This is a genomic window from Vreelandella stevensii S18214, assembly GCF_000275725.1.
In the GTDB taxonomy this organism is placed as follows: Bacteria; Pseudomonadota; Gammaproteobacteria; order Pseudomonadales; family Halomonadaceae; genus Vreelandella; species Vreelandella stevensii.
Window position 1 is genome coordinate 55794 of sequence record NZ_AJTS01000020.1, and the last position, 57118, is coordinate 112911.

Below are 57118 nucleotides of genomic sequence, written 5' to 3' on the forward strand. Positions count from 1 at the left end.
GACGCTTGATGGAACCCACCGACGCCGCTGCTGATGAGCCGCAACCCTCCGAAAAAGACCGCAACTTCGTCACCGCGCTGGCGCGTGGGCTGGAACTGCTCCGCGCCTTTGGAACGGGCGAGGAGTACTTGGGCAATGCGGAGCTCTCCAATCGCACCCGCATTCCCCGCCCCACGGTGTCACGGCTGACCTACACGCTGACCCAGCTTGGCTACTTGCAGCATAACCGCCATCTGGAAAAGTACCGCCTGGGGCCAGGGGTGCTGGCACTGGGCTACCGCTTTCTGGCCAACATGGGGATACGCGAAGTCGCCCGCCCCCACTTGCAGCAGTTTGCCGATGCCACCGACTGTAACGTCAGCCTGGGCAGCGCCGACCGCAGCGACATGGTGTATCTGGAAACCTGCCATGGCCACGGCCCGCTGATCATTCGCCTGGACGTGGGCTCCCGGCTGCCCATCGCCACGTCGGCCATTGGGCGCGCGTGGCTATGCGGCCTGCCTGGCGAGCGTCGCCATCAGGTGATGCAAGAGCTGGCCGCGTTTCATGGCAGCGACTGGCCCCGCCTGCAGGCGGGCATCGAACAGAGCCTGCGCGACTATGCCGAATACGGCTTCTGCCTCTCCGAACAGGATTGGCAGCGGGATATCAGCGCGGTGGCGATGCCACTGATTCTGGAAGATGGTGCGGAAGTCATGGCCATCAACTGTGGCGGCTCCAGCCTGCGGCTGGATCATGATCGCCTGGTCAACAATCTTGGCCCACGACTCAAGGAGGTCGCTGCCCGCATCAAGCAGGAACTCGCCCCCAAATATGGGGCTTCACGTTAATCCCGTTGCCGGCGACCTTTCATTAACGCTCGTTTGAATGCATCATGGAGCATTAATCGCCTTGTCGGCACATGGGGAGCAGGGATGCCAAACGAGTGGGTCACGCAACACGATGATCACATAGCGCTGCACGGGGAATGGACGCTTCGCCACTATTCGGCCTTGAGAGACACGCTGAATCGACAGCAGGAGGTCTCTGAAGCGTCTATCCAGCTGCCCGGCTTCGACAAACTGGACACGGCGGGCGCCGCGCTGGTCATCGAGCTGGTAGGCGTTGACAACGCCAAGCAGGTAAATGAGTGGGCCAGCGAGCTACCGGACGCGCAGCAAGCTCTGCTGATGCGTCTGGCCGAGGCCATGGCATCCCCGCTGGAAAATGACCAACCGCGCGCCTCTCGCGTCAGCGAAGCGCTGGCTTCCATCGGTCAGCAGATGAGCGGTTTGTGGTCTCAGCAGCGTCAACTGCTGGGGTTCATCGGTCTGGTGCTGGCGGCCTTCGCCCCGCTCGTGTTTCGGCCCAGCCGCTGGCGCATCACCGCTACGGTGGCCCATGTGCAGCAAAGTGGCCTGAATGCCGTGCCCATCGTGGCCCTATTGACCTTCATGGTGGGGGCCGTGGTGGCCTTTCTCGGGGCCACGGTGCTGGAAGACTTTGGGGCCACGGTGTACACCATCGACCTGGTGGCGTTTTCCTTCCTGCGTGAATTCGGCGTGCTGCTGGCGGCCATTCTGCTGGCGGGGCGTACTGCCAGCGCCTTCACGGCGCAGTTGGGGGCCATGAAATCCAACGAGGAGATCGACGCCCTCAAAACCCAAGGGCTGGACCCCATCGAGCTGCTGGTGCTGCCCCGGGTCATGGCCATGCTGATCAGCCTGCCCCTGCTGGCCTTCGTCGGCATGCTCAGTGGCCTGGTCGGTGGCGCCATGGTCGCCACCCTCTCGCTGGATATCTCCCTGACCCAATTCATGGACACGCTCCAGAACGACGTCTCGGTGACGCATTTTCTGGTGGGCATGAGCAAGGCCCCGGTGTTTGCTTTCGTGATTGCCGTGATTGGCTGCCTGGAAGGCTTCAAGGTCAGCGGCAGTGCCCAGTCCGTGGGCACCCATACGACCTCCAGCGTCGTACAATCCATTTTCATGGTGATTCTACTGGACGCCCTGGCGGCACTCTTTTTCATGGAGATGGGATGGTAAAGGAACACCACAAGACACCCGATGACCGAGACGACCACGCGGCCATCACCGTCGAGGGGCTGGTCAACCGCTTTGGAAGCCACGTGGTCCACGAAGACCTCGACCTGACGCTGCAGCGCGGTGAAATTCTCGGCGTGGTCGGCGGGTCGGGCACCGGCAAATCCGTACTGCTACGCAGTATCGTCGGTCTCAAGAAGCCCGATGGAGGTCACATCGACGTGCTAGGCAACCGGCTCGACGAGCTGAGCGATGCCGAGCGCAGCCAGGTCGAACGGCGGTTTGGCGTGCTTTTCCAGCGTGGCGCCCTGTTCAGCTCGCTGACGCTACAGGAAAACGTCGCGCTCCCCCTCATCGAGCACGCTAAACTGTCCCGAGAAGAAGCCGAGTACCTGGCGCGCATCAAGCTGGCGCTGGTCGGCCTGCCCCCGCAGGCGGCGCGACAGTTCCCCGAGTCGCTGTCGGGGGGCATGGTCAAGCGCGCCGCGCTGGCTCGCGCCCTGGCCCTGGACCCTGACATTCTGTTTCTCGACGAACCCACCGCCGGGCTGGACCCGATTGGGGCCGCCGCCTTCGATCAGCTGCTGGTCACCTTGAGAGACGCCCTGGGGTTCAGCGTCTTTCTGGTCACCCACGACCTGGACACGCTCTACGCCGCCTGCGACCGCGTCGCGGTGTTATCCCAGAAGCGCGTGCTGGTGGCCGACACCCTGGAGAAAGTCGCCCAGACCGACGACGAGTGGATACAGGACTATTTCAATGGCCCCCGTGGACGCGCCGCGCAGCGCTCTGCTGAACCGACTTCCCGCGAGGAGTGAGACACATGGAAACCCGCGCGCACCATATCATGATCGGCTTGTTCACCGTGCTCACGGCAGCCGCTGCCCTGCTCTTTGCCCTATGGATGAGCCACGCGGCGGGCGAGCGCGACTACCAGCCCTACCGCATCCTGTTCGAGCGCAGCGTCAGCGGCCTGGCGGTGGGCAGCAAGGTGCAGTACAACGGCATCGAGGTAGGTGATGTCACCGAATTGAGCCTCAATCCGGATGACCCCCGCCAGGTGCTGGCCAGTATCCGTGTGTACGAAGACACCCCGGTCAAGGCCGATACCCGGGCACGTCTGGCCTTTGCCAGCATTACTGGCAGCATGTCCGTTCAGCTGCATGGCGGCACGCCGGAAACCCCGCGCCTGCTGGACCAGAGCGATGACGACATGCCGTTCATTCGCGCCGACCCGTCGCCGATTGCCACGCTCTTCGAAGAGGGCGAAGAGATGATCGACAACATCAACGCCATTCTGAAAAACGTCAACGAGCTGTTCAGCGACGACAATCGCCAGGAAGCAGGCAACATTCTCACCAACGTTGCCCAGATCACCGACATGATTGCCTCCCAGCAGTCTGCTCTGGACGAGAACATGGCCCTGTTCGGGGAGGTCTCGCGTCAGGCCACCGCCACCCTGGAAAGCATCGAGGTCCTAAGCCAGGAAGCGCATTCGCTGCTCAGCCGCGAAGGCCGAGAGGTCATGCAGAGCGCCGAGAATGCCAGCCGCGACGTGGCCAACGCCGCCCAGCGCATCGAACAGCTGGTGGAGGACAATGCCGGTGCCGTGGAAAGCACGCTGCAAAGCACCCGCGATATTGCCCCGGCCCTGGCGGCGCTGCGCGCCACCCTGACCACCCTGGATCGCATTACCCGCCAGCTCGAAGAGAACCCCACCAACTTTTTGCTGGGCCGTGACCAGATAGAGGAGTTCCGCCCATGATGTTCAAGACCCTGCGAGCTAAAGCCCTGCAAATCAGGCCCCTTCGAACCGGGGCCCTGCGAATCAGCCCCCTGCGTACAGGCGCCCTGCTGATCATTCTGGCCACCCTGACGGCCTGTTCGATCCTGCCCGACAACGAACCGGCCACGCTTTATCGGCTGCCGGCCGTAGACACCTCAGGGCAGCCGAATGCAGCGGCCACCCACGCCATGACGCTGGGCATCGCCACGCCAGAAACGGGGCACTTGCTGGGCAGCAACCGCATGGTGGTATTTCCGGAAGGCAACGTGGTGAACGTCTACGAAGGCGCACGCTGGCACGAGGACGCTCCGGACATGCTCAAGGCCCGGCTCATCGAAGGCCTGCAGGCCCAGCAGCGGTTTGCGAGCGTCGGCAGTGATCGCCTGCCCCACGACCTGACCCTGCTCAGCGAGCTGCGCCACTTCCAGAGCGAATACGACGATACGCCGCCCAGCGTCAACGTGCAGCTGGATGTACAGCTGGTTGACAGCAACCGCGCGCCCTTGGCGACCAGCAGCTTCGCCATACGCAAGCGTGCCAGCAGCGTCGCCATTGCCGACGTGGTCGATGCCTTCGGCGCAGCGTCCGATGACTTGAATCAGCAGTTGGGCGAGTGGCTGACCCGCGAGGTAACCCGCTAACGCGGATCGATTGCCCCACCGCTCAGCTTGCGCAGATAGTCGCGCGGGTCTCTGGGGTAGTAGTGGGCAGGCTGGCACGCCAGGTGGGTAAAGAACCGGGTGTCCTTGTAGGGCATTTTCATGAAGCCCGACACCCCCAGCCCTTCGATCTGATTGACGCTGTCCAGCATGTGCGCCAGCAGCGCAGAGAACGCCTGCTCTCGGCGCGGGTCCAGCAGACGGTAGTAGCTATGAATCTTCAGGTGTCTGGGCAGCGCCTCGAAGATGATCATGCCGGTATGGTGGATGTCATTGAGCTGCTCCAGCAGGGCCATGATGCTTTCGGGCAATACCAGCAGCTCTTCGGGATCCGGACCATCTTCGAAGTAGCTGTGCTGGCGGGTGCGATCCTCCATCTCCGGCACGGCGCTCACCTCGTACCCGATGGTCATGCCCGGCTGCGCAGCGAACGATGCGTCGGCGCTTTCCCGCTCCAGGTGCAGCGTCTGCCGCGCATTGAACAGGCAACTCTTGAAAATACCCTGGCGATGGATGGCCCGCGCCAGATGCACCATGTTATTTACCGCTTCGGTAAAGGCGGGCTTCAGGTCGGGGTCGTGCAGATTGAGCGACGAGTCGATATAGACGCCCTCCCGCTCCCAGCGCACGGCCAGCCCGCCCACCACGGGGTATTTGCCCAACCGGCTCACCGACGCCAGAAAGGCTTTCTCGGTGTCGCCCATGCCCTGCATGAACTGCTTGTAGTAGCGGTCCAGCTGCACGTCATTGACGTCATTGAGGGTTTCTTCGACGCTGGCCTCGCGCAGAAAGGCCTTGCGAGAGCTGTACACCACGGTGTCGATCTCCCGGCGCTGGCGATGCCCCCAGATCGGCACCAGGGGCGGCGGCGGCACGGCAGGCAAGTCGATCATCACGGTTCTGGCCATACGCGGCATTTCACGAATGAAGTGATCCCCCGCGCGGCGGCGAATGGCCGGGTCGGCATCCAGCAGCCCATCCAGCGTGCGGGCAAACTCGATGGGCAGGCCCAACGCACTGGCCGGAATCGCTCGGCAGCCAAAACGGCAGGACTGCGCCGATGCCAAGGCATACAGGGTTCCCGCCACCCCCTGTTCGTCGAAACGCGGCGATGACAGCGCGCCGTTGAGCTGCTCTTCGCCGATGAAGTAGACGTCGCCCAACCGCGCGTTGGTCTGCTGCAGGTTATCCGACATCAGCTCCATCACGTTGGCACCGACGAACTGCAGCGCCGCATCCAACTGGGCAAAGACCGACGACCCCCAATCGATCAGGGCGATGCTTTCCCTGCTGGCGTCGAACACCAGGTTGGAAGGCTTGATGTCGCCATGCACCACCGGGCGGGCATGGGGGCCGGTTTCCCGGCGCAGGGTGACCAGAATCTCTGCCAGCTGCGCGGCAATATGCACCACCAGGCGCGGCGAGAGCCGCCCCTGGCGCAGCGATACTTGCTCGAGATTCCAGCCGGGCGCGCGCTCCATGACCAGAATGGACTGGCCGCGCACGCGCTGATAGGCGATCAGCCCGGGAATCAGAGGGTGGCTGACCTGATCGAGCATGAACGCCTCTTCTTCGAGGCGCTCTTGCAAGTGGGTAGGCAGCGTGATGCGCGAGAACTTGAACACATAGTGGGTGGGCTGCCCCTGCTGCTGAGCGCTGCCCGCAAACACGAAACCATAGGCCCCCTTGCCAATCAGCTCGATGTCCCGGTACCCCAGCTGCACCAGCTGAGCCTGGCACAGCGCTACCCAGTCTTTCAGCTTGCGCGCATCGTGATGGCTCAGCAGATAGACCGACTGCTCCTCTGGAATATAGAACTGCTGTAGCGCTGCCTGGCTCATGGGGGCAATGGCCTTGGATCAGGCCAAATGCAGCAGCATGGTCTCTGGCGCTTCCAGAGACGCTTTCCAGTGATTGCAGAAGCGCGCAATGGTGCCGCCGTCGATGAAACGATGGTCTCCCGCCCAGGTCACGGTCATGATGGCGCGTCGCTGCACGGCGCCCTCGGCATCGAAACGCGGCAGCCACTGGGTCTTGCCGATGGCCACGATGGCCGCTTCCGGGGCGTTGATGATGGGAGCGGCGTAGGTGCCGCCCAGAGCGCCAATATTGGAAATGCTGATGGTGCCACCCTTGAGGTCCGCCTGATCCACACGACCTTCCCGCGCCGCCTGAGTCAATCGGCTCACCTCCCTGGCAATGTCCAGCAGGCTCAGCTGCTCCACCGCCTTCACGTTAGGCACCAGCAAGCCCGCCTTGCTGTCCACCGCCATGCCGATATTGCACTGGGCAAAATAGTGCAGCTCGTCCCCCTCGGCATTGAGCTGCGCATTGAGGATGGGGTGCTCGGCCACGGCCAGCGCCAGCGCCTTCATGAAGAAGGGCATCAGCGTCAGCCGCTCCCCCAGCGCTTCTACCCGGGGCTTGAGGCGCTCGCGCAGCGCCAGCAGTTCGGTGACATCCACCTCTTCCCCATAATGAAAGTGCGGTATGGTCGTCGCGGCTTCTACCATGCGCCGAGCCATGACGGCGCGCACGCCGCGCAGGGGCTCGACCCCGGGCGGGCCCTGACTGGCCCGCCGCCGGTTTCCCTTGGGTGTGAGGGGCCGTGTCGCTGGGCGCAGTGTGGCTGGACTTCACATGCGCCAGCACGTCTTCCTTCAATACGCGGCCATCCTTGCCGCTACCGGCAATGTCCGCCAGCACCACCCGATGCTCGCGCACCAGCCGTCTGACGGCCGGGCTAGCCGGGGTTTTCACCGGGCAGGCTGGCCCTTCCGTTGGGCACTGTGGCGCCGATTGTTCGACGCTGGGCGATGGCGCGGAAGGTGGCGTTTTGCTGATATCAGCAGCGTCGCTGGCAGGGGAACGGGGGTTCTCTGAACTCTCTTCTGCAACCTCTTCTGCACCCTGATAGGCGTAAAGCGGCGCATGCACCTTGGCGATTTTCCCTTGGGGCACATACAGTTTGGTCACCGTGCCCGCTTCGGGCGCAGTGATCTCCACCAGCGCCTTGTCGGTCATGACCTCGACGATGGGCTGGTCTTCTTCGATGGTGTCGCCTTCGGCCACTCGCCACTCCACCACTTCACACTCGACGATGCCTTCACCGATATCCGGTAGTAAAAAATCACTCATGTCCGTTCTCCCTTGCGTCAAAAATTCACGCTTTCGCGAATCGCTTCAAAAATTTTCAGATGGTCCGGCAGGTACTCTTTCTCCAGGATCAGCGGGAAAGGTGTATCCAGTCCGGTCACCCGAGTAATCGGCGACTCCAGATAGAGAAAACAGCGCTCCTGTATCGTGGCGGCGATCTCACCGGCAAAACCTCCGGTCAGCGGCGCTTCGTGGCTGACGATCATACGACCGGTCTTGAAGACCGACTCGGCAACGGTATCCACATCCCAGGGCAGCAGTGAACGCAGATCGATGACCTCACAGGCAATGCCCTGCTCTTCGGCCAGCTCGGCGGCCTTGCCGATCACCTCCATTTGCGCCCCCCAACCCACCAGGGTGATATCGCTGCCCTCCCTGACGACCTCGGCCTCACCAATGGGCAGCTGATAGTCGTCTTCGGGCACCTCGCCCACGGCGGCCCGGTAGAGGCGCTTGGGCTCCAGAAACAGGACCGGGTCGGGGTCACGGATCGCCCCCAACAGCAACCCCTTGGCCTGATAGGGGTTGCGCGGCACCACTACCTTGAGGCCCGGCGTGTGGGTAAAGTAGGCTTCCGGCGACTGAGAGTGATACAAGCCACCCGAGATGCCGCCGCCATACGGCGTGCGGATGGTCAGGCCGCCCACGTTGAACAGATCGCCAGAGCGGTAGCGGAACTTGGCAGTTTCGTTGACGATCTGGTCGAAGGCGGGAAAGATGTAGTCGGCGAACTGGATCTCCGCCACGGGCACCGAGCCCTGGGCAGCCAGACCGTTGGCAAAGCCGATGATGCCCTGCTCCACCAGCGGCGTGTTGAAACAGCGCGCCTTGCCATACTTCTCCTGCAAATGGCTGGTCGCTCGGAATACCCCGCCAAAAACCCCCACGTCTTCACCAAAGCAGATGACCTTGTCATCTTCCGCCATGGCGATGTCCAGGGCGTTATTGATGGCCTGCAGCATGTTCATGGTACTCATACTAGGCATCTCCCTGTGCGTCGTGGGCCGTCGATACGCTGGGGTCCAGCGACTGAGCGCCGCGCGGGTAGGCATCGGGATAGCGGCGAATGTGCCGTTTCAACTGATCCAACTGGCGCTGCAAGGCAGGCGTCACATCGGCATAGACATCGGTGATCAAGGAGTCCAGCGGCGGCGGCGGACGCTTTTCGGCGCGCTTCATGGTCTCCAGCACTTCTCGCCGCAGGCTCTCCTGCTGGCGGGACTCCTCATCGTCGCTCCACCACTCTTTACTCACCAGCCAGCGCTGCAGGCGCAATAGCGGGTCCTTGACTCGCCACGCCTCCTCTTCGCTCTTGGCACGGTAGCCCGATGGGTCGTCCGAGGAGGAGTGCGCCGCCAAGCGATAGGACATGGCTTCGATCAGCACCGGCTGATGCTGCTCCACGGCTATCTTGCGCGCCTGGCGGGTGGCTTCGAAGACGGCCAGGGCGTCGTTGCCATCCACGCGGATGACGTGCATGTGATAGCCGAACGCGCGCGGGGCAATGCCATCGGCGGCAAACTGTTCGGTGGCGGGAGTCGAAATGGCATAGCCATTGTTGCGACAGAAGAAAATGACCGGCACCTGATGCACCGAGGCCATGTTCAGGGCGGCGTGGAAGTCGCCTTCCGAGGCAGCCCCTTCACCGAAGAACGTCAGGGTACAGTGGCCTTCACCCGCGAGCTTCTGGCCGTAAGCATAGCCGGTCGCCTGGGGAATCTGAGTGGCCAGCGGCGAAGAGATGGTCATGTAATGCAGCTTGCGGGAACCATAGTGGATCGGCATCTGCCGCCCCTTGCCATAGTCCAGCTCGTTGCCAAACAGCTGATTCATGAACTCGTCGATGGAGAACCCGCGATACATGAGTGCGCCCTGTTCACGGTACTGCGCCATGATCATGTCGGCATCGTCCAGGGCTGCGGTGGCACCCACCACCGCGGCCTCTTCACCGGTACACTGCATGTAGAAGCTGAGCCTGCCCTGGCGTTGCGCGGCCATCATGCGCTCATCGAGAATACGCGTGGCCAGCATGGCCTGGTAGAGCCTGCGGGCGTGATCGCGGCTCAAGGTGGGTTCATCGGCACCTTCATAAAGCTCGCCCTCGGGGCTGAGCACGCTGAAAGTGTCTATGGTGAATTCGTCGCCGGTCATGAAGGCCGGCTGATGTACGAACTGAGTCATCGTTATTGTCCTTGTTTTTACCCCTTTTGAGGGCAGTGTTGTTGGTGATGACCGTTTGTGCCAGTGGATTTATCTGACACACGTCAACGCAACACTTGGACAGTAACGCAGTCTCCCGCCATTAGGGATTCAACTTAAGACGCAGATCGGCGTGCAAGGCGTTGTTGGAGGGCGTTGAAGGCACTATCGACACTGAGCGCCAGCAGGGCAATCGCTAGCGCCCCCTGGACGATGTACGCCATGTTGCCATTGACGATTCCCGCGATGATCGGGTCACCCAGATTACTGGCCCCCACGGTCGCGCCCAGCGCCGCCGTGGCAATGTTGATGGTGACCGAGGTGCGAACGCCCGCCAGAATGACCGGCATGGCCAGCGGCAGCTCGACATGACGCAGCAGCTGCCAGGGCGTCATGCCCATGGCGATGGCCGCCTGTTTGACGTTGGGGTCTACTTCGTTGATGCCCGTCAAGGTATTGCGCACGATGGGCAGCAGCCCATACAGCATGAGCGCCACGATGATCGGCAGCGTGCCAAAGCCCAGTACCGGCACGGCCAGCGCCAGCACCGCCACGGGCGGGAACGTCTGGCCCAGCGACGAAAGCTGAGCAACCAGCGGCAGGAAATCCCGCCCCCTGGCCCGGGTGACGGCAATGCCTGCCGAGACGCCCACCAGAAGCGTGACTAGCGCGGCCACGCTCACCACCAGCAGATGCCGGGCCAGCAAATCGACAAAATCGGCACGTCCGTAGATGACCTGCCGCGCATTGGGCTCTACCCAGCGAAACAGCGGTTCCAGAGTGGGCATGGCCAACACCAGCACCAGCAACAAGGCCACCCAGGCCAGTGGCCAGCCCCACGCGGCATAGCGCGAAGCGGTGGAACTCGCGGGGACAGCGCTCGAGGTGGCTGAGGTCGAAGACGCAGAGCGAGATGGATCCGGCATCACGTTAGGGTGCCCCTGTCCAACTGGGCTTCCTTGACGATTCTACGCAGCGACAGCTCGCCTATGGGCACATCGTTTTGGTCCACCACGGTCAAGCGGTCGCTGTGGTCACGCAGCATCATGGAAAGCCCCTGCCGCAACGAAAAGTCAGCGGGAATACGCGACTGGGCTGGCAGCGTGGGGCCCAGAGACGCCATGTGATCCTTGACGCGCGTCAGCCCCGCCTGCTTGAGCCCCCGCTCCAGCCCGCCCAGCAGGGAATCGACGAAGGGGTCGGCGGGATGCTGCAACAGCGCCAAAGGCGTGCCCTGCTGGACGATACGCCCCTCGCGCATGACGACCAGGTGGTCGGCCAGCTTCAGAGCTTCATCCATATCATGAGTCACCAGCACCACGGTCTTGTGCAGCCGAGCCTGCAGGCGGGCCAGCTCATCCTGCAGCTTGTCTCGGGTGATCGGATCCAGGGCTCCAAACGGCTCGTCCATCAGCAGGATATCGGGGTCTGCGGCCAGCGCGCGGGCCACCCCCACACGCTGCGCCTGCCCGCCGGAAAGCTGATGCGGGTATTTGTGTGCAAACTCGCCCACCGGCAGCCCCAGCAAACCCATCAGCTCTTCGACACGGCGGCTGACCTCGGCAGGAGCCCACTTCAACAGCCGCGGCACCAGGCCAATATTGCGCGCGACGGTCCAGTGCGGGAACAGGCCGGTGCTCTGGATGACGTAGCCAATACGGCGGCGAAGTTTGACCGGGTCGTAGTGCTCTATCGCCTGGCCATCCAGAATGATGTCGCCACGGGTGTGCTCGATCAGCCGATTGATCATGCGCAGAGTGGTGGACTTACCGCATCCGGAGGTGCCCACCAGGGCACAGAACTTGCCCTTGGCCACCCGCAGTGAAATATCATCCACCGCCGTTTCGTCGCCAAACTGCTTGGAGACATGGGAAAGCTCGATCATTGCTGTCCTCCGGGGCGTAGCGCTTCCGCCAGCGCCCCTAATGCTGCATCCACGATCAGCGCCAGCACCAGGATTGGCAGCGCACCCAGCAGCACCATGTCCATGGCCGCCTGCCCCAACCCTTGAAAAATGAAGGTGCCAAGTCCTCCGGCACCAATCAGCGCCGCCACCGCCGTAAGCCCGATGGCTTGCACGGCGGTGACTCTTACCCCTTCCAACAACACCGGCAGCGCCAGCGGTAGTCGCACCTGCCAGAACCGCTGCGGGCTTCGCATTCCCATGGCCTTGGCCGCTTCCAGGGTTTCTGCACTGACCTCCTCCAGGGCAACGTAAGTATTACGCACCATGGGCAGCAGACTGTAAGCAATCAAGGCGATCAGTGCCGGGGCATTGCCAATTCCACTGACGCCCATGGCTGCCAAGGCAGGCACGTTGGCCGCCAGCCACGCCAAGGGGGCCAACAGCAAACCGAACAGCGCCAGGCTGGGAATCGTCTGCAGAAAATTGAGCAGCCCAAAGGCGACGGTTTGCAGGCGCCGGTAGCGGCGCATCAGCATGGCCAGCAGCATGCCCAGCACGACGCTGACGCTCACGGCACTGCTGACCAGCACGATATGCTGGCTCAACGCACGATAGAACTGCCGCTCCCGGGCCTGAAACTCCTGCACCAGGGCCAGCGACTGCAATCCGAAGGCAGCGCACAGCCACCACAAGGTGCCGATGCCGAGCAGCAGCAGCGCTGTCCACCAGCGGGATAGCCCAAGCCGCAGGCGTACTTCCACCAGACACAGCAACAGCACGAACAGCACCGTCCAGTAGGCTGTCCCGATGCCTAGTCTGGCCTGAGGCGCATCCGGGGGTATCAGCCAGTGCCCGGCGACCATCAGGCCAAACGGCATCAGCAGCAGCGTCAGGGTAATCACCCCCAACAGCGCCCGATAATGGCGCGTGCTGGGCAGCCAGGCCAGGGCGGCCATGGCGATGAACAGAAGCGATACCAGTGCGCCACCGGGCCAGCCGATGGCCGCCACCATCCCAAACCCCGTTCCCGTGACGATCCGATTGGGCGCCACGGTCACCAGATGGAAAGACCAGGCGGCCACCAGCATGACGGCACTCAGGCACAGCAGTACGACATTAGGTTGCCAGCGGCGCCGAATGGCCGCTGGCGATGGCAGTGCGTCGATCAACGACATTCATCAGTCATCCAGGCTATCGAGATATTCGCGGGCCACCTGGTCGGCAGAGCGACCGTTGACGGCCACGTCCGCGTTGAGGGTTTGCAGGGTCACCAGGTCCAGCGTCGCAAACACGTCATTGAGCAGGCCTTCGATGTCGGGATACTGGGCCAGCACGTCTTCTCGTATCACTGGCGCAGGCTGGTAGACTGGCTGTACGCCTAGGGTATCCTCCAGCACCCGCAGCCCCAGCGCGGTGAGCCCGCCATCGGTACCGTAGGTCATGGCACCGTTGACGCCGCTGGTTTGCTGGGCGGCTGCGCGCATGGTGGCGGCGGTATTGCCTCCGGAGAGCACCAGCAGCTGATCATCGCTCAACTCGAAGCCGTAGGCGTCCTGAAACGCCGGCAAGGCCTGAGCCGATTCGACGAATTCGGCACTGGCCGCAAACTTGAATTCGCCCCCATCGGCTAAATAGCTGGCCAGGTCTTCCAGGGTGTCGAGCCCATGGGTCTCGGCGACATCCTGACGAATGCTCATGGCCCAGGTGTTGTTGGCACTGGCTGGCTGCAGCCAGATCAAGCCTTGTTCTGCATCCCGCTCACGAACGGTCTGATAGGCTTCATCAGCACTGTTCCACACCGGGCTATCGGTCATATCGAAAAAGAACGCCCCGTTACCGGTGTACTCTGGATAGACATCGATTTCAGCCGCCAGCAGGGCATTTCTCACCACGCTGGTTCCCCCGAGTTGCAGGCGGTCCTGGGTGGCAATCCCATGGCGCTCCAGGGTCTGGATGATCAGCTCTCCCAACACCGAGCCTTCCGTATCGATTTTGGAAGAGACCACCACCGGCTCGCTGGCCTGGGCCGCCGCGAGCACCGTCGAGGTAACGACCACCGTGGACAGACAGGCGGTCAGTAGGGGGGTTAGCAATAGGCGCATGGGGTCATCCTTTGAGTGAGCATCCTGAGGGTGTCGCTTCAGTATACGAGGCAACTGCGTTGAAGTCAGACGCCGCCTCAACGGCGTCTGATCTCCTGCATCCTCAAGGCGCTTCGATGACCCAGGTCGTGCCTTCTCGTGAGTCTTTCAGCACGATGCCCAGCGCTGCCAGCTCGTCACGAATGGCATCGGCGCGGGCGAAGTCCTTGTTGGCCTTGGCCGCCTGACGCTCGGCAATTCTGGCTTCGATCTCGTCTTCGCCCAGCGCCATCGAATGCTGCGCCCCTTTCAGGAAGGCCTGCGGCGTCTGCTGCAATAGCCCCAGCACTCCCGCCAGGCGCTGCAGCTCTGCGGCCAGGCGGGGCGCAGCTTCCGGCTGATCGCTCTTGGCACGATTGAGATCTCTTGCCAGGTCGAACAGTACGGCCAGCGCTTCCGGGGTATTGAAATCATCATCCATGGAAGCAGTGAAACGCTCGGCGTAAGCCCCCTGCTCACCCTCAGATGCCACCTCGACACCTTCAAGGGCGGTATACAGGCGCGTCAACGACTTGCGCGCCTCGACCAGCGAATCCACGGAGTAGTTGATCGGGCTGCGATAGTGGCTGGCTACCAGCAAATAGCGCACGACCTCCGGGTCATGCTCCGCCAGCACATCACGAATGGTGAAAAAGTTGCCCAGCGACTTCGACATCTTTTCCTGATTGACGCGCACGGCACCGGCATGCATCCAGGTGTTCACGTAGGTCTTACCCGTAGCCGCTTCCGACTGGGCAATCTCGTTTTCGTGATGGGGGAAGGTCAGATCCGGCCCACCGCCATGAATATCGAAGGTATCCCCCAGGCAGCAGGTGGACATGGCCGAACATTCGATATGCCAGCCTGGACGGCCGTCTCCCCAGGGGGAGTGCCAATGGGCCTCTCCCGGTTTGGCCGCTTTCCAGAGCACGAAGTCCAGCGGGTCTTCCTTGTGCACGTCCACTTCCACGCGCGCGCCAGAGCGCATGTCATCCAGCTGGCGATTGTTGAGCTTGCCGTAATCGGCAAACTTGCGCACCCGATAGTAGACGTCGCCGTTTTCTGCGGCGTAGGCAAAGCCTTTTTCCACCAGCGTTTCGATCATGCTGATGATGTCGCCAATATGTCCGGTGGCACGGGGCTCCTGGCTGGGGGGCAGCACATTCAGCCGCGCCTCGTCTTCATGCATCGCCGCGATCATGCGCTCGGTGAGCGCGCTGATGGCCTCACCGTTCTCCTCGGCACGCTTGAGGATCTTGTCGTCGATATCCGTGATGTTGCGCACGTAGGTGACGTCGTAGCCACGGTGACGCAGGTAGCGGGTAATCACGTCAAAGGCCACCATCACCCTGGCGTGGCCAAGGTGACAGTAGTCATACACCGTCATGCCGCAGACGTACATGCTTACCTTACCATCGACAAGGGGCTTAAAAGGCTCTTTGCGGCGTGTCAGCGTATTGTAAATGTGCATATGACGTTTCCTTAACCCTTCTGTTTGATTTTCGCCCAGCTATCTTTCAAACCCACGGTGCGGTTGAACACCAGGTGCTCTGCACTGGAGGCGTGGCGGTCGGCGCAGAAATAGCCCATCCGCTCGAACTGGAAACGATCTTCCGGGGCGGCGCTGGCCAGGCTTGGCTCACCAATGGCCTGGCAGGTGACCAGCGACTCGGGATTCAGATGCTCGAGGAAATCCACATCCTTGTCGCGATCCGGCTGCTCGACCATGAACAGGTTGTCGTAGAGGCGCACCTCCATCGGCACACCGTGGGCGGCGCTGACCCAGTGGATGACACCCTTGACCTTGCGGCCTTCCGGATTTTTGCCCAAGGTGTCGAAGTCCACCGAGCAGTGCAGCTCCTGGATCTCGCCGGCGTCGTTCTTGACCACTTCATCGCAGCGGATCACGTAGCTATTGCGCAGACGCACTTCCTTGCCAGGGGCCAAGCGGAAGAACTTCTTCGGCGCATCCTCCATGAAGTCGTCCTGGTCGATATACAGCTCGCGACCAAACGGCACCTTGCGCATGGGCATGTCGTCACGGGCGGGGTGGCCCGGCACTTCATAGACCTCTTCGTGGCCTTCCGGCACGTTGGTCAACACCACTTTCAACGGCTTCAGCACACACATGGCGCGGGGGGCGTTGTCTTCCAGATCCGAACGAATGGCATGGGTCAGCATGGCAATGTCCACCAGGCCGCCATCCGAACGGGTCACGCCGATCATTTCACAGAATTTGCGGATCGAAGCCGGGGTATAGCCGCGGCGGCGCATGCCCGAGATGGTCGGCATGCGTGGATCGTCCCAGCCATCCACGATCTGCTCATCCACCAGCAGCTTGAGCTTGCGCTTGGAAGTCAGCGTGTAGTCAAGGTTCAGCCGCGCAAACTCGATCTGGCGGGGTTTGGCGGGCACCGGCAGATTGTTCAGGAACCATTCGTACAGCGGACGATGGTCTTCGAACTCCAGGGTACAGATGGAGTGGGTGATCCCTTCGATGGCATCCGACTGACCGTGGGTGAAGTCGTAGGAAGGGTAGATCTTCCAGGTGTCACCGGTCTGGTGATGATGGGCGTGACGAATACGGTACAGAATGGGGTCGCGAAGATTGATGTTGGGCGACGCCATGTCGATTTTGGCGCGCAGCACTTTCTCGCCTTCGGCAAACTCGCCGTGGCGCATACGCTCCAGCAGATCGAGATTCTCTTCGACACTGCGCTCCCGGTAAGGGCTGGGTTTGCCGGGTTCGGTCAAGGTGCCGCGATACTCGCGAATCTCATCGGGAGAGAGGTCGTCGACATAGGCTTTCCCTTCGCGGATCAGGTGCTGCGCCCAGGCATAGAGCTGCTCGAAATAATCGGAGGCAAAGCGCACGGGGCCTGCCCACTCGAAGCCCAGCCAACTGACGTCTTCCTTGATGGCATCGATATACGCCTGCTCTTCCTTCGCCGGGTTGGTGTCGTCGAACCGCAGATGACACTCACCACCCAACTGCTCGGCGAGCCCGAAATTCAGGCAGATCGACTTGGCATGGCCGATATGCAGGAAGCCGTTGGGCTCCGGAGGGAAGCGCGTCACAATTTTGGTGACCTGGCCGCCCGCTATCTCGTCGCGTACTTGGTTGCGAATGAAGTTTGGCGCTGGGGTGGTCTCGTTGGTCATGGTGGTGTTGATAACCTCATCGTGGATGGCGTGCCGGGCAACCGATGCCTATGCTAAACGGGTTAGCGCTTCGCGGTGCCGAGCAAAACCGCTATTATAACGTGACGCCGATGCACAGCGCCAAGGCGAACGCCTTTATTGAACAGGAATTTATCCATGATCGTATTACAGACGAACCACGGTGACATCACTATTGCGCTCAATCACGAAAAAGCGCCTGCCACCGCAGCCAATTTCGAGCAGTACGTGCGCGATGGCTTTTACGACGGCACGCTGTTCCACCGGGTCATCGATGGTTTCATGATTCAAGGGGGTGGCTTCGACCAGGAGTTCAACCAGAAGCCGACACGCGACCCCATCGAAAACGAAGCCGACAACGGCCTGCAGAACACCATCGGCACGCTGGCCATGGCCCGCACCCAGGACCCCCACTCGGCCACCGCCCAGTTTTTCATCAATGTCGGTAACAACAGCTTCCTGAACCACAGCGGCAAAAGCCTGCAAGGCTGGGGTTACGCGGTATTTGGTGAGGTAGTGGATGGCATGGACGTGGTCAACGCCATCAAGGCCGTGAGCACCACGCGCCGTGGCATGCACGCAGACGTCCCCGCCGAGGACGTGGTCATCGAGCGCGCTTACCTGAAGGATGCGGAATAACCGTCGGGAGTCTTATGCGTACGCTGCTGATCGCTGACATGCATTTGAGTAACGACACCCCTGAGCTCAATCAGGGGTTTTATCGCTACCTGGAGCATACCGCCAAAGGGGCCGAGGATCTGTACATTCTGGGCGACCTGTTCGACGCCTGGATCGGAGACGACTTGCTGGATACGCCTCACCCCCTCAGCGGAGTGGCCCATGAGGTGATCGAGCGCCTGCGGGCACTGAGCGATGCGGGCACGTCCATTTTTTTCATCCACGGTAACCGGGACTTCCTGATCGGCGAACGCTTCATCAACGCCTGCCAGGCCACCCTGCTGCCCGACAGTGAACAAGTGGAATTGCAGGGCGTAGCCGCCGTCATTCTGCACGGTGACAGCCTGTGCTCCAAGGATGAAGCTTATATGGCGTTTCGCGCCCAGTCTCGCCACCCTGAGTGGCAGGCGCAGATCCTGGCCATGCCGCTGGAGCAGCGGCTAGAGTTGGCCAAGAGCCTGCGCATGCAGTCTGGGGATGCCAACGCCAATAAGGCCGAGGCCATCATGGATGTGACCCACGAGGAAGTCGTGGCCACGATGCAGCGCCATGGGGTGAACACCATGATCCATGGTCACACCCATCGCCCCAGGGTCCACGATCTCACCGTGGAAGACGTGCCAGCCAAGCGTTTCGTACTGGGGGATTGGGACGAGCAACATGGCTGGGACATTGTCGTGGAGCACTCGAGCGAGCGCCACCCGGAGCCCGTACTGCGCCAGTTCTCGCTAACCAACCCGCCCGGGTTCGACGGCGAATCGCACTAAGCACAGGCCCCGTCATGAAAAAGCCGATCACATGGATCGGCTTTTTCGTTTTAGCGCTCTATCCTGGCATCACTGCGCAGGTCATCGATCAATCCTTGAATGATCGCCTGAGCCCGCAGCTGTTCGGCCATTTGCGCGACGAAAGCATTCATCTGTTCGTCGGCCTGCCCTTCGCTGACACTGTCCAGAGCAACGACGGCAACGCCCTGAGGCAAGGCCACAGCACGGTAAACGCTGTCGCCCTCTTCAGGGTGTGGCATGCGGAACACTTCACGGACCAGTGTTTGCGGCAAGGTGCTGTCCGACTGACGAGTGATGTTGGATGCATTCATCCAGTCGAGCTCCAACGCTTGACCATCGCGCAGTGCCGCGATCATCTCGTTGGCCTCTTCCTGCAACGCCTGCTGACGCTGCTGAGCTGCCACAGCCTGCTCTACCTGATCACGCACGTCGTCCAGCGGCAAGAGCGTCGCGTCACGATGCTCGGCCACGCGAAGCACCAGTCGACGATCGTTGTCCAGCTCGATGACTTCGCTGTTGTAACCTTCACCCAGCACGTCAGCACTGAACGCTTCATCCAGTACGCCCGGCTCGGAAAGCGCACCCTCTCCTTCCCCACGGGCCAGCCAGTCACTTTCGTTAAGCGTCAGGCCGAGATCGTCCGCAACGGATTGCAGATCTTCTGCGGCAAAGCTTTCATCGATCAGACGCTGTACCTGGCGATTGAAGTCATCGTTGACCTCGCGCAGCGCCACTTCCTGGGCCAAACGGTCACGCTGCTCTTCGAAAGAGGGGGCGTCCAGCTCGGTGACCTGCAGAATATGGAAGGCACCGTCCATTTCGACGACCTGGGACGTTTCACCGACCCCAAGGGCAAACGCAGCGTCGTCGAAAGCATCGCCAAAGAAGCCGCGACTGATCACCCCAAGGTCACCGCCCTGCTCGGCACTGGCGGTATCGTCCGAAAAGCGCACGGCAGTGTCGGCAAAACTCTCACCACTGTTCAGGTCAGCCAGCGCCTCACTGGCCAGCTGCTGGGCCTCATCACGGCTACGCTCGGAGCCAAAGGTCACCATGATATGGGAGACACGACGGTCGGCATCGCGATTCTGCTCACTCCAGGCAGCGCGGAGTTCGCTCTCGTCCACGTCGACATCTTCGGCCATGGCCTGACGGTCGATGATCACATACTCGACGCGCACCTGCTCAGGACGCTCGAAACGTTGCTGATTGGCGTCATAGTAGTCCTGCATCTGCTCTTCGGTAACCTCTACCTCAAAAGCAGCATCATCGGCATCCAGCATCACGTAACGGAAATCACGCTGCTGGCCCTGCAGGTCTGCCAGGCGCTGCTCTTCATTGGCCAGACTGAAGTCACTGAAGGCTAGACCCTGCTGCAGTTGCTGACGCTTGATATCCACCCGCAGCTCTTCACGGAACGATAGCGGGGTGTAACCCGCGCCTGCCAGGCGGTTACGGAATACCTCTGCAGAGAAGCGTCCATCCTGATCGTGGAACTCAGGCAGCGTCACGATCATCTGGTCAAGCTGAGCATCGGAGACATAAAAGCCGCCCTCCTCAGCATACTGACGCAGCAAGGACTGGGTGATGAGCTGGTCGAGCATATCGTTGCGTAGTGCCCGCTCCTGCTCAGGAGGCACTTGCCCAGAGCGCAGCGCACGCTGCACCTCGAGCTCTACCTGCTGCCGCACGATGGGCTCGCCGTTGACGCTCGCCACTTCATTGGGGTCGCTACCAAAGACACTGAACAGCGACTCCACACCAAAAAGCGCCATGGCCGCGACCATGACACCAATGATTATCTTGGCACCCCAGCTTCTGGAGCCATCTCGAATACTTTGCAGCATGCTAGCCTCAGATCATCAAAGCCATTTATCGCCCAAACCAATGGGCCAGAAAAGAACATGGGCGCATCGCGGATGCGATGCGCCCATTAGCTTACAGCAAACGCGAGCCAATTAGTTGACGGCGTCTTTCAGCGCTTTACCGGCTTTGAAGCTGGGCACCTTGGCAGCGCTGATTTCGATCGGCTGACCCGTCTGAGGGTTGCGACCCGTACGTGCGGCACGCTCTTTGATAGCGAAAGTACCAAAACCTACTAAAGAAACGCTTTCGCCTTTTTTGAGGCTATCGGTGACAGACTCCACCATGGCATCCAATGCGCGGGTTGCCGCTGCTTTCGGAATATCAGCAGATGCGGCAATAGCTTCAATCAGCTCGGACTTATTCACACTTCACCCCTTGACTGTTTCAAAAAAATGGCTCTGAACGGCACGGTCACCGAGTGCAACAACCTCAAAGCATAGCTGCGTTTTATAGCAATGCCTTGAAACACCTGTCAAGCAACCGCACCGTGAAATGCCCATCGCTCAAGGCATTGGGCAAACTTATTAAGTTAATTAAAGCAGCAGCTGCTTTAACGCTTAATGGGTGCTTGCAACAGCATTGGTACTAAACGACTTATCTGCTGCTTTCAACGCAGCCTTGTCTTCCACCGCTTCGGCTAACGCGACGGCCAGCACGTCATCTATCCATCGTACGGGACGAATATCAAGCGCTCCCTTGATATTGTCCGGCACCTCCTTGAGATCTCGACGATTTTCCTCAGGGATCAGGACGGTCTTTATACCACCGCGGCGGGCTGCCAGCAATTTCTCCTTCAGACCACCGATGGGTAACACTTCACCCCGCAGATTGACCTCGCCGGTCATGGCTACGTCGCAACGAACCGGACGCAAGGAATAGGCCGACACGATGGCCGTCACCATGGCAATACCTGCGCTAGGTCCATCCTTGGGCGTCGCACCTTCTGGCACATGGATATGCAGGTCTTCATTTTCAAAGCGCTGTGGGTCGATGCCATAGGCAACGGCCCGTGATTTGACCACGGTCTGTGCTGCGCTGACCGACTCTTTCATGACATCGCCCAGCGAGCCGGTCTTGTGCAGACGCCCTTTACCAGGGGTCACCACGGACTCGATATTGAGCAGCTCACCACCGACCGAGGTCCAGGCAAGTCCAGTGACGCGACCTACCTGATCCTCTTGCTCTGCCAGGCCGTAGCTGTAGCGGCGCACGCCAGCGTAAGTCTCGATATCGTCAGCCAGAAGCACCTGCTTCGCCTGCAGCTGGCTGCCCGCTTTGGCGCCCGAGGTACGCTCTGCTTCCAACCTTTCACGCAGCACTTTACGGCACACCTTGGCGATTTGGCGCTCCAGCTCGCGCACTCCCGCCTCGCGGGTGTAGTAGCGCACCAGCTCTAGCAAGGCATCATCTTCCAACGCCAGCTCTTCGTCCTTCAGGCCATTGGCCTCCAGCTGCTTGGGCAGCAGGTAGCGTTTGGCAATGGCCAGCTTCTCGTCTTCCGTGTAGCCCGGCAGGCGAATGATCTCCATACGATCCAGCAGCGGGCCAGGAATGTTCATCGAGTTGGCCGTACAGATGAACAGCGTCTCGGAAAGATCGTAGTCCAGCTCCAGATAGTGATCACTGAAGCTGTTGTTCTGCTCCGGGTCCAGCACCTCCAGCAGCGCGGAAGCCGGGTCACCGCGATGGTCCATGCCCAGCTTGTCTACTTCGTCCAGCAGGAACAGCGGGTTTTTGACCCCTGCCCGGCTCATGCGCTGAATCAGTTTTCCGGGCAAGGAGCCAATGTACGTCCGGCGATGGCCGCGAATTTCAGACTCGTCTCTCACGCCGCCCAGCGCCAGACGCACGTACTTGCGATTGGTCGCCTTGGCGATGGACTGACCCAGCGAGGTCTTGCCCACCCCGGGTGGGCCGACCAGACACAGCACCGGGCCACGCATCTTGCGCACCCGCTTTTGCACCGCCAGGTATTCGAGGATGCGCGCCTTGACCTCTTCAAGACCGTGGTGATCCTGATCCAGCACTTCCTGGGCTTTCACCAGATCATGCTTGACGCGAGTACGCTTTTTCCAGGGAACGGCAATCAGCCAATCCAGGTAGGAGCGCACCACAGTGGCTTCGGCAGAATTCGACGACATCATCTTGAGCTTGTTCAGCTCTTGGGTTGCCTTATCGGAGGCTTCCTTGGGCATGCCCGACTCTTTGATGGCACGCTCGTACTTATCGGCCTCGTTGGGCACGTTATCCAGCTCACCCATTTCTTTCTGGATGGCCTTCATCTGCTCGTTCAGGTAGTACTCGCGCTGGGTCTTTTCCATTTGCTCCTTGACCCGGGAGCGGATGCGCTTCTCGACCTGCAGAAGGTCGATTTCAGACTCGATCAGCGCCATCAGGTGCTCGATGCGATCACGCACGCGGTCCATTTCGAGCAGATCCTGCTTGTCGCCAATCTTCAGCGACAAGTGCGCACAAATGGTGTCCACCAAACGGCTAGGATCTTCAATGCCTGATAATGAATTGAGTACCTCGTTGGGTACTTTCTTGGACAGCTTGACGTACTGCTCGAACTGATTGAGCAGCACGCGCACCAGCGCCTCTTGTTCACGACTGGTTAGTGGCTCACTGTCCCGGGGCAAAAGATGCGCCTGGGTATAACCGGCGTCACTCTCCTCGATACTGACCACATCGGCACGAAAGCTGCCTTCGATCAACACTTTTACCGTACCGTCTGGCAGTTTGAGAAGCTGCATGATGTCTGCCACGGTTCCCATGGCATACAGATCCGCATTGTCCGGCTCATCTTGAGAGGCTTCACGCTGAGCCACCAACAGTACGCGTTTGTCGGCTTCCATCGCCGCTTCAAGCGCCTGGATGGATTTCTCACGACCAACGAAAAGCGGAATGACCATCTGCGGGTACACGACCACATCCCGCAACGGCAACAGGGGTAGACATTGTGTCTGATCGGCGTTCTGCTGCATCGCAGACGTTCCTCAATTTCGGATGAGTACTCGAGCGGCTTTCAACAAGCCAGATACCTTGCCCAGCAGCTCATGATACAAGACGTGTGAACAACAAGGGGCCGCCTAGGCGACCCCTTGGATTGGCACGCGGTGGTCATCAGACCGCGCGGAACCTCGGGCGGTTAGCCATCGGTGCCGTCAACCCGGGCAGCCTCTTGCTGGGAATAGACCAGCAGCGGCTCACTCTCGCCGGCAATGACAGACGCTTCGATGACCACTTTGCTGACGCCTTCCAGAGAAGGGATTTCATACATGGTATCCAGCAGCACCGACTCCAGGATCGAGCGTAAGCCCCGCGCCCCGGTCTTGCGCTCCATGGCCTTGGCAGCCACGGCACGCAGTGCCTCATCCCTGAACTCCAGTTCCACGTCTTCCATCTCGAACAGCTTAGCGTACTGCTTGACCAGCGAATTCCTGGGCTCCGTGAGGATCTGTACCAGGGCATCTTCGGTCAGCTCGGTCAGGGTAGCAATGACAGGCAGACGACCCACGAACTCGGGAATCAGGCCGAACTTGACCAGATCTTCGGGCTCGACGTCGGCCAACAGCTCGCCAACGCCACGGCTGGACTCTTTGCTTTTCACGCTGGCATTGAAGCCGATACCGCCTTTCTCAGCACGATCACGGATGACCTTGTCCAGACCGGCAAAAGCGCCACCGACGATGAACAGGATATTGGCCGTATTGACCTGTACGAACTCCTGTTGGGGGTGCTTGCGCCCACCCTGAGGAGGCACGGAGGCCGTGGTCCCTTCGATGAGCTTGAGCAGCGCCTGCTGAACACCCTCACCCGATACGTCACGGGTAATCGAAGGGTTGTCCGACTTACGAGAAATCTTGTCGATTTCATCGATATAGACGATGCCACGCTCGGCCTTTTCTACGTCGTAATCGCACTTTTGAAGCAGTTTCTGGATGATGTTCTCGACATCCTCACCCACATAACCCGCTTCGGTCAGCGTGGTGGCATCCGCAATGGTGAAGGGTACATTCAGTAGCCGAGCCATGGTTTCAGCCAGCAGCGTTTTGCCGCTACCGGTAGGACCAATCAAGAGAATGTTGGATTTACCCAGCTCCACATCGCCTTCACGCACCTCTGATTTGAGACGCTTGTAGTGGTTGTACACCGCTACGGACAGCACCATTTTGGCGCGGTCTTGTCCGATGACGTAGTCGTCCAACGTATGACGTATTTCGCGGGGCGTGGGTAACCGCTCCTCATCGCTCTCGGCATCGGCTTCGAGAACTTCCTCGCGAATGATGTCATTACATAAGTCGACACACTCATCGCAGATATAAACGGACGGGCCGGCAATCAGCTTGCGTACTTCGTTCTGGTTTTTACCGCAAAACGAGCAGTACAGCAGCTTGCCACCTTCGTCCTTGCCTTTGCCGTCGGCCATTCGCGTACCTCTGTCACTAAGGCGGCCAGAGCCGCCTGAAAAGCTCTTAGAAAAGCAGAATCCTACTACGCTATCAGGATGTAGGACGCTTATCCAGCACTGCGTCAATCAAGCCATACTCTTTTGCTTTATTGGCGCTCATGAAATTATCACGGTCGGTATCACGGGCCACCGTTTCGATATCCTGGCCCGTATGATGGGCCAGAATCTGGTTCAGCTTCTCACGAATACCGAGAATTTCACGGGTATGGATTTCGATATCCGAGGCCTGCCCCTGATAGCCGCCCAACGGCTGGTGAATCATGACACGTGAATTAGGTAGGCAGTAACGCTTGCCTGCGGCGCCCGCCGTCAGCAGTAACGCTCCCATGCTGGCCGCCTGGCCAATACACACCGTGGATACGTCGGGCTTGATGAACTGCATGGTGTCATAAATCGACATGCCTGCCGTCACCGAGCCACCCGGGGAATTGATGTAAAGATGAATATCCTTGTCGGGGTTCTCAGACTCCAGAAACAGCAGCTGAGCGACCACCAGGTTGGCCATGTAGTCTTCCACAGGACCCACCAGAAAAATGACGCGCTCTTTCAACAGGCGCGAGTAGATGTCGTAGGCTCTTTCCCCTTTGGCGCTTTGCTCCACCACCATGGGCACTAAACCGCCGGCGTTTTGAATATCAAACTCACTCATTCGGGTGATTCCTTGCGTCCGTTAAGGGAAAAGCGCACCTGTAAAACAGGTGCGCGACTCGATGAGATCAGGCGCCCGCCTGCTCGCCTTCTTCAGCGGTCTCATCTTGCTCAGCCTGCTGCTGGGCAGCTGCCAGTGCCTGCTGATAAGACATTTCCACGTCTTTGACGTTCGTTTGTTCCAGCAGTTTCTCGACCGCTTTCTCTTCGAGGATGGCCGATTTCACCTGGGCCTTGAGCTGCTCGTTACCCATGTAGTACTCGACGACTTCAGAGGGGTCCTGATACTGCTCGGCCAGCTCTTCCACCTTCGCCTTGATGGCATCATCGTCGGCATCCAGCTCGTTGGCCTTGATGACTTCCGCCAGCAACAAACCAACCTGCACGCGGCTCTTGGCCTGATCGGCAAACAGTTCGTTGGGCAGCTGGCTGACGTCGAAATCTTCACCCAGACCAAACTGCTGTGCTGCCTGACGCTTCATGGCGTCGGTTTCCTGCTGCACCAGCGCGCTCGGCACGGGGATGTCGTTGGCTTTCTTCAGCGCATCCAGCACCTGCTGCTTGACCCGGTTATCCACGGCCTGTGCCGCTTCACGGGTCATGTTCTTCTTGATTTCAGCGCGGAACTGGCTCTCGTCACCGCCTTCAACGCCAAAACGCTCGATGAACGCAGCATCCACTTCCGGCAACTTCTGGCTGCTGACCTTATGGACGGTGACCTTGAAAGTCGCTTCCTGGCCAGCCAGATGCTCGGCCTGGTAATCCGCAGGGAAAGTCACGGAAATCGTCTTCTCGTCACCCGCCTTGGCACCGATCAGCTGATCTTCGAAACCAGGAATGAAGCTGTTCGATCCGATGACCAACGCGTGGCCTTCTGCACTGCCGCCTTCGAAAGGCTCATCGCCCAGGAAACCCTGGAAGTCGATGGTGACCTGATCGCCAGAGGCAGCAGCGGCGTCGACTTCTTCCCAGGCAGCGTTTTGCTTGCGCAGGGTGTCGATCATTTCGTCGACATCGGCGTCATTGACGGCAACTACCGGACGCTCTACCTCGGCGCCTTCGATGGAGGTCAGCTCGACCTGCGGGTAGATTTCCATGATGGCAACGAACTCTAGATCCTTGCCTGCCTGGTTTACCTTCGGCTCGATCTGCGGGAAACCGGCAGGGTTGAGTCCTTCTTCGGTAATGGCGCGCACGTAACGCTCGCGCATGACTTCGCCAACCACTTCGTTGCGCACGCTGTCGCCGTAACGCTGGTTAACAACGGCCATCGGCACCCGGCCTTGGCGGAAACCGTTCAAGCGAACGTTTTTCGCCGTCTCTTTCAAGCGAGCGCTGACGGCCCCATCGATTTCTGCTGCCGGCACTTGAATAGTGATGCGGCGTTCGATCTGGGAGGTCGTCTCGACGGAAACTTGCATGAATTGTCCTCTAGCGGCTGGGCGTTGGGTTGATTATGTAACATTGATTCAAGAGGGCGATTTTAAGAACCCTGACGCAAGGTGGCAAGCGCCATGCTCGCAAGATGGGGGCTAGCCCTGCAATTTCAAGGGTTCGAGCGCCAAAAACCGACGATTATCCGGTCCTTTCACGGCTCTCAATCCCGCGCGCGCCACCAAAGCGTGACAGCGTGCAGCAATAAGCCACAGGTGGTCGCATGGGAAATGAACTCTTGCCAGCTTATCCACGCAGTGAACAGGGCGTGCCAGCTTCCCATGAGGATGGCACCCAACACCATCATGACGCTCAGACGTTTGAGCAGCCCAGGCAGCCGCTGGCGTGCCTCTACAGGCAGCATCTTCCACTGCACCGCCGCTGCCCCGGCCACCAGCACCAAAGCCATGACGATGAGCGTTTGACGAGTCTCATGACCGCCCGCCAGATAGCGCGGCAGTGCAGACAGCATGACCACGCATAGACCCAAGGCAATACTGACTCGTTCAGGAGAGTGAACCGCTGGCTGCATGGCTATGCCACCTTCAACTGCTGAGCCACAATCCACTCTTCTACCCACGGCACTGCAGCATCATCGGCCATGAAGGTCTCCATGGCATCGATTTCCAGGCGCTCCCCAAGGCGCTGCGCCCCCATCGAGGCCAGCAACTCATCCAGCTCGCGGCCCGCCCCACAAAATGTATCCCCATAGGAGCTATCCCCCAGGGCGATGAGTCCATAGCGCAAGCCGGTAAGCGAGGGTGACTGATCTTTCAGGCTGCGCACGAACGGTACGATGTTGCCAGGAAAGTCGCCACTACCGGTGGTCGACAGGCAAAACAGCGTCAGATCATCATTGCCACTCACGTCGGACAGCGAGGGCTGTTCAGACACGGCCACGGCATATCCCGCCTGCTCGAACAGTGGCTTTACCTGTTCGGCCACATCAAGGGCACCGCCGTACATGGTGCCCACCACAATCGTCATCTTGGGCATTGCTTACTCCCGATTCACAATGTTCAGTCGACAAATACCTGATGAATTTGGTCAAATATTAACACGACTGGCAAAAGTCGCGCACGTTGCGCACGCCCTTCTTTCTTTTACTCTTTCATCTACATATCTGCAGGAGCGCTTATGCAGCAAGCCTTTGAGACGTGGATCACCCCTATCATGATCGGCGGCTTGATCGTGTTCATGTGCTTCATCATTTGGGATTTGGCCAAAAAATCGAATGCAGGTAAGTTTGGTACGATCATGCTGTTCGTCGTTCTCGGCGCAGGCATGATGGGTTACATCATCAAGGTCGTCATCACCTGGCTGATCGAAGGGCGAGGCATGTAGCCTCCATGATCGTTCAGCCATAAAAAAAGGAGTGCTTCCCGGCACTCCTTTTTGACATGGGTCGCGAAGGCTAATCCTGCTTACCAAAACCACCTTCGCTCGCATAGCGCTCGACCTGCTGCTTGAGCTTTTGGCCAGGCCTGAAAGTCACCACCCGACGCGCCGAAATCGGAATTTCTTCGCCGGTCTTGGGGTTACGGCCCGGCCGCTCACGCTTGTCGCGCAGGTCGAAATTACCAAATCCTGACAGCTTCACTTGCTCGTTTTCACGTAAACAAGCGCGAATCTCTTCGAAAAAAGCTTCGACCATCGCTTTTGCTTCTCGTTTTGACAGCGCCAGCTCGCTATGTAAATGCTCTGCTAGCTCTGCTTTGGTCAACGCACCCATAAGGCTCCTCCATGTAGCAAACGGTGTAGCAAACGCACTGCCAGGATCGTGGTAAGCGTCATGTCATGGCATGGCGTCATCAACCGCGCAGATCAGCGTTCAGCTCGGTACGCACGGTAGTCACAATGGCATCAACCAACTGGTTGATTTCTTCATCATTTAGCGTGCGCGATGCGTGCTGCCAGGTCAAGCCCAACGCAATGCTCTTGTGACCTTCGGCAACGCCCTTACCAGCATAGACATCAAACAGCTTGATGTCTTTCAAGCTTTCCCCCGCCTGTGACTTTGCACAGTCAAGCAGCGCCTGAACGGGCGTCTCCTCCTTGACCGTGAACGCCAGGTCGCGGCGAACTTCGGGGTAGCGGGAGAGCGGCTCGAAGGCGGGAATCGCACCTTGACTCAAGGCGTCCAGCCGCACTTCGAACAGCACGGCATCCACTTTCAAGCCCAGTTTGGCACGCACCTGAGGATGCAGCGTGCCGATCCAGCCAACCGGCTCTCCTTTATGCAGCACCCTGGCCGTTTGCCCCGGATGCAGGGCAGCGTGCTCGCCGGGCTCGAAACGCCAATCCTCTGCCGCCCCCCCGAGTGCCAGCACACTCTCCAGGTCCCCCTTGAGATCGTAGAAGTCGACGGCTGCCTTGCCGCCACTCCAGCCCTCGGCCTCACGCCCACCGCACACTAGCGCCCCCATCATGGGCACCTGCGAGAGCTCGTCCAGCGGACCGTTGAACACCAGCCCGGTCTCGAAAAGGCGAACGCGCGTCTGCTGGCGGTTGAGGTTGTGTTCCAAGGCTCTCACCAGCCCCGGAAACAGGCTGGCTCGCATGACGGACAGATCCGACGAAATCGGATTGGCCAGCACGGGTGACACGGCGTCCGGCAGCAGTGCCGCTTGCAGGTCTGGGGCGACGAAACTATACGTCACCGCCTCCTGATAACCACGGGCCACCAGCTGGTTACGCAGACGCGCCAGCGTCAGGGTCGACTCGTTGGCAGGACGCAGTGCCAAGCGAGCAGCTGGACGACGAACGGGCAGATTGTTGTACCCATGTACACGAGCAACCTCTTCGATGAGGTCTTCCTCGATGGCAATGTCAAAACGCCAGCTGGCTGCCTTGACCTTCCAACCCTCGGCCAAGCGCTCCACTTGCAGCCCCAGGCGCTCGAGAATATCGCTCACTTCATCGCCCGGCAGCTGCTTGGAAAGCGCCGCTTCGAGCCGCGCTTCACGCAGCATGATGGTCTTCGCTGCAGGCAACGCCTGCTGGTGAACCGCCTCCGTTACCGGACCTGCCTGGCCACCGCAAATTTCCAGCAGTAGCTGGGTCGCCCGCTCGATGGCCACGCTGGCCAGCTCAGGGTCCACCCCACGCTCATAGCGGTGCGAGGCATCCGTATGGAGGCCATAAGAGCGTGCCTTGCCAGCAATCGCCAACGGCGCGAAAAACGCCGACTCCAGGAAAATAGTGTGCGTCTGCTCGTTGACGCCAGAGTTCTCCCCACCCATGACGCCGGCCATGGCCAGAGGCCCACGCTCATCAGCAATCAACAGCGTATCCTGACGCAGCGCTACGTCCTGCCCGTCCAGTAAGGTCAGTCGCTCGGATGGCTGCGCCATGCGCACGCAAATCCCGCCATGAAGGTTGTCGCGGTCAAAGGCATGCAACGGCTGGCCCAGCTCTAGCATAACGTAGTTGGTGACATCGACGACCGGATCGATCGAGCGCACGCCACTGCGACGCAGTCGCTCTACCATCCATAGCGGCGTCTCCACCTGAACATCGACACCCTTGATAACACGCCCCAGATAGCGGGGGCACTGCTCTACGGCATCCACGCGCACCGGGAAAGTATCGTCGATCGTGGCGGGCACCGGCGTCATCTGCGGACCGCTGACAGGCAGTCGATTCAACACCCCTACCTCGCGCGCCAATCCTTTGATACTCAGGCAGTCACCGCGGTTAGGCGTCAGATCGACCTCGATGGTCATGTCGTCCAGCTGCATGTACTCGCGGAAGCTGACGCCGACCGGCGCGGCCTCGGAGAGCACCAGAATGCCTGGCGAGGTCTCTTCCTCCAACCCCAGCTCGGACGCCGAGCAGATCATGCCGTTGGATTCGACACCACGCAGCTTGGCCTTCTTGATCTTGAAGTCGCCCGGCAGCACTCCGCCCACCTGGGCAAAAGGAATTTTCTGACCGACTGCCACGTTGGCGGCACCACACACCACCTGGACAGGCGCACCGGTGCCATCATTCACGCTGCACACATTCAGCTTATCGGCATCCGGGTGCTTCTCTTTACTCAGCACTTCGGCAACGACGACACCACTGAAAGCAGCAGCAACGGCCTCGACCGCGTCGACTTCAAGCCCTGCCATGGTGATCTGATCGGCAATGGCTTGCGCATCCAACTGCGGAGAGACCCATTCACGCAGCCACTGTTCTGAAAACTTCATAATTTTTCCCGTCGTAAGCAGCAGTATCAGGTGAATTGGCGCAGGAAGCGCAAATCGTTCTCGAAGAATAGGCGTAGGTCATTGACCCCGTAGCGCAACATGGCCAGACGCTCGGCGCCCATGCCGAACGCAAATCCGGTATAGCGCTCGGTATCGATTCCCGAATGGCGAAAGACCTCAGGATGCACCATGCCGCAACCCATGACTTCCAGCCAGCCACTGTGAGAGCAGACACGACACCCTTCACCGCTGCACATCACACACTGAATATCGACTTCCGCCGAGGGCTCGGTAAAAGGGAAATAGGAAGGACGGAAGCGCACCGACAGGTCGTCACGCTCGAAAAACGCCTGTAGAAAATCTTCGATGGTGCCTTTCAAGTCGGCAAAACTGACGCCTTCATCCACCAGCAGCCCTTCTACCTGGTGGAACATGGGCGTGTGGGTCAGATCAGAATCGCTGCGATAAACGCGCCCCGGACAAACGATCCGGATGGGCGGCTCGCTACTCTTCATGGTACGCACTTGCACGGGCGAGGTGTGAGTACGCAACAAGCGAGTGGCATCGAAATAAAACGTATCCGCCATGCCCCGCGCAGGATGGTGAGCAGGAATATTAAGCGCTTCGAAATTGTGGTAGTCGTCCTCGATTTCAGGCCCTACCGCCACATCGTAGCCAATCCTGGTAAACAGCCCTTCGATACGCTCCAGGGTTCGCGTCACGGGATGCAGCCCCCCGCTGGCTTGCCCACGCCCTGGCAGAGTGACATCGATGCGCTCTGCTGCCAGGCGCGCATCAAGGGCGGCATTTTCCAGCTGCTGGCGTTTGGCGTCGATCTCCGCCGACAGGGTCTGCTTGGCCAGATTGATCTGCTCGCCTGCGGCAGGGCGCTCTTCCGCCGACAGTTTACCCAACCCTTTCAGCAAGGTGGTTACTTCGCCTTTCTTGCCCAGGTAACGAACGCGTAGCTCATCCAGCGCCGAGACACTCTGCGCAGCCTGGATAGCTTCGCGGGCCTCTGACACCAGAGTAGGAAGGTGGTCCATCCGATTTCACTCCGAATTAAGCGGCTCCATCCACGGGGATGGCTGGCATGTAGAAGGTGACAAAAAAAACAGGGGAAGAGCGGCTGCTCTTCCCCTGCATGGGTCACACTGAAATGACCACGGGCATTTCACGCCAGGCTAGCCCAGCGAGAAGTGCCTTATTGGGCAGCCTTGGCTTTTTCCACGATAGCAGCAAAAGCGGCTTTCTCGTGTACAGCCAGGTCGGCCAATACTTTACGGTCAATTTCAATACCGGCTTTCTTCAGGCCACCGACGAAGCGGCTGTAAGACATGCCGTTGATACGTGCACCAGCGTTGATACGCTGAATCCACAGAGCGCGGAATTGGCGCTTGCGGTTGCGACGGTCACGGTAGGCATACTGACCGGCCTTGATGACAGCCTGCTTGGCTACGCGGAAAACACGCGAACGGGCACCGTAGTAACCTTTGGCCTGCTTCAGAACTTTTTTATGGCGACGACGGGCAACTACGCCACGCTTAACACGGGTCATAACACACTCCTGACTTTATGACTGAGGCAATGCTCAGATAAGAAAATTCGACCTTACAGGTTCGGCAGCATGCGCTGAATCAGCGCTTTGTCGGCAGCATGTACTTGCTTCATGCCACGCAGCTGACGCTTACGCTTGGTCGACTTCTTGGTCAAGATGTGGCTACGGAAAGACTGCTTGTGCTTGAAGCCGTTAGCGGTCTTTTTGAAGCGCTTGGCAGCGCCGCTGTTGCTTTTGATTTTCGGCATGAGATAACTCCGCTCGATATTTTTTAGAAAACCCAGGGCCGACCAGCGCACACGCGCTGGCCCGTTAACAACGCCGTTGGATCACTTCTTTTTCGGGGCAAGGATCATGATCATCTGGCGGCCTTCCATTTTCGGGAAAGACTCCACCGCTCCGATCTCTTCCAGGTCTGCCGCGATTCGCTCCATCAGCTTGCGGCCGATGTCCTGATGCGCCATTTCACGACCACGGAAGCGCAATGTGACCTTGCCTTTGTCACCACCTTCCAGGAAGCGAATCAGGTTTTTAAGCTTGACCTGATAATCGCCCTCGTCGGTGCCAGGACGGAATTTGACTTCCTTGACCTGGATTTGCTTCTGCTTTTTCTTTTGAGCCGCTTTCTGCTTCTTGGTCTCAAAAACGAATTTACCGTAATCCATGATCTTACAGACGATGGGGTCGGCATTCGAAATTTGCACGAGATCCAGACCTGCCGCTTCTGCACGCTCAAGAGCCTCGGAGGTGGGCACAACACCCAACTGCTCGCCTTCGGCATCGATTAAACGTACTTCTTCTTCGGTGATCCGCTCGTTCATTGGTGGGCGTTTATCTTGTGGACGCCCGCGCTGATTGCTTCGCTTGATTGCTCTGTCTCCTTAGGCAATTGACGATGTCGCCAGGGCTGCTCTCTCTGCACTGAACTTTTCGATGAACTCATCGATGGTCATGGTGCCGAGATTTTCGCCGCTGCGAGTACGCACGGCCACTGAGTCAGCTTCTACTTCCTTATCTCCTACCACCAGAAGATAGGGAACTTTCTGTAATGTATGCTCACGGATTTTAAAGCCGATCTTCTCGTTCCTCAAGTCCGCCTTGACCCGTAAGCCATTTTTTTGCAGCCGACGCTCCACTTCCAGAGCAAAATCGCGCTGTGCATCGGTAATCGTCATCAACACCGCTTGCTGCGGGGCCAACCATAATGGCATAGCACCTGCGTAGTGCTCAATCAAAATACCCAGGAAACGTTCGAAAGAGCCCAGAATGGCACGGTGCAGCATGACCGGCGTCTTGCGCGCCCCGTCTTCATCCACGTACTGGGCGCCCAAACGGCCCGGCAGGTTGAAGTCCAGCTGCAGGGTGCCGCACTGCCATACTCGGTTCAGACAGTCGCGCAGCGCAAACTCGATTTTGGGACCATAAAAAGCCCCCTCACCCGGCTGCAACTCCCACTCAAGCCCCGTGGCATTCAAGGCAGCTTCCAGGCCCTGCTCGGCGCGATCCCACATTTCTGCTTCACCAAGGAAGTCTTCAGGGCGCGTGGACAGCTTCAACTCGACGTCATCGAACCCCAGCGTCTTGTAGACTTGCAACGTCAACGCAATGAACGCTTCGGCTTCTGCCTGAATCTGCTTTTCGGTGCAGAAGATGTGTGCATCGTCCTGGGTAAACCCGCGTACACGCATCAGACCATGCAGTGACCCAGAGGGTTCATTACGATGGCAGCTGCCAAACTCGGCCAGGCGCAAAGGCAGGTCGCGGTAGCTCTTCAGGCCCTGATTGAACACCTGCACATGGCAAGGACAGTTCATCGGCTTGACCGCGTACTCACGCTTCTCGGACTCCGTGGTGAACATCAGCTCACTGTAGTGCCCCCAGTGGCCTGATTTTTTCCACAGCGAAAGATCGACCACCTGGGGTGTCTTGATCTCCTGGTAGCCATGCGCCCGCTGCACATTACGCATGTACTCTTCAAGAGCCTGATACATGGTCCAGCCATTGGGGTGCCAGAACACCATGCCCGGGGCTTCTTCCTGGAGATGGAAGAGGTCCATTTTACGCGCCAATTTACGGTGGTCACGCTTCTCAGCTTCCTCCAGCCGCTTCAGGTAAGCCTTGAGCTGCTTTTTATCACTCCAGGCCGTACCGTAAATACGCGTAAGCATCGGGTTGGAAGCGTCCCCCCGCCAGTAGGCACCTGCCAGCTTGGTCAATTTGAAAGCTTTCAGATGCCGGGTGTTCGGGACGTGAGGCCCCCGACACATGTCCGTATACTCTTCATGGTGATACAGGCGGATAGCGGCACCGTCAGGAATGTCACGGATGATTTCCTGCTTATAGGGCTCGTCACGCTGCTCGAAAGTGGCCATGGCCTTGGCGCTATCGACGTATTCACGCACTACGTCGTACTCCTGATCGATCAACGCCTGCATACGCTTCTCGATCGCTTCCAGATCTTCGGGCGTCACGGATTGGCCAAAATCGATATCGTAGTAAAACCCATCATCGATGACCGGGCCAATCGCCATTTTGGCATTGGGGTAGAGCTGCTTCACGGCATGACCAATCAGGTGTGCACACGAGTGGCGAATGATCTCCAGCCCCTCGTCGTCACGCGCCGTGATGATGGAGACATCGGCATCCTGCTCGATGACATCCGCTGCATCCACCAGCACCCCATCAATCTTGCCCGCCACGCAGGCCTTGGCCAAACCAGGGCCAATGGACTCTGCCAACTGCATGATGGAAAGGGGGCTATCAAATGTTCTCTGGCTGCCGTCAGGCAGTGTCACTATGGGCATTCAAATATTCCTTGAGCGCAGTGGTGATCCATACCAGGGATCACATTTCGCTATCAACGGTAGAAAAACGGACTCAAAACCGGCCGACAGCCTAACAGACTTTGGCATCTCGTAAAATAAAACGGGAGGCCCATGGCCTCCCGTTCTTTTGCTCTCTTTCAGCGTCAGGCGTACAGCCTGTCAAGGAGCATTATGCTGGCAAGTGATTAGTTCCACTCATCCAGTTCTACGCGACGGTTCTGTGCACGACCTTCGTCAGTGTCGTTGGTGGCAACAGGACGCTCTTCGCCGTAACCTACAGCGCGCATGCGGTTAGCTTCTACGCCACGCTGGGCAAGGTAGGCAGCCACAGACTCGGCACGACGCTGAGACAGGTTCTGATTGTATTCAGCAGAACCGCGTGAATCGGTGTGACCTTCGATGCTAACACGCACGTCAGGATTGTTCACCAGACGCTCGGCAACGCCATTCAGCACTTGCTGTGCATTGGTAGTGAGCTGTGCGGAGTCGAACTCGAAGTTGACGTCACGCAGCACCATGCTTTCCGGGCAACCCAGGGCATTCACGGCAACGCCAGCCGGGGTGTCAGGGCACTGGTCACGGTAATCCGGCACGCCGTCACCGTCGGAGTCCAGCGGGCAGCCATTGGCATCTACCGCAACACCAGCAGGCGTTCCCGGGCACTGGTCACGGTAGTCCGGCACGCCGTCACCGTCGGAGTCCAGCGGGCAGCCTTCAGCATCTACCGCGACGCCAGCAGGCACTTCACCATAACTCGGGCACTGCGGCGCAACCGGCTCAGGAGTATGATCGGCACACAACAGACCGCCAATGGCAGCGCCTGCCGCGAAGCCAGTAGCCGCGCCAACGTCTTCATCAGAGCTGCCGCTAGTAGCATAACCAATGCTGCCACCGATCAGGCCACCGGCAATACCACATACGGCGGGGTGCTGGTACCAGCTACGGTCGCTGCTTGCACTCGCCTGACCAGAAGACTGAGAGGCAGAGCTGGCACAGCCAGAGAGGCCTACTACGAGGGCAGAACCGATTAGCAAGCCAGTTGTTGACTTTTTCATGCAAGACTCCTTCTTGATCCAATGCTGATATGGTCATTGACCAAATCTATCTAATGCTTCTTTTAGCGAGAGCATCCATTTTTCGCTGTTCTTCTTCAGGATGGGCGCCTTGGCGCATCATGAAAACGAACGAGGTGCCTATCATTAACGTTTCAGCGTTAGAAGGCAACAATGCCGTGATATCAACTTCTTGCCAATACCGACGTGTTTAGCATAGCAAAGCTGACACCAATGACACTAAAAATCAGTGTAACGCCTTGGAACCTTTGGCGCGCCACTGGATCACAGCCGCAGCAGCGGCGAGTACGGCAGGACGCATTTCCGCCTCGACTTCGAGGCGCTCCTTGTCTTCACGCATTCGTTCCCGAGGGGTCAATTGCTTGCGTGCAGAGTGGGTCTTGAGGTGCCGAGTGCGGTTATAGACTTCTGCAAATGCCTGAAACTCTGGTCTCTCCGCAAGGCTGGGATCAACGATCTCCAGCAATACCTTACACCGCCAGGAACCTTCGGTGATATCTACCTGCTCCTGCACCAGCGCGCTCACCACGTAATCCAGGTTTTCCAGACTGTTCTGCTGGGCTCGCTGCTCCTCCTCCAGGCGAAAAGCTTCACGACGTTTCACCTCTTGGCGCAGGGAGTACGCATACCCCCCCAAACCGGCAATGACCACCAGCGCGACGGCCAGTAACAATAGTGCGACGGTAGAGCTCATGAAACCTCTTTATATCAAGCCAGAATAGTTTAACGGAAATTGTACACTGCTTTCTACAACATAGACCAACTTTGTCGTTAATCCGCTCACGCTAGCCAAAAACTGGTGGTGCCAGAAAAGTATAATGGTCCAGTAGCAGTGCACCAAACAGCCCCAGCAGGTAACGAATGGAAAACCAGAAGGCCAGCAGTGGCACTGCCTGGTCATCGCCCCTCCAGACGCGCCAGCCCCAGTAGATGAATCGTGCATTGAGCGCCATGACGATCACCAGATACACCCAGCCACTCATGCCTACCACCATCGGCAAAAGCGACGCCGCCACGGTCAGCCAGCTGTACAACCAAATCTGCAGTCGCGTAAACGCCACGCCATGGGTGACCGGCAACATGGGAATACCCGCGCAGGCGTAGTCTTCACGCTTGTGAATAGCCAGCGACCAGAAATGCGGCGGCGTCCAGACGAAGATGATCAGCATCAGCAGCAAAGGCTCCGCCGCAATGCTGCCCGTTACGGCCACCCAGCCCAGCAGCGGAGGCGCCGCCCCCGCGACGCCTCCAATCACGATATTCTGTGGGGTGGCACGTTTCAGGTACGCGGTATACAGCACGGCGTAGCCCACCAGCGATGCCAGTGTCAAAAATGCCACTAGCGTGTTCACCTGCCAGGCCAGTAGCCCCACGCCCGCCACCGACAGCCCTACGGCCCATAGCATGGCCATCCAGACAGGCAGGCGGTGCGCCGCTAACGGTCGGCGTGACGTGCGCGTCATCACAGCGTCCAGATGGCGGTCGATGATATGGTTGAAAGCGGCGGCCCCACTGGAGGCCAATCCGACGCCCAGCAGACCGAACACCATGGCTTTCAACGGCGGCAACCCCGGCGTAGCCAAGGCCATACCAACGGCCGTGCATACCAGCATGACGACCACCACGTTGAGCTTGCACAGTAACACCAGCTCTTTCAACACCCCCCAACGGATGGTGGGTAACGTGGTATCCAGCGTTGCGTATCGCATAGTGATCACCTGATGGATTGTTATTGTTTTCAAGGTCAATCATTGGACTATCGGGCCTGCACGTATAACGCTTTCCCGTCGAGCGCCTGCACTGCGTGTGATCGTTCAGGCATATAACGGTAGCGCCACCAGGCCCACCCCAGCCCCAGGCACAACAGCACGGCGCCCGCGGTATGCAGCAGCGCTAGCCATAACGGCAGCCAGAGCAGCACATTGGCAACGCCCAACCCTGCCTGTAGCAGGTACAGCAACACGACCATGGACAAGGCACCCACGACCTCACTTTGGCGGCGATAGCGCCACCAGAGCGCCAGCAGCACGACACCCAGCAGCAAGGCACCCAAGCGGTGCACCACATGAATGGCGGTGCGCGCATCGGCATGCAGCTGACCATGTAAATAATTGGGGCCCACGGTCTGGGTCAGATGAAACCCTTCGCTCAGGTCCATATCCGGCCACCACTGGGTGTTACAGGTGGGAAATCCCTGGCAAGCAATACCGGCATAATTGCTGGTGACCCAGCCACCCAGCGCCAGCTGCAGTACCAGCGCCGCGCCTGCCAGAAGCCAGAGCGGGCCTGACTTTCTGGGGGGCACCAACACCCCTTTCGCCGACCGACGAATGCGCAGATGAAGCCAAAAAAACAGCATCAACACACTGAGCCCGCCCAGCAAGTGTAGCGTGACCACCTGCGGCCAGAGCTTCAACGTCACGGTAAAAGCGCCAAACGCACCTTGTATGAGAATCACGATCAGCAGCGCGACGCTGACCTTCCAGGGATAGCCTTCTCGGCGCCTCAATGGCCACCCCAGAAGCAGCGTTCCGATCACCAGCAGACCGAGAAAGCTAGCGACATAGCGGTGCCCCATCTCGACCCAGGCCTTGAAGGGGTCAAGCGGCACATCCGGATGGCGCAGTGCGGCATGTTCGCTATCCGGCACCAACAACCGCCCGTAGCAACCAGGCCAGTCGGGGCACCCTAGCCCCGCATCCACCAGCCGAGTCCAGGCCCCCACCAGAATGACCAGCATCGTCAACAGCGTACCGGCCAGGCTCAGCGCTACCAGCAGGCGCAAACGGTGCTTATCGGAATGAATCATCACGTGTCCTTACGGCTGATCAGTCGCCGGGAGAGAATTACAAAGCGTTCACTTTGAACAAGTGTCTAATATCTTTCAGCATATCCGACGCGGGGGCCGTTGCGTGGTAGGCCAGCGCAGGGCGGCCTGCGGGGTCCAGCACCCAGACACGCTGTTCGCCACGCCAGTTGGGCAAGCGGTGCCAGGCCGTGGCGGTCTCGCCAGGCAACATCTGCAGGTCGCCGCCGATCCTGAGGCGCTGCAGGCGACCCGCTTCTCGCCCAAGAGCCCGGTGCAGACGCCATAGCTCATCCTGCCTTGCGTCACAGGGCTCCACGCATTCGAACACCAGCATCCACTGCTCACCAGGCTCAAGTCTAGACGTTAGTGGCCACTCTTCCAGCGGCGGCGCGGTCACGGAAACATCCCCGTAGGCGGTGTAGTGGGTGGGTATACCAATTCGCCATGTCACCATGATCCATGCGATCACCACCGGCGCGGCAAACGCCACGAACAGTAGCACCAGGATAAAGCGAGGGAAACGCTTTGCGCTGGATGACATCGGGTTAACTCCTGATTCTCTCGACCCTTGGGTCGTTCATGAGGCGGCGACCGCCGATCAGCATCACCACCAGAGCCGCCAGCGTTAGGCCCCACCACTGAAACGCATAGGCCTGATGACGCGCCGGTGGCACCACATTGGCTTCCCACCAGGGGGTCAGGACACCCTCCCCCTCGTGAGCATGCACCCATCCGGCAAAACGGAACGCCCCAAGCGCCGAGGCCCAGGGAGCCAGATCTAACCGTTGCAGCCTCACCCCTTCCAGGTTGTTGCCGTAAAGGAGGCCATCCGAATGGGCTCTCTGCCACTCTCCGACGACCTGCACCTGGCCTGCTGGGGTCGAGGAGACCGGCGGCTCGCGACTACTGCCGGTTTCCATGAACCCCCGCTGAATCAGCCAGAGCTGACCATGCTCGTCACGCAAAGGCGTCAGCACGGCAACGCCCAGCCGTCCATTGACGATTCGGTTATCGAGATAGAGCGTATGCTCCGCCAGATACTCGCCCTGCAAGCGTAGTGTGGCACCCTCAGCCGGCTCACTGACCGGTGCTATCAGGGAGGGCGCGGCGGCACGCTGATCAAGCGATCGCTGCTTGTCAGCAGCACGCTCCCACTGCCATAGTCCTAATAGCACACCAGCAACGACCACCACGGTCCAAAAACACCCCCATACCAACAACCGCAAGGTGACACGGGAGCGTCGGCGCATGGCACTCAAATTACTGATCGCATTGGTGTTCATAGGCATGTTGGTCAGCCTAGCCGCAGGTGCTGGCTTTCTATTGCGAGACCACGGCGCTTCACGGCGCCTTCTGACCTCGCTGAAGTGGCGTGTCGGCCTGGGCTGTCTGCTCATGGCATTGCTCATTTTTGGCTTCTGGTCAGGCGAACTGGGCTGACGCCCTACAGTACATAGACAAAGATGAACAGCCCCACCCATACGACATCGACAAAATGCCAGTACCAGCAGGAGGCCTCGAAAGCAAAATGCTGCTCATTGGCGAAATGGCCCTTGATGATTCTGACCAGCATGATGGCCAGAATTAGCGTGCCAATGATCACGTGGATGCCATGAAAGCCCGTCAGAATAAAAAAGGTCGCCCCGAAAATACCGGCTTCCAGGGTAATCCCGTAATGATGGTAGGCCTCGTAATACTCGACCCCCTGGATGACGATGAAGCAAATGCCCAACCCCACCGTCGCCGCCAGCCAATTCCGGCATGTTGATCGATAGCCCATCTTGAGCGCTTCATGAGCGACGGTCAGGGTAATGCTAGAGGTGATCAGCAGCAGGGTATTGACCAGCGGCAACTGCCACGGGCTCAGCACGCTATGGGGCCCTGCCACGGCAGCATCAGGAGGATTCAATAACGGCCACTCGGGAATGAAGCCAGGCCATAGCAGCGCCGAAACCCCTTTGGCGCCCTCGCCGCCCAGCCAAGGGAGTGCAAAGGTGCGGATGTAGAAAAGCGCGCCGAAAAAGGCTGCAAAGAACATCACTTCCGAAAAGATGAACCACCCCATTCCCCAGCGAAACGAGCGATCCATCTGGGCATCGTACAAACCGCCCATCGACTCATGCACGACATCGCGGAACCAGAGACCCATGACCGCCACCACGGCCACCAATCCAACCGCCAAAACCGGCATACCGGTGCCATAGACCAGTTGAATACCGGCACCGATCATCATCACACCCAGCGCAATCGAGCCCAATACGGGCCACCGGCTGGTCGCAGGTACGTAATAGCTGCCACTGCTCATATGCTGCCTCCTGGAACGCTTTCATAGGCGTCACTTCGTGCGACGCGATGAACGGGGTAGAGGGTATATACCAGCGTGATGGTATTGATATCCGGCGGCAGGTCGCGAGCCAGTTGAAATACCAACGGGATGGTCAACCGCTCCTGCCCCTGCAACTGCTGCTCTTGAAAACAGAAACAGCTGACCTTGCGCAAGTGTGTGGTGGCATTGGAAGGCGACACGCTGGGCACTGCCCGCCCCCAATTCTGGGACTGGCTATTGTTGGTGAAGGTAAAATCGACCTCGGCGGTTTGACCGGGATGCACGCGCATTTGACGCGTGGCTACGCTCATTTGCCAGGGCAAGCCCGCACTCCCCCGGGTGATGAACTGCACCGTAATAAAGCGCGACGTATCCACCTCCTCATGAACGATGGCCTGGGCGGTCGTATCCACCTTGCCATTCAGCCCGGTGATACGGCAGAAAACGTCGTAAAGCGGCACCAGCGCAAAGGCGAAGGCGAACATCCCCACCAGCGCCGCTACGGTGCGAATGACCGTACGCTTCACCGCTACCGCCTGCTTTTCACTACTGGTCGCCATACGCGAGCCCTCCCGCCTGTCAAACCATTAGTCATGGGCCTGTTGCCGATGGAAAACAGGCGGCGTTTCGAAGGTATGCAGTGGCGCTGGGCTGGGCACGCTCCACTCTAGATCTTCGGCCCCTTCCCAGGCCTTGGCCGGTGCTTTTTTGCCGCCTCTGACACACAGCACGACGACCAGCACGAACAGCAGTTGAGAGAAACCGAAGAAGAACGCGCCGATACTAGACAGCAGATTGAAGTCGGCGAACTGCAGCGCATAGTCGGGAATCCGTCTGGGCATGCCCGCCAACCCGGCAAAATGCATGGGGAAAAAGGTCAGGTTGACCCCAATGATCGAGCACCAGAAATGGCACTGAGCCAAACGCTCGTTGGGATAGTGGCCGGTCCATTTGGGCAGCCAGTAGTACACGCCTGCCATGATGGCAAAGATGGCCCCCGGCACGAGCACATAGTGAAAATGAGCGACCACGAAATACGTGTCATGGTATTGAAAGTCGGCAGGAGCAATGGCCAGCATCAGCCCGGAAAAACCACCGATGGTGAACAGCACCACGAATGCCAAGGCAAACAGCATAGGGGGTTCGAAGCTGATGGAGCCTCGAAATAGCGTCGTGACCCAGTTAAATACCTTCACGCCGGTTGGCACGGCGATCAGCATGGTGGTGTACATGAAGAAGAGTTCGGCTACCAGCGGCAAGCCCACCACGAACATGTGGTGCGCCCAGACCAAAAACGACAGCAGTGCAATGGCCCCCGTGGCATACACCATAGAGGCGTAGCCAAACAGACGTTTGCGCGCAAAGGTAGGAATGATCGCCGACACGATACCGAAGGCCGGCAGAATCATGATGTAGACCTCGGGGTGCCCAAAGAACCAGAACAGGTGTTGGAACAGCACCGGATCACCGCCCCCCGAAGCATCGAAGAAGCTGGTCCCAAAGTTTATATCCATGAGCATCATGGTAATCACCCCCGCCAGCACGGGCATGACGGCAATCAGCAGGAAAGCGGTAATGAGCCATGTCCAGACGAACAGCGGCATGTCCATCATGCGCATCCCCGGGGCACGCATGTTGAGGATGGTGGCGATGATGTTGATCGCCCCCAGAATGGAGCTGATACCAGCAATGTGCAGCGCCAGAATGAAAAAGGTCGTGGAGGGCGGCGCATAGGTGGTGGACAAGGGCGCATAGAAGGTCCAGCCAAAATTGGGCCCGCCACCCGGCATGAAAAGTGTTGAAAGCAGCAGCGTGAAGGCGACGGGCAGCAGCCAGAAGCTGAAGTTATTGAGCCGGGGAAGCGCCATATCAGGCGCCCCGATCTGCAGCGGGATCATCCAGTTGGCCAGTCCCGTGAAGGCAGGCATGACGGCTGCAAACACCATGATCAAGCCATGCATGGTGGTCATCTGATTGAAAAACTCGGGCTGTACCAACTGGAGCCCCGGCTGGAAAAGCTCCGCTCGAACCACCAGTGCAAAGATCCCCCCAATAAAGAACATCGTCAGAGAGAAGATCAGATAGAGCGTACCGATCTCCTTGTGATTGGTGGTCAGTAGCCAGCGCATAAGCCCTTTGGGCGGGTGTGCATGCTGGTGATGGGCAGGAGTGGCACTGCCGTGGCCGCCAGCGTGGGTGGTGGAACTATGCTGTAACGGGTGCTGAGGGGGTAGTTGGGGCGCCATGAGCTTCTCCGCCTGCTTTTCATTGTTATGGGTAGCCTGGTGTTACTGGGCAATCAGCTCGGCGATCCTGGCTGGCTGCACCGTATCACCCGCGTCATTGCCCCAGGCATTGCGGGTATAGGTAACCACCGCCGCAAGCTCCACGGGATTGAGCGTGGATCGGAAAGCCGGCATCGCCGCACCAGAGACCCCATTGACGATCCTGTCGATATGCCAATCCAGGTCTTCGATCAACTGATCATTACCGGCCAATGCCGGGAAGGCCGGCATCGCCCCTTGCCCTTCGGCTTGATGGCAAGAAGAACAGATGGCGCGGTACACCGTTTCCCCTCTGGCCATCAGTTCGTCCATCTCCCATTCACGATCGACCCCCATGGCTTCCTGCTCGGCCGCTTCTCGACGCTCGACCAGCCAGGCATCGAATTCCTCTTCTTCCATGGCATGTACCACGACAGGCATGAAGCCATGATTGACGCCACACAGTTCGGCACACTGTCCGCGATAAATACCGGGAGTATTGATCTGCACCCAGTTTTCGTTGATGAAGCCGGGGATCGTATCCTGCTTGACTGCCAGCTCGGGCACCCACCAGGAGTGGATGACATCGTCTGAGGTCATCAAAAAGCGCACTTTGCGATTGATCGGCAAGACCAGCGGTTCGTCCACGTCGAGCAGATAATGCTCTCCGCGCTCCTCTTCCCCTCGGATCTGTTCCCAGGGCGTGCTCATGTTGGAGTTGAAAGCAACGTCTTCGCCCAAGTATTCGTAGCGCCAGCGCCACTGCTGCCCGGTGATCATCACATCCAGATCGGCTTCCGAGGCGTCATACATATTCTTGAGCGTGGCGGTGGCAGGAATTGCCATGCCGACCAGAATCAGCACAGGAATGGCCGTCCACAACACTTCCACCGTGGTGTGTTCGTGAAAATGGGCTGCCTTGGCTCCCTTGGCGTGTCGATAGCGAAACAGCGAGTAAAACATCACGCCGAACACGATGACGCCAATCACGACACAGATCCAGAAAATGGTCATGTGTAAGTTGTAGATGTCGCGGCTGATGTCCGTGACACCCACAGGCATGTTCCAACCGCTGGCAAACGCCGTTGGCGCAGCGGCAAGGCTCGATGAGAGAAGTAGTAGCCATCGCCACACAGGGGGCATAGAAACCTCCTTTATTATTGTTGTTCTCGCCCATGCTTTAATTAAAGCAGGATTAAGACGTCAATCTCAGTATAGAAAACAAATGCCATCCGTCACGCAAACCCTGCGTGATTTACCTCAACGGTTCATCCAGCGACCCACTGGGCCAACCAGGCAATGACCAGTACGAACAGCAGCGTCACGACGATACCCGTCACGATGAACGCACCGGGACGCTCGCTGGAGAAATCCTGGCGACGTTGGCGGTCATTCTGAACCCCGATCAACGCTGCCAGCACCGACTTCAAGACTGACCACATACCCCTCCCCCCTCTCGTCAGCCTCAGATTGCCTGATCGACTGCCAAATGCTCTTTTTGAAAAAAGCGGGCTGCCTGTTCAGCATAGACACAAGGCATGGATACTCGCCACTGCCCGCCTTTTCAGCGCTGATGTCGGGCCGAGGAAATTAGCTTGCGAGCAGTGATCGTGCGCTTCACACTACGCAGCACTCGTCATCCCCCTTTTTCATGAGCATGTGTCAACTTTAGGGAGTTTTTCATGCCCAAGCGTCGTATCACGCTGTCTGGTGTCGTTGTTGTTCTTGGTCTATCGAGCCTGGCGGGCTGCACCACTTACACGTGGCCAGATGGCTCACAGGAAACGGTCTTTGGGGTTGTTTCCGAGGATGAAAACAAACGCTACGAAGAGCCTCGTGCGGACGGGGTACGCTATCAACGCCCCGGAGAAGTACCGGAATCCGCACAAGAGTAAAGAGCACGCATTGGCACCTTCAAGCGTTGCCCAAGCGGCGCTTGGTTAGTGCCGTGGCTTGGGCTGACAAAGGATCTTCTGGCCACGGGTGCTTTGGATACCGCCCGCGCATCTCTTTTCTCACCTCCGGGTAGCCGGTCAGCCAGAAGCTACGCAAGTCTTGTGTGACCTGCAGGGGGCGTCGCGCCGGTGACAGCAAGTGAATCATCACGGCCACTTGCCCTTCGGCCACGGTCGGTGTTTCTTGCCAGCCAAAGGCCTCTTGCAGCTTCAGTGCCAACACCGGCGGCCTGCTCTCAAGGCAGGGCAGATAGTCCAGCGTAATCGTATTGCCACTAGGCGCCCTGAGCCCGGTAGGCACCAGGCGGGCAAACGCACTCTGCGCTTCCCACGTCAGCGTCTCCAGCAGGCACCGCGCGAAGGGCAGCTTTTCGACCTGTCCCAGCCGAGTCATACCGGCCACATAAGGCGCCAGCCAACCCTCCAGATCATCCACCAACGCAGCATCAGACCAGTCGGGCCACTGGCCCGGGAAAGTACGCTCCAGCAGCGCCATGCGCCCCTGCAAGCGCCTGACCTCGTCATTCAGCAAGGCTGCAGGGCGGCGCTGCAAAGCGCTCATCAGCGCTTTCTCGGCAGCGGCGGCGGACAGCGTCTGGAGCGGGCGTACCGCCAATACCAGTTCACCGTGACACTGCACCGCGTCGGCCACCAGCTTGCCCGGCGGCTCTTGCCAGGCGACCCGTTCGTGCCACGTCGCCGTCGCCGGATACAGGGCTCGCAAAACCTGCTCGGAGAGGGGCACTGCCCTCTGGATTGGTGCATCACGGCTAGCGCTGTCGAGGTGAACGGCCACCAGATACGGCTCGCTGGCCAACGGGTGCTGCGGCGATAGCGTTGCCGTCTTGCCATTGGCCAGCTTGAAACGCCCGAGGTTCATGAGCTGGGCCACTCGGTCAGGAAACGCCACCGCAAGCAGCTCTTCCAGAGGCTCCAGATTCAGGCGTGACGGCACCGTGCAACCCATCAACACCGCCAGACGCTTGGCTTCCTGGTGCCAGGTTGGGAACGCAGAAGGCGTTTTCAGTCGAGCGACCAGGGCTTCCTGCAGTGTTCCCTCGAGACGCTCCCGGCCCTCCAGCAGCGCTGCCAGCGCACAGGCCAGCGCGGTATTTTCTCCAGCCTTGGAGCGCACCAGCATCGCTGCCAGGCGAGGCTCCACCGGCAAGGTGCCGCACTGCTGCCCAAGCGGTGTCAGCCCGCCTGCCTGGTCGAGCAGCCCCAGCCGCTGGAGAAGGTCGCGTGCGCTCTGCCATGCGCCCCTGGGCGGTGGAGATAGCCAGGCCAGCGCGTCGGGTGCATTGACGCCCCATAGCGCCAGTTCCAGTGCCAGTCGCGAGAGATCGGCCTGCAGCATTTCGGGCTCACGGTGCGCGACCAGCGGCTGGTCCTGTGCCCACAGACGATAGCAGTAGCCTGATTGCTGGCGACCCGCGCGACCCCGCCGCTGGTCGGCGCTGGCACGATTGACGCGACGGGTAGTCAACCGCGTAAGCCCCGTTTGGGCACTGAATTCAGGCACCCGTTCAAGGCCTGCGTCAATGACGACGTTAACACCGTCGACCGTCAGGCTCGATTCGGTAATCGAGGTGGAGATGATCACCCGCCGCTGCGTACCAGGGCTAAGTGCCGCTTGTTGAGCATCCAGCGTCATGCCGCCATGCAGCGTGCGAATATCCAGCGTCAGCGTTGATGACGCCAGCGCCTGAGCGAGCCGGCGGATCTCCGCCACGCCGGGCAAGATGACCAATATGTCCTGGGCATCGTCCAGCGCCACGGCTTCCTCCACGACACTGCGCGCCGCCATGGCGGCGGTCTCACCGCCAACAGGTGGCCGATATAGCGTGGTGACCGGAAAAGCGCGGCCACTGCTCTCGATCACCGGGGTATGCTCGCCCAGCAAGGTACGCAGCGCCTCTATATCCAGCGTCGCGGACATCACCACCAGGCGGAGATCGTCACGAATGCTTTGCTGCACGTCCAGGGCCAGCGCCAGGCCCAAGTCGGACTCGATACTGCGTTCATGAAACTCATCGAAGAGAATGCCGGCTACCCCCTCCAGCAGCGGGTCATCCTGCAGCATGCGCGTCAGCACCCCTTGAGTGATCACTTCCAGCTGCGTGTCAGGCCCCACCCGTTGATCACCGCGCATGCGATAGCCAATACGCTTACCCACCGGCTCACCCAACTGAGCGGCCATGTAGGTTGCCGCCAACCTGGCCGCCACCCGCCGAGGTTCGAGCATCAGCAGGCGCTGGCCACGCGCCCAAGGGCGCTCGATGAGTCGCAAGGGCACGCGGGTGGTCTTGCCCGCGCCGGGCTGCGCTACCAGGATGAGGCGAGAGTGGGTGTCCAGAGCGTCTTCGATCGACGCCAGGTGTTGCTCGATGGGCAGTTCAGGCATCGTCGAACTCATGCGTTGGCGACGACTGGGCGCTCTATGCCACAGCCTTTCAAGATCACATGCTCCAGGAAGCGACAAATAGCGTCGATGTCTTCCTCGGCCAGTGTCTCCTGGCCGAGAATGCCGTTCACCTGGGCACTGTATTCGGTATAGTGCTGGGTGGATGACCAGATCAGAAAAATCAACCAGCGAGGATCCACATCATCCATCTTCCCCTGCCGCGACCACTCTCGCATGATAGCGGCACGGCTACTGACCCACTCTCTCAGCTCACCGTTCAGGTAATCCTTCAGGAAAGGTGCGCCGCCCAGAATTTCAGCCGCAAACAGCCTGGAACCCTCGGGATAGCGCTGACCAAGCACCATTTTGGTGCGAATAAAATCGCTCAATACGGCTGCTGGGTCACTCGCAGGGGTAATGTCTTCCAGCACCGCGTTCCAGCGCTTCATCATGCGATTCAGTAGTCGCACATAGAGCGCCTGCTTGCTCCCCATGTAATAGAGGATATTGGCCTTGGGCAAACCCGCGACGTCAGCAATCGACTGCAGGCTGGCTCCGCGATAACCATGCTGAGCAAACACCTGTTCGGCGGCATTCAATATCGTCTGCTCGATGCGGTCCCTGCTGGCGCTCTCATGGTTAGCGGTATCAAGCGTCATTGAGTAAGCTCCTTGATATAGGCTCGGGTTGTGCCGATCAGCTCAGGCCCAACGTCGGACAACGCTGCAAAAAGGGGCATTTTCGCTCTTCATGCATCGTTTCAGGGCATCAAAACGCGCTGACAACAAAGTCTTGCAAGCCACGCTTTTTTGTCCCAAGCTCACCATTATTGACCAATCGGTCAGAACAATCATAACGGAGTTTGGCATGGCAACGATTGAGTTTCTGCTCAATGGCATCCGTCAACAGTGTCGAGTGCCCCCTGAGACCAGTATTCTAACGCTGTTACGCGACCATTTGGGGGCCACGGGCACAAAAGAGGGCTGCGCGTCCGGCGACTGTGGCGCTTGTACGGTTGCCTTGAAAAGCAGCGACCCCGACCAGCCACCGTTCCTGACGGTCAATGCGTGCATTACCCCGGCCCATCAACTGCATGGCCAGCATCTCGTCACCGTAGAAGGCCTGTCGCAGGGCAACTCCTTGCACCCTGCGCAGCGCGCCATGATCGACTGCCACGGCAGCCAGTGCGGTTTCTGTACGCCGGGCATCGTCATGTCGCTGTTCAGTTTGCATACGCAGCAGCAGCGCCAACCTGCCCCGTTGACGCCCGAGCGTCTGGAAGCCGCGTTGGGTGGCAACCTTTGCCGCTGCACGGGCTATCGCCCGATTCGTGATGCCGCGCTGACCATGCACGCCAGCGACTGGCAGCCGCCTCAATGGTGGGATGCCACGCTGTCTGACTCGCAGGATGGCGACACAGCCACACAAGCCCCTCAGGAAGGTCCGCTATTTGCACAGCCGAGGTCGCTGAGCGAACTGACAGCGCTGCGGCGCGACCTGCCCAATGCCAGACTGGTCGCTGGCGCCACGGACCTATGGCTGGAAACGACCCAGCGCCTGGCCGCACTGGATCAACTGATCGATACCACTCGCGTGCCCGAGCTGGGCATGATCTCGCCAGCGACCTTTCAGGGGCAGGAAGGATGGTGGGTCGGCGCGGCGGTGACCTATTCGCGGCTTGCTCCGCTGCTGGCAACACACTTCCCCGCTTTCGCGCACCTGCTCCATCGGCTGGGCTCGGAACAAGTGCGTAACCGGGGAACCCTGGGCGGCAATATCGCCAATGCATCCCCCATTGGTGATACCCCACCCGTACTGCTGGCACTCGGCGCTCATCTCGAACTTGCCAGCCATGCGGGTACCCGCTGTTTGCCGCTGCAAGCGTTCTTTATCGATTACAAAAAAACGGCGCTGGCTGCCGATGAAGTCATCACACGTATCTTTATTCCCGCTCTGGAGAAGAGTGCTTCTCTCAGAGTGTGGAAGCTCTCAAAACGCCGTGAAGACGATATCTCTGCCGTTCTGGGTGCCTTTAGCTACCGCCTGGAGGACGGCAAGTTAAGCGACGTGCGCATCGCCTTCGGCGGGATGGCCGCCACGCCCCGGCGTGCCCCGGCAACGGAGGCCGCGCTGGAAGGGCAACGGGTAGGCAAACAGGCCTTTCAAACGGCCCGGCAAGCGCTGCAAGATGAGTTCGAGCCCATGAGTGACGTGCGAGGCAGCCAGCAGTATCGTCAGCTGGCGGCCGCCAATCTGCTGGAACGACTCTACTTGTCGCTCTCATCACCAGAACAGGAGGTCATGTTGCATGCGTACGCTCACTAAACTCGACAACGACAGTCGCCGGGCCCGGCATGAGCTCGACCAGCGTATACATGGCGCGGCCCCCCTGGCGCGCCATACCGTGGACAGCCGCGGACAGCGCCAGGCGGGGTCCTCCAGCTTTCATGAGAGCGCCCAAAAACATGTGACGGGGAAAGCGCTCTATATCGACGACCTCAAGACACCTGCTGATGCTTTACACGTGGCTCTGGGGCTCTCACCGGTGGCCCACGGCACCTTGACGCACCTCGACCTGGAGGCCGTTCGCATCGCCCCCGGCGTGGTCGACGTGATCACATTCCACGACGTGCCTGGCCACACGGACATCGGCCCGGTCTTCCCTGGCGACCCTATCTTCGTCGAGCGCGAGATCAGCTATTCAGGGCAGTGCCTGTTCGCTGTAGCTGCCACTTCCCTGAGTGCGGCGCGTCACGCAATTCTGCTTGCCAATGTGCAGATCGACAAGCTGCCAGCACAGCTGGATGCCGTTCAAGCCACTGCTCAAGAGGAGTTCGTTCGCCCCAGCCACACCCAACAGCGTGGTGACTGGCAGACCACACTGGAGCAAGCTGAACACGTGCTGGAAGGTGCGCTGTTCATTGGTGGACAAGAGCACTTCTATCTGGAGGGCCAGGCTTGCGTCGTCATTCCGAGCGAAGACGAAGGCGTCATGGTTCACACCTCCAACCAGCACCCCAGTGAAACCCAAAAGCTGGTTGCCGAAGTGCTGGGTATCCCATTTCATGCCGTCACGGTGGAAGTACGGCGCATGGGGGGTGGTTTTGGAGGCAAGGAAACCCAGGCATCCCCCTGGGCCTGCATTGCTGCCCTCATCGCACGACGCACCGGCAAGGCCACGCGTCTTCGCCTGCCCAGACGTGACGACATGCGCGCCACTGGCAAGCGCCACCCTTTTCACAACCGCTATCGGCTGGCCATCGATTCACAGGGAGTGATTCAAGGCAGCGACATTACCGTGATCGGCGACTGCGGCTACTCCCCCGACCTTTCCGATGCCATTGTCGACCGCGCCATGTTTCACGCAGACAATGCCTACTCACTGGGCAATGCTAGGGTCACCGGCCATCGCGCCCGCACCCACACTGCGTCGAACACCGCTTTTCGCGGGTTTGGCGGCCCCCAGGGCATGATGATCATCGAAGCGGCCATGGACGATATTGCCCGCCATGTCGGTGAAGACCCGCTGACCATCCGCAAGCGCAACTTTTATCGTCCCGAACGCGACATGACCCATTACGGGCAGCAGGTCGACCAGAAGCAGTTGCTTCACACGCTCGTCGAGCGCCTCGAGCAACGCAGCGAGTACTGGACGCGTCGACAGCAGATACGGGACTTCAACGCCTCCAGCTCCGTCATCAAGAAAGGGCTGGCACTGACACCCGTCAAGTTCGGCATCTCCTTCACCGCCCAGCACCTCAACCAGGCCGGCGCGCTGCTACACGTCTATACCGATGGCAGCATCCTGATCAACCACGGCGGCACTGAAATGGGGCAAGGCCTGCACACCAAGATCTGCCAGGTGGTGGCTCTGGAACTGGGGCTGGACCTGGAGAGCGTGCGCATCAGCGCCACACGAACGGACAAGGTGCCGAACACTTCCCCCACGGCAGCCTCCAGCGGTGCGGATTTGAACGGCATGGCCGCCCGCGATGCTGCCATCAAACTGCGTGAGCGTCTGTTCGATTTTGCCGCCAACCACTTCGAGGGCGGGCTGGATCGTGAAGGCATGGAGCTGAGGGACGGCATGCTCATCGCAGGCATAGGCGAAAGTGAGCGCCGTATTGCCTGGGGCGAGCTGGTGCAAACGGCGTATTTACATCGGGTTTCGCTGTCCGAGAAAGGCTTCTACGCGACGCCACTGATTCATTACAATCGCGCGACCGGCCAGGGCCGCCCATTTTATTATTACGCCTTTGGCGCGGCAGCGGCGGAGGTCAGTGTCGACACTTTGACCGGCGAGTATCAGGTCGACCGTGTCGACATACTTCATGATGTCGGCAACTCGCTCAACCCGGCCATCGACATTGGTCAGGTAGAAGGCGGTTTCATTCAGGGCATGGGCTGGCTGACCAGCGAAGAGCTCAAGTGGAACAGTGAAGGAACGCTGGTCAGCGATGGTCCAGCGACCTACAAGATTCCCACCTTCGGGGATCTGCCCAGCGTCTTCAATGTCGAACTGCTGGAAGGACACCCTAACTCCATGGCCAGCCTGTACCGCTCCAAAGCGGTGGGTGAGCCGCCCTTCATGCTGGGGATATGCGTCTGGTCGGCCCTGCGCGATGCCCTCGCCAGCCTGGATGACTACCGCAGCTCGCCGCGTCTGGATACCCCGGCCACGCCCGAGCGCGTCATGCTGGCAGCGCATGCCATTCGGAAAAGTGCCTTATGACCCATGAAACGCCCATGACCTGGCATGCTGCCCTCGACCATTGTCAACGCCACGGCACGCCTCATGTCTTGGCCACCCAGATGACCAGCGCAGGCTCCACGCCCCGGGAGCCTGGCGCACGCATGGTGATTACCGAACACGCTGTCTTCGATACGCTGGGCGGCGGCACCTTCGAGTGGCAGACCATTCAGCAGGCTCGCTCCCTCTTGAGCCAGCGCCAAGCGGGGTTCTCACTGGAATCCTTTTCGCTGGGCGGGCGTAGCGGGCAGTGCTGTGGCGGGCTGGTCAACGTCCTGCTGGAAGTATTTCTGGGCGCCACCGCTCACATTGCCCTGTTCGGCGCGGGGCATGTCGGGCGCGAGATCGTCAAACTCAGCGCTCCTCTGCCTTGGCAGCTCGATTGGTATGACAGCCGCGCCGATGCTTTCCAATCAGATGTCCCTCGTGCACGCTTGAGTTGTCATTTGCTAGGCGACGTTGGAGATACGGTGGCAGGCTTACCCCTTGGCACCCATGCTCTGGTCATGACCCACGATCATGATGAGGATTATGCCTTGATCAAGGGGTTGCTGGAGCGCGCCGATATTGCGTCCATTGGATTGATAGGCTCCGACAGCAAGTGGGCGAGTTTCAAAGGGCGCCTTTCCCGAGCAGGAGTCGACCAGCCGATACTGCAGCGCGTGCGCTGCCCCATCGGCTCGGTCAGGAATACCAAGCTCAGCAATAAAACCCCCTACGCCATCGCGCTGAGCGTGGTGACGGAATTACTCTGGTTGACCGACCAACCCTATGCCACCGAGACACGTGGCCTGGATAGCGCTACGCTACGCGCGCTTTTTGCCCCTACTGCAACGCACTCGAGTTGATATGACCTTGCCCACCGATACGCTTATCCGCGCTGAATTGATCAGCTTTCCCAATGACCCCGGCGATGGCAACCTGCCCCACCCTGGCAGTCTGGAACACTACGCTGACGGCCTCTTGTGGCTGAAGGGTGGGCATATCCATGCAGCGGGGCATTATGCCGACCTGGTTGATCAGTTGCCGAAAGCAGCGGAAGTGATCGACCATCGCGGCAAGCTCATCATGCCAGGATTCATCGATACTCACGTCCACTATGTCCAGTTGGACATCATGGCCTCTTATGGGCGCCAACTGCTGGATTGGCTGAATGACTACACGTTTCCAGCCGAGTGCCAGTTCGCCAATCATGATCACGCCAAGGCGTTATCGGAAGCGTTCTTGAGCGAAATGCTGCGCGCAGGTACCACCACCGCGCAAGTGTTTGGCTCGAGCCACCCAGGCTCCGTGGATGCCTTTTTTGCAGCCTGCCAAAAGCGGCAGCTGCGCATGCTGGTAGGCAAGGTACTGATGGATCGCAATGCCCCCGATGCCTTGATGGATGGCATCTCGGGTATCTCCGACACAGAGCGGCTCATCGAGGACTGGCATGGGAAGCAGCGCCTCGGTTACAGCGTTACCCCGCGTTTTGCGCCCACCTCGACCAGAGCGCAAATGGACGCGGCAGGTGCCCTGCTGCGCAATGACCCTACCCTATGGCTGCAGACCCACCTCGCCGAGAACAGCGGAGAGCTGGACTGGGTGGCGGAACTGTTTCCCGGCAGTCGAGACTATTTGGCCGTTTACGAAGAAGCAGGGCTCGTCGGCCCACGCAGCACCTTTGCCCACGGTATTCATTTGGACAACGGCATGCGCCAACGGTTGGCAGAGCGCGGCGCCAATATCGCCTTTTGCCCCAGCTCCAACCTGTTCCTGGGCAGCGGCCTGTTCGACCGAGACGCTGCCCGAGAGACGGGCATGGCATTTACCTATGCCAGCGACATTGGCGCAGGCACGGATCTTTCAGGCTTCGGCACCTTGAAAAGCGCCTACCAGGTAGGCCAACTGCGTGGTCAGCCACTGACCGCCTGGCAAGGATTTTATGGCCTCACCCACGGCAACGCCAAAGCCCTCTCTCTGGATAGCCACATTGGACAGTTGGCCCCTTCCTACGAAGCTGATTTTATCGTGATCGACCCTGACGCCACGTCACTGTTACAGCGACGTAGCCAGCACTGCACCACCCTCGGTGAACGGCTATTTGCATTGATGATGCTCGCCGATGACCGCGCTATCTATGAAACCTGGGCCGGAGGCGTATGCCAACACCGCAGAGACGCCTAGCAATCGATCTCTTGTAAAGTCACTCTCACCCAGCCACAGGCTGGGTGTTTTTTTGCTCAGGAATTTTCTCAACGAACGTTTCCCAACGACCTTTCCCAACGACAAATTTAACGCACAGCAAAAAGCCCCGAACACAGTGTGCTCGGGGCTTTCTACGGTATAAGTGCCTGACGATGTTCGGGCCGGCCACCCGGCGGGCGGCGCTCCGCTACTCTTCAGGGGGAGACCCCCAAAAAGCAAAACCCCGGCGATAAGGCCGGGGTTTCGTAATAAGTGCCTGACGATGACCTACTCTCACATGGGGAGACCCCACACTACCATCGGCGCTAAGCGGTTTCACTTCTGAGTTCGGCATGGGATCAGGTGGTTCACGCGTGCTATGGTCGTCAGGCGTAACAGGTAATGCATATCATGCTGAGTGTTCGTTGACGTGTATTGTGTGCGTCTCCTGTCAGCAAGCGCTCTGGCTCACTGCGGCGTATCCGGTGTTGCGAGTGCGTTCACACTCTTCGTTATCATCACGACCAGACCCCTTGGGTGTTATAGGGTCAAGCCTCACGGGCCATTAGTACACGTTAGCTCAACGCCTTGCAGCGCTTCCACACCGTGCCTATCAACCAGCTGGTCTCGCTGGGCCCTTCAGGAGGCTCTAGGCCTCGGGGATGTCTCATCTTGAAGGGGGCTTCCCGCTTAGATGCTTTCAGCGGTTATCCCGTCCGACCATAGCTACCCGGCAATGCCACTGGCGTGACAACCGGAACACCAGAGGGTCGTCCACTCCGGTCCTCTCGTACTAGGAGCAGCTCTTCTCAAACATCCAACGCCCACGGCAGATAGGGACCGAACTGTCTCACGACGTTCTAAACCCAGCTCGCGTACCACTTTAAATGGCGAACAGCCATACCCTTGGGACCGACTTCAGCCCCAGGATGTGATGAGCCGACATCGAGGTGCCAAACACCGCCGTCGATGTGAACTCTTGGGCGGTATCAGCCTGTTATCCCCGGAGTACCTTTTATCCGTTGAGCGATGGCCCTTCCATACAGAACCACCGGATCACTAGAACCTGCTTTCGCACCTGCTCGACGTGTCTGTCTCGCAGTCAAGCACCCTTATGCTCTTGCACTCATTGCACGATGTCCGACCGTGCTGAGGGTACCTTCGTGCTCCTCCGTTACGCTTTGGGAGGAGACCGCCCCAGTCAAACTACCCACCACACACTGTCCTCGATCCGGATCACGGACCTGAGTGAGAACGCCAATGATGCCAGGCTGGTATTTCAAGGTTGGCTCCCCTCGAACTGGCGTCCGAGGTTCAAAGCCTCCCAGCTATCCTACACAGGCAACATCAGCGTCCAGTGTGAAGCTATAGTAAAGGTTCACGGGGTCTTTCCGTCTAGCCGCGGGTACACCGCATCTTCACGGCGATTTCAATTTCACTGAGTCTCGGGTGGAGACAGCGTGGCCATCATTACGCCATTCGTGCAGGTCGGAACTTACCCGACAAGGAATTTCGCTACCTTAGGACCGTTATAGTTACGGCCGCCGTTTACCGGGGCTTCGATCAAGAGCTTCGGACGAATCCTAACACCATCACTTAACCTTCCGGCACCGGGCAGGCGTCACACCCTATACGTCCTCTTGCGAGTTGGCAGAGTGCTGTGTTTTTACTAAACAGTTGCAGCCACCTGGTATCTTCGACCGGTTCGGGCTTGGAGAGCAAGTCTCGTCACCCTACGCCGGCGTGCCTTCTCCCGAAGTTACGGCACCATTTTGCCTAGTTCCTTCACCCGAGTTCTCTCAAGCGCCTTGGGATTCTCACCCTGACCACCTGTGTCGGTTTGGGGTACGGTCGCACATGATCTGAAGCTTAGAGGCTTT

At 59.4% G+C, this 57118-nt stretch carries 51 protein-coding genes, 2 rRNA genes and 1 pseudogene (1 of these 54 running past the window's edge); 14 read left to right on the top strand and 40 right to left on the bottom strand.

Annotated features, from left to right (window positions below):
* Positions 1-8 precede the first annotated feature (8 nt).
* From HSS18214_RS0103475 to HSS18214_RS0103495, 5 genes are all read left to right on the top strand, one after another.
* Positions 9-830 (top strand): IclR family transcriptional regulator, encoded by an 822-nt coding sequence (locus tag HSS18214_RS0103475; RefSeq protein ID WP_016913914.1) that lies wholly within the window; start codon positions 9-11, stop codon positions 828-830.
* An 84-nt stretch (positions 831-914) separates the two neighbouring features.
* Entirely contained in the window at positions 915-2027 is a 1113-nt protein-coding gene (locus tag HSS18214_RS0103480; RefSeq protein ID WP_016913915.1) for an MlaE family ABC transporter permease, read from the top strand.
* Positions 2021-2842, top strand: a complete 822-nt coding sequence (locus HSS18214_RS0103485; protein ID WP_016913916.1) for an ABC transporter ATP-binding protein — start codon at positions 2021-2023, stop codon at positions 2840-2842. The genes HSS18214_RS0103480 and HSS18214_RS0103485 overlap by 7 nt, the downstream gene beginning before the upstream one ends.
* A 5-nt stretch (positions 2843-2847) precedes the next feature.
* Positions 2848-3789 carry an MlaD family protein gene (locus HSS18214_RS0103490; protein ID WP_016913917.1) on the top strand — a complete coding sequence of 314 codons (942 nt, stop codon included), beginning with the start codon at positions 2848-2850 and terminating at the stop codon, positions 3787-3789.
* The gene (locus tag HSS18214_RS0103495) at positions 3786-4451 is read left to right on the top strand and encodes an ABC-type transport auxiliary lipoprotein family protein (RefSeq protein WP_016913918.1); all 666 of its coding nucleotides are present in this window, start codon (positions 3786-3788) and stop codon (positions 4449-4451) included. The genes HSS18214_RS0103490 and HSS18214_RS0103495 overlap by 4 nt, the downstream gene beginning before the upstream one ends.
* Here the strand turns inward: HSS18214_RS0103495 and HSS18214_RS0103500 are convergent.
* The 10 genes and pseudogenes from HSS18214_RS0103500 to HSS18214_RS0103545 all read right to left on the bottom strand — a co-directional run bounded on the left by HSS18214_RS0103500 (position 4448) and on the right by HSS18214_RS0103545 (position 17012).
* Positions 4448-6310, bottom strand: coding sequence for a protein kinase domain-containing protein (locus HSS18214_RS0103500; protein ID WP_016913919.1), 1863 nt, complete (start codon positions 6308-6310; stop codon positions 4448-4450). The genes HSS18214_RS0103495 and HSS18214_RS0103500 overlap by 4 nt on opposite strands.
* Positions 6311-6328: 18 nt before the next feature.
* Positions 6329-7607 (bottom strand): annotated as a pseudogene (locus HSS18214_RS19760) (2-oxo acid dehydrogenase subunit E2).
* 17 nt (positions 7608-7624) lie between these two features.
* Positions 7625-8602: an alpha-ketoacid dehydrogenase subunit beta gene (locus tag HSS18214_RS0103510; RefSeq protein ID WP_016913922.1), complete on the bottom strand. Its 978-nt coding sequence runs from the start codon at positions 8600-8602 to the stop codon at positions 7625-7627.
* A gap of 1 nt (position 8603) precedes the next feature.
* Positions 8604-9806 (bottom strand): thiamine pyrophosphate-dependent dehydrogenase E1 component subunit alpha, encoded by a 1203-nt coding sequence (locus HSS18214_RS0103515; RefSeq protein ID WP_016913923.1) that lies wholly within the window; start codon positions 9804-9806, stop codon positions 8604-8606.
* Between the two features lie 134 nt (positions 9807-9940).
* Entirely contained in the window at positions 9941-10750 is an 810-nt protein-coding gene (locus HSS18214_RS0103520) for an ABC transporter permease (protein WP_016913924.1), read from the bottom strand.
* Complete coding sequence (locus HSS18214_RS0103525) at positions 10750-11709, bottom strand: ABC transporter ATP-binding protein (RefSeq protein ID WP_016913925.1); 960 nt, start codon at positions 11707-11709, stop codon at positions 10750-10752. Before HSS18214_RS0103525 ends, HSS18214_RS0103520 begins: the two co-directional genes overlap by 1 nt.
* Positions 11706-12905, bottom strand: coding sequence for an ABC transporter permease (locus tag HSS18214_RS0103530; protein WP_016913926.1), 1200 nt, complete (start codon positions 12903-12905; stop codon positions 11706-11708). Before HSS18214_RS0103530 ends, HSS18214_RS0103525 begins: the two co-directional genes overlap by 4 nt.
* A gap of 3 nt (positions 12906-12908) precedes the next feature.
* Complete coding sequence (gene osmF / locus HSS18214_RS0103535) at positions 12909-13832, bottom strand: glycine betaine ABC transporter substrate-binding protein OsmF (RefSeq protein ID WP_016913927.1); 924 nt, start codon at positions 13830-13832, stop codon at positions 12909-12911.
* A 103-nt stretch (positions 13833-13935) separates the two neighbouring features.
* Positions 13936-15321, bottom strand: coding sequence for a cysteine--tRNA ligase (gene cysS, locus HSS18214_RS0103540; protein ID WP_016913928.1), 1386 nt, complete (start codon positions 15319-15321; stop codon positions 13936-13938).
* A gap of 11 nt (positions 15322-15332) precedes the next feature.
* Positions 15333-17012 (bottom strand): glutamine--tRNA ligase/YqeY domain fusion protein, encoded by a 1680-nt coding sequence (locus tag HSS18214_RS0103545; protein ID WP_016913929.1) that lies wholly within the window; start codon positions 17010-17012, stop codon positions 15333-15335.
* A gap of 156 nt (positions 17013-17168) precedes the next feature.
* Here HSS18214_RS0103545 and HSS18214_RS0103550 point away from each other — a divergent pair, with 156 nt between their 5' ends.
* Both HSS18214_RS0103550 and HSS18214_RS0103555 read left to right on the top strand, forming a co-directional pair.
* On the top strand, positions 17169-17669 hold the full coding sequence (locus HSS18214_RS0103550; protein WP_016913930.1) for a peptidylprolyl isomerase: 501 nt from the start codon (positions 17169-17171) through the stop codon (positions 17667-17669).
* Positions 17670-17683: 14 nt separating this feature from the next.
* Entirely contained in the window at positions 17684-18475 is a 792-nt protein-coding gene (locus tag HSS18214_RS0103555; RefSeq protein ID WP_016913931.1) for a UDP-2,3-diacylglucosamine diphosphatase, read from the top strand.
* 50 nt (positions 18476-18525) lie between these two features.
* Here the strand turns inward: HSS18214_RS0103555 and HSS18214_RS0103560 are convergent, their stop codons facing one another.
* The 8 genes from HSS18214_RS0103560 to HSS18214_RS0103595 all read right to left on the bottom strand — a co-directional run bounded on the left by HSS18214_RS0103560 (position 18526) and on the right by HSS18214_RS0103595 (position 27911).
* On the bottom strand, positions 18526-20343 hold the full coding sequence (locus HSS18214_RS0103560; protein ID WP_016913932.1) for a SurA N-terminal domain-containing protein: 1818 nt from the start codon (positions 20341-20343) through the stop codon (positions 18526-18528).
* Between the two features lie 111 nt (positions 20344-20454).
* A complete protein-coding gene (gene hbs, locus HSS18214_RS0103565) occupies positions 20455-20727 on the bottom strand; it encodes a non-specific DNA-binding protein Hbs (protein WP_009724302.1) in 273 nt (90 codons plus the stop codon).
* A gap of 192 nt (positions 20728-20919) precedes the next feature.
* On the bottom strand, positions 20920-23346 hold the full coding sequence (gene lon / locus HSS18214_RS0103570) for an endopeptidase La (RefSeq protein WP_016913933.1): 2427 nt from the start codon (positions 23344-23346) through the stop codon (positions 20920-20922).
* Positions 23347-23510: 164 nt separating this feature from the next.
* Entirely contained in the window at positions 23511-24791 is a 1281-nt protein-coding gene (gene clpX / locus HSS18214_RS0103575; RefSeq protein WP_016913934.1) for an ATP-dependent Clp protease ATP-binding subunit ClpX, read from the bottom strand.
* 73 nt (positions 24792-24864) lie between these two features.
* Positions 24865-25482, bottom strand: a complete 618-nt coding sequence (gene clpP, locus HSS18214_RS0103580) for an ATP-dependent Clp endopeptidase proteolytic subunit ClpP (RefSeq protein WP_016913935.1) — start codon at positions 25480-25482, stop codon at positions 24865-24867.
* Positions 25483-25549: 67 nt separating this feature from the next.
* The gene (tig, locus tag HSS18214_RS0103585; protein ID WP_016913936.1) at positions 25550-26902 is read right to left on the bottom strand and encodes a trigger factor; all 1353 of its coding nucleotides are present in this window, start codon (positions 26900-26902) and stop codon (positions 25550-25552) included.
* 176 nt (positions 26903-27078) lie between these two features.
* Complete coding sequence (locus tag HSS18214_RS0103590; protein ID WP_016913937.1) at positions 27079-27447, bottom strand: hypothetical protein; 369 nt, start codon at positions 27445-27447, stop codon at positions 27079-27081.
* Positions 27448-27449: 2 nt separating this feature from the next.
* Positions 27450-27911, bottom strand: coding sequence for a flavodoxin (locus tag HSS18214_RS0103595; RefSeq protein ID WP_016913938.1), 462 nt, complete (start codon positions 27909-27911; stop codon positions 27450-27452).
* Positions 27912-28052: 141 nt separating this feature from the next.
* Between HSS18214_RS0103595 and HSS18214_RS0103600 the strand changes: the two genes are divergently transcribed.
* A complete protein-coding gene (locus HSS18214_RS0103600; protein ID WP_016913939.1) occupies positions 28053-28259 on the top strand; it encodes a DUF2788 domain-containing protein in 207 nt (68 codons plus the stop codon).
* Positions 28260-28329: 70 nt separating this feature from the next.
* On the opposite strand, the gene HSS18214_RS0103605 is transcribed toward HSS18214_RS0103600, so the two are convergent.
* The 13 genes from HSS18214_RS0103605 to HSS18214_RS0103665 form a co-directional block, all read right to left on the bottom strand.
* Positions 28330-28647, bottom strand: a complete 318-nt coding sequence (locus HSS18214_RS0103605; RefSeq protein ID WP_016913940.1) for an integration host factor subunit alpha — start codon at positions 28645-28647, stop codon at positions 28330-28332.
* 79 nt (positions 28648-28726) lie between these two features.
* Positions 28727-31108, bottom strand: coding sequence for a phenylalanine--tRNA ligase subunit beta (gene pheT / locus HSS18214_RS0103610; RefSeq protein ID WP_016913941.1), 2382 nt, complete (start codon positions 31106-31108; stop codon positions 28727-28729).
* A gap of 26 nt (positions 31109-31134) precedes the next feature.
* Positions 31135-32154: a phenylalanine--tRNA ligase subunit alpha gene (gene pheS / locus HSS18214_RS0103615; RefSeq protein ID WP_016913942.1), complete on the bottom strand. Its 1020-nt coding sequence runs from the start codon at positions 32152-32154 to the stop codon at positions 31135-31137.
* Between the two features lie 158 nt (positions 32155-32312).
* Complete coding sequence (gene rplT / locus HSS18214_RS0103620; RefSeq protein WP_009097607.1) at positions 32313-32666, bottom strand: 50S ribosomal protein L20; 354 nt, start codon at positions 32664-32666, stop codon at positions 32313-32315.
* Positions 32667-32719: 53 nt separating this feature from the next.
* Positions 32720-32914: a 50S ribosomal protein L35 gene (rpmI, locus tag HSS18214_RS0103625; RefSeq protein ID WP_016913943.1), complete on the bottom strand. Its 195-nt coding sequence runs from the start codon at positions 32912-32914 to the stop codon at positions 32720-32722.
* A gap of 81 nt (positions 32915-32995) precedes the next feature.
* The gene (infC, locus tag HSS18214_RS0103630) at positions 32996-33535 is read right to left on the bottom strand and encodes a translation initiation factor IF-3 (RefSeq protein WP_081135803.1); all 540 of its coding nucleotides are present in this window, start codon (positions 33533-33535) and stop codon (positions 32996-32998) included.
* 12 nt (positions 33536-33547) lie between these two features.
* The gene (gene thrS / locus HSS18214_RS0103635) at positions 33548-35470 is read right to left on the bottom strand and encodes a threonine--tRNA ligase (protein WP_016913945.1); all 1923 of its coding nucleotides are present in this window, start codon (positions 35468-35470) and stop codon (positions 33548-33550) included.
* 206 nt (positions 35471-35676) lie between these two features.
* Positions 35677-36546: an OmpA family protein gene (locus HSS18214_RS0103640; RefSeq protein WP_016913946.1), complete on the bottom strand. Its 870-nt coding sequence runs from the start codon at positions 36544-36546 to the stop codon at positions 35677-35679.
* Between the two features lie 244 nt (positions 36547-36790).
* Positions 36791-37258 (bottom strand): DUF2489 domain-containing protein, encoded by a 468-nt coding sequence (locus HSS18214_RS0103645; RefSeq protein WP_016913947.1) that lies wholly within the window; start codon positions 37256-37258, stop codon positions 36791-36793.
* 91 nt (positions 37259-37349) lie between these two features.
* Complete coding sequence (gene cyoE, locus HSS18214_RS0103650; protein WP_016913948.1) at positions 37350-38273, bottom strand: heme o synthase; 924 nt, start codon at positions 38271-38273, stop codon at positions 37350-37352.
* A gap of 47 nt (positions 38274-38320) precedes the next feature.
* Positions 38321-39373, bottom strand: a complete 1053-nt coding sequence (locus HSS18214_RS0103655) for a COX15/CtaA family protein (RefSeq protein ID WP_016913949.1) — start codon at positions 39371-39373, stop codon at positions 38321-38323.
* A 37-nt stretch (positions 39374-39410) separates the two neighbouring features.
* Positions 39411-39914, bottom strand: a complete 504-nt coding sequence (locus tag HSS18214_RS0103660; RefSeq protein ID WP_016913950.1) for a redox-active disulfide-containing membrane protein — start codon at positions 39912-39914, stop codon at positions 39411-39413.
* Between the two features lie 4 nt (positions 39915-39918).
* Positions 39919-40623: an SURF1 family protein gene (locus tag HSS18214_RS0103665; protein ID WP_016913951.1), complete on the bottom strand. Its 705-nt coding sequence runs from the start codon at positions 40621-40623 to the stop codon at positions 39919-39921.
* On the opposite strand from HSS18214_RS0103665, the gene HSS18214_RS0103670 reads away from it, so the two are divergent.
* Positions 40622-40813: a DUF2909 domain-containing protein gene (locus tag HSS18214_RS0103670; protein WP_016913952.1), complete on the top strand. Its 192-nt coding sequence runs from the start codon at positions 40622-40624 to the stop codon at positions 40811-40813. The two genes, HSS18214_RS0103665 and HSS18214_RS0103670, sit on opposite strands and share 2 nt — an antisense overlap.
* A gap of 4 nt (positions 40814-40817) precedes the next feature.
* On the opposite strand, the gene HSS18214_RS0103675 is transcribed toward HSS18214_RS0103670, so the two are convergent.
* The 5 genes from HSS18214_RS0103675 to HSS18214_RS18530 form a co-directional block, all read right to left on the bottom strand.
* Positions 40818-41678, bottom strand: coding sequence for a cytochrome c oxidase subunit 3 (locus HSS18214_RS0103675; RefSeq protein WP_016913953.1), 861 nt, complete (start codon positions 41676-41678; stop codon positions 40818-40820).
* The gene (locus HSS18214_RS0103680) at positions 41675-42259 is read right to left on the bottom strand and encodes a cytochrome c oxidase assembly protein (protein WP_016913954.1); all 585 of its coding nucleotides are present in this window, start codon (positions 42257-42259) and stop codon (positions 41675-41677) included. Before HSS18214_RS0103680 ends, HSS18214_RS0103675 begins: the two co-directional genes overlap by 4 nt.
* A 27-nt stretch (positions 42260-42286) precedes the next feature.
* Positions 42287-43945, bottom strand: coding sequence for a cytochrome c oxidase subunit I (ctaD, locus tag HSS18214_RS0103685; protein ID WP_016913955.1), 1659 nt, complete (start codon positions 43943-43945; stop codon positions 42287-42289).
* Between the two features lie 42 nt (positions 43946-43987).
* On the bottom strand, positions 43988-45106 hold the full coding sequence (gene coxB / locus HSS18214_RS0103690; protein WP_026001695.1) for a cytochrome c oxidase subunit II: 1119 nt from the start codon (positions 45104-45106) through the stop codon (positions 43988-43990).
* A 125-nt stretch (positions 45107-45231) separates the two neighbouring features.
* Positions 45232-45405 carry a DUF2970 domain-containing protein gene (locus HSS18214_RS18530; RefSeq protein WP_016913957.1) on the bottom strand — a complete coding sequence of 58 codons (174 nt, stop codon included), beginning with the start codon at positions 45403-45405 and terminating at the stop codon, positions 45232-45234.
* A gap of 240 nt (positions 45406-45645) precedes the next feature.
* On the opposite strand from HSS18214_RS18530, the gene HSS18214_RS18535 reads away from it, so the two are divergent.
* Complete coding sequence (locus tag HSS18214_RS18535; RefSeq protein ID WP_083844149.1) at positions 45646-45858, top strand: hypothetical protein; 213 nt, start codon at positions 45646-45648, stop codon at positions 45856-45858.
* Positions 45859-45877: 19 nt separating this feature from the next.
* On the opposite strand, the gene hrpB is transcribed toward HSS18214_RS18535, so the two are convergent.
* Together hrpB and HSS18214_RS0103705 are read right to left on the bottom strand one after the other, a co-directional pair.
* Complete coding sequence (hrpB, locus tag HSS18214_RS0103700) at positions 45878-48322, bottom strand: ATP-dependent helicase HrpB (RefSeq protein ID WP_016913958.1); 2445 nt, start codon at positions 48320-48322, stop codon at positions 45878-45880.
* Positions 48323-48330: 8 nt separating this feature from the next.
* The gene (locus HSS18214_RS0103705) at positions 48331-48981 is read right to left on the bottom strand and encodes a TetR family transcriptional regulator C-terminal domain-containing protein (RefSeq protein WP_016913959.1); all 651 of its coding nucleotides are present in this window, start codon (positions 48979-48981) and stop codon (positions 48331-48333) included.
* Between the two features lie 208 nt (positions 48982-49189).
* Here HSS18214_RS0103705 and xdhA point away from each other — a divergent pair, with 208 nt between their 5' ends.
* From xdhA to guaD, 4 genes are read left to right on the top strand one after another with little or no spacing between them, the layout of a single operon-like run.
* The gene (xdhA, locus tag HSS18214_RS0103710; RefSeq protein ID WP_016913960.1) at positions 49190-50647 is read left to right on the top strand and encodes a xanthine dehydrogenase small subunit; all 1458 of its coding nucleotides are present in this window, start codon (positions 49190-49192) and stop codon (positions 50645-50647) included.
* Positions 50631-53054, top strand: a complete 2424-nt coding sequence (gene xdhB / locus HSS18214_RS0103715; protein WP_016913961.1) for a xanthine dehydrogenase molybdopterin binding subunit — start codon at positions 50631-50633, stop codon at positions 53052-53054. Before xdhA ends, xdhB begins: the two co-directional genes overlap by 17 nt.
* A complete protein-coding gene (gene xdhC / locus HSS18214_RS0103720; RefSeq protein WP_016913962.1) occupies positions 53051-53920 on the top strand; it encodes a xanthine dehydrogenase accessory protein XdhC in 870 nt (289 codons plus the stop codon). The genes xdhB and xdhC overlap by 4 nt, the downstream gene beginning before the upstream one ends.
* A gap of 1 nt (position 53921) precedes the next feature.
* Complete coding sequence (gene guaD, locus HSS18214_RS0103725; RefSeq protein ID WP_016913963.1) at positions 53922-55238, top strand: guanine deaminase; 1317 nt, start codon at positions 53922-53924, stop codon at positions 55236-55238.
* 275 nt (positions 55239-55513) lie between these two features.
* On the opposite strand, the gene rrf is transcribed toward guaD, so the two are convergent.
* Positions 55514-55629: ribosomal RNA gene (gene rrf / locus HSS18214_RS0103730) — 5S ribosomal RNA — on the bottom strand.
* Between the two features lie 153 nt (positions 55630-55782).
* Positions 55783-57118: ribosomal RNA gene (locus HSS18214_RS0103735) — 23S ribosomal RNA — on the bottom strand; it runs 1557 nt beyond the window's last position.

What these genes read in the sequence shown, in the direction of transcription:
- HSS18214_RS0103475 (WP_016913914.1), top strand. Translation starts at nt 9, where the DNA reads ATGGAACCCACCGACGCCGCTGCTGATGAGCCGCAACCCTCCGAAAAA.
- HSS18214_RS0103480 (WP_016913915.1), top strand. Translation starts at nt 915, where the DNA reads ATGCCAAACGAGTGGGTCACGCAACACGATGATCACATAGCGCTGCAC.
- HSS18214_RS0103485 (WP_016913916.1), top strand. Translation starts at nt 2,021, where the DNA reads ATGGTAAAGGAACACCACAAGACACCCGATGACCGAGACGACCACGCG.
- HSS18214_RS0103490 (WP_016913917.1), top strand. Translation starts at nt 2,848, where the DNA reads ATGGAAACCCGCGCGCACCATATCATGATCGGCTTGTTCACCGTGCTC.
- HSS18214_RS0103495 (WP_016913918.1), top strand. Translation starts at nt 3,786, where the DNA reads ATGATGTTCAAGACCCTGCGAGCTAAAGCCCTGCAAATCAGGCCCCTT.
- HSS18214_RS0103500 (WP_016913919.1), bottom strand. Translation starts at nt 6,310, where the DNA reads ATGAGCCAGGCAGCGCTACAGCAGTTCTATATTCCAGAGGAGCAGTCG.
- HSS18214_RS0103510 (WP_016913922.1), bottom strand. Translation starts at nt 8,602, where the DNA reads ATGAGTACCATGAACATGCTGCAGGCCATCAATAACGCCCTGGACATC.
- HSS18214_RS0103515 (WP_016913923.1), bottom strand. Translation starts at nt 9,806, where the DNA reads ATGACTCAGTTCGTACATCAGCCGGCCTTCATGACCGGCGACGAATTC.
- HSS18214_RS0103520 (WP_016913924.1), bottom strand. Translation starts at nt 10,750, where the DNA reads ATGCCGGATCCATCTCGCTCTGCGTCTTCGACCTCAGCCACCTCGAGC.
- HSS18214_RS0103525 (WP_016913925.1), bottom strand. Translation starts at nt 11,709, where the DNA reads ATGATCGAGCTTTCCCATGTCTCCAAGCAGTTTGGCGACGAAACGGCG.
- HSS18214_RS0103530 (WP_016913926.1), bottom strand. Translation starts at nt 12,905, where the DNA reads ATGTCGTTGATCGACGCACTGCCATCGCCAGCGGCCATTCGGCGCCGC.
- osmF (WP_016913927.1), bottom strand. Translation starts at nt 13,832, where the DNA reads ATGCGCCTATTGCTAACCCCCCTACTGACCGCCTGTCTGTCCACGGTG.
- cysS (WP_016913928.1), bottom strand. Translation starts at nt 15,321, where the DNA reads ATGCACATTTACAATACGCTGACACGCCGCAAAGAGCCTTTTAAGCCC.
- HSS18214_RS0103545 (WP_016913929.1), bottom strand. Translation starts at nt 17,012, where the DNA reads ATGACCAACGAGACCACCCCAGCGCCAAACTTCATTCGCAACCAAGTA.
- HSS18214_RS0103550 (WP_016913930.1), top strand. Translation starts at nt 17,169, where the DNA reads ATGATCGTATTACAGACGAACCACGGTGACATCACTATTGCGCTCAAT.
- HSS18214_RS0103555 (WP_016913931.1), top strand. Translation starts at nt 17,684, where the DNA reads ATGCGTACGCTGCTGATCGCTGACATGCATTTGAGTAACGACACCCCT.
- HSS18214_RS0103560 (WP_016913932.1), bottom strand. Translation starts at nt 20,343, where the DNA reads ATGCTGCAAAGTATTCGAGATGGCTCCAGAAGCTGGGGTGCCAAGATA.
- lon (WP_016913933.1), bottom strand. Translation starts at nt 23,346, where the DNA reads ATGCAGCAGAACGCCGATCAGACACAATGTCTACCCCTGTTGCCGTTG.
- clpX (WP_016913934.1), bottom strand. Translation starts at nt 24,791, where the DNA reads ATGGCCGACGGCAAAGGCAAGGACGAAGGTGGCAAGCTGCTGTACTGC.
- clpP (WP_016913935.1), bottom strand. Translation starts at nt 25,482, where the DNA reads ATGAGTGAGTTTGATATTCAAAACGCCGGCGGTTTAGTGCCCATGGTG.
- tig (WP_016913936.1), bottom strand. Translation starts at nt 26,902, where the DNA reads ATGCAAGTTTCCGTCGAGACGACCTCCCAGATCGAACGCCGCATCACT.
- HSS18214_RS0103590 (WP_016913937.1), bottom strand. Translation starts at nt 27,447, where the DNA reads ATGCAGCCAGCGGTTCACTCTCCTGAACGAGTCAGTATTGCCTTGGGT.
- HSS18214_RS0103595 (WP_016913938.1), bottom strand. Translation starts at nt 27,911, where the DNA reads ATGCCCAAGATGACGATTGTGGTGGGCACCATGTACGGCGGTGCCCTT.
- HSS18214_RS0103600 (WP_016913939.1), top strand. Translation starts at nt 28,053, where the DNA reads ATGCAGCAAGCCTTTGAGACGTGGATCACCCCTATCATGATCGGCGGC.
- HSS18214_RS0103605 (WP_016913940.1), bottom strand. Translation starts at nt 28,647, where the DNA reads ATGGGTGCGTTGACCAAAGCAGAGCTAGCAGAGCATTTACATAGCGAG.
- pheT (WP_016913941.1), bottom strand. Translation starts at nt 31,108, where the DNA reads ATGAAGTTTTCAGAACAGTGGCTGCGTGAATGGGTCTCTCCGCAGTTG.
- pheS (WP_016913942.1), bottom strand. Translation starts at nt 32,154, where the DNA reads ATGGACCACCTTCCTACTCTGGTGTCAGAGGCCCGCGAAGCTATCCAG.
- rplT (WP_009097607.1), bottom strand. Translation starts at nt 32,666, where the DNA reads ATGACCCGTGTTAAGCGTGGCGTAGTTGCCCGTCGTCGCCATAAAAAA.
- rpmI (WP_016913943.1), bottom strand. Translation starts at nt 32,914, where the DNA reads ATGCCGAAAATCAAAAGCAACAGCGGCGCTGCCAAGCGCTTCAAAAAG.
- thrS (WP_016913945.1), bottom strand. Translation starts at nt 35,470, where the DNA reads ATGCCCATAGTGACACTGCCTGACGGCAGCCAGAGAACATTTGATAGC.
- HSS18214_RS0103640 (WP_016913946.1), bottom strand. Translation starts at nt 36,546, where the DNA reads ATGAAAAAGTCAACAACTGGCTTGCTAATCGGTTCTGCCCTCGTAGTA.
- HSS18214_RS0103645 (WP_016913947.1), bottom strand. Translation starts at nt 37,258, where the DNA reads ATGAGCTCTACCGTCGCACTATTGTTACTGGCCGTCGCGCTGGTGGTC.
- cyoE (WP_016913948.1), bottom strand. Translation starts at nt 38,273, where the DNA reads ATGCGATACGCAACGCTGGATACCACGTTACCCACCATCCGTTGGGGG.
- HSS18214_RS0103655 (WP_016913949.1), bottom strand. Translation starts at nt 39,373, where the DNA reads ATGATTCATTCCGATAAGCACCGTTTGCGCCTGCTGGTAGCGCTGAGC.
- HSS18214_RS0103660 (WP_016913950.1), bottom strand. Translation starts at nt 39,914, where the DNA reads ATGTCATCCAGCGCAAAGCGTTTCCCTCGCTTTATCCTGGTGCTACTG.
- HSS18214_RS0103670 (WP_016913952.1), top strand. Translation starts at nt 40,622, where the DNA reads ATGGCACTCAAATTACTGATCGCATTGGTGTTCATAGGCATGTTGGTC.
- HSS18214_RS0103665 (WP_016913951.1), bottom strand. Translation starts at nt 40,623, where the DNA reads ATGCGCCGACGCTCCCGTGTCACCTTGCGGTTGTTGGTATGGGGGTGT.
- HSS18214_RS0103675 (WP_016913953.1), bottom strand. Translation starts at nt 41,678, where the DNA reads ATGAGCAGTGGCAGCTATTACGTACCTGCGACCAGCCGGTGGCCCGTA.
- HSS18214_RS0103680 (WP_016913954.1), bottom strand. Translation starts at nt 42,259, where the DNA reads ATGGCGACCAGTAGTGAAAAGCAGGCGGTAGCGGTGAAGCGTACGGTC.
- ctaD (WP_016913955.1), bottom strand. Translation starts at nt 43,945, where the DNA reads ATGGCGCCCCAACTACCCCCTCAGCACCCGTTACAGCATAGTTCCACC.
- coxB (WP_026001695.1), bottom strand. Translation starts at nt 45,106, where the DNA reads ATGCCCCCTGTGTGGCGATGGCTACTACTTCTCTCATCGAGCCTTGCC.
- HSS18214_RS18530 (WP_016913957.1), bottom strand. Translation starts at nt 45,405, where the DNA reads ATGTGGTCAGTCTTGAAGTCGGTGCTGGCAGCGTTGATCGGGGTTCAG.
- HSS18214_RS18535 (WP_083844149.1), top strand. Translation starts at nt 45,646, where the DNA reads ATGCCCAAGCGTCGTATCACGCTGTCTGGTGTCGTTGTTGTTCTTGGT.
- hrpB (WP_016913958.1), bottom strand. Translation starts at nt 48,322, where the DNA reads ATGCCTGAACTGCCCATCGAGCAACACCTGGCGTCGATCGAAGACGCT.
- HSS18214_RS0103705 (WP_016913959.1), bottom strand. Translation starts at nt 48,981, where the DNA reads ATGACGCTTGATACCGCTAACCATGAGAGCGCCAGCAGGGACCGCATC.
- xdhA (WP_016913960.1), top strand. Translation starts at nt 49,190, where the DNA reads ATGGCAACGATTGAGTTTCTGCTCAATGGCATCCGTCAACAGTGTCGA.
- xdhB (WP_016913961.1), top strand. Translation starts at nt 50,631, where the DNA reads ATGCGTACGCTCACTAAACTCGACAACGACAGTCGCCGGGCCCGGCAT.
- xdhC (WP_016913962.1), top strand. Translation starts at nt 53,051, where the DNA reads ATGACCCATGAAACGCCCATGACCTGGCATGCTGCCCTCGACCATTGT.
- guaD (WP_016913963.1), top strand. Translation starts at nt 53,922, where the DNA reads ATGACCTTGCCCACCGATACGCTTATCCGCGCTGAATTGATCAGCTTT.